Below are 56,949 nucleotides of genomic sequence, written 5' to 3' on the forward strand. Positions count from 1 at the left end.
GACCTGGGTAATAATGCCGAAGCGCGCCTGCCTCGCGATCAGCTGGTTGGTCGCGAAATTTTCCGACTCGGTGATCGCGTGCGTGCAATCCTGTTGGAAATCCAACCGGAAGCCCGCGGCCCCCAGCTAATGCTGAGCCGCTCCTGCCCGGAAATGATTGTCGAATTGTTCCGCATTGAAGTGCCGGAAATTTCCGAGCAGGTAATCGAAATTAAAGGCGCGGCCCGCGATCCCGGTCTGCGTGCAAAAATCGCTGTAAATACCAACGACGGTCGCATCGACCCGGTGGGTGCCTGTGTGGGCATGCGCGGCGCGCGTGTTCAGGCGGTATCCAACGAGCTGTCTGGTGAGCGCGTAGATATCGTTTTGTGGGACGAAAACCCCGCTCAGTTCGTTATCAATGCGATGGCGCCAGCAGAAATTGAATCCATCGTAGTCGACGAAGACACCGGTTCTATGGACGTAGCCGTGGCAGAGGAAAACCTCGCAATGGCTATCGGCCGCAGCGGCCAGAATGTGCGCTTGGCCTCCGAACTGACCCAGTGGCAGATCAATGTCATGAGCAGTGACGAGTGGCAGAGCAAGCAGGAAGCCGAGTCCAGCTCCATCATGCAGGTGTTTATGGATCGCCTGGATATCGATGAAGATGTTGCCGGTGTACTGGTTGAAGAGGGCTTCGCCTCTCTGGAAGAAGTAGCTTATGTACCCATCGAAGAGATGCTCGCAATTGAGGGCTTCGATGAGGATATCGCTGAGGAGCTGCGCGCCCGCGCCAAGGACACCCTGTTGACCCAAGCGCTGGCATCCGAAGAGAAGCTGGATGCATCTGAGCCCCAGGAAGACCTTTTGAATATGGACGGTATGGAGCGCCAGCTGGCATTCCAACTGGCCAGCCGTGGTATTTCCACGATGGAAGACCTGGCAGAGCAGGCTGTCGATGACCTGCTGGATATCGAAGGTCTCGACCAGGAACGCGCTGCAGCGCTGATTATGAAGGCGCGTGAGCCCTGGTTTGCCGATGACAGCGGCGAAGAAGCTTAAGTGCAGCGAAAAATAACTTACGTATAAGTAACCCCCTCCGACCAAGTGACTTTTAGGAGAGAGAATGGCCGAAGTAACAGTTAGTGAACTCGCCAAATCGGTTGGTGCCACCGAAGACCGTCTGCTCAAGCAGATGAAAGAAGCGGGTTTGCCTCACACCTCTGTGGATGCAGTGGTGTCAGACGAGGAAAAGCAGGTCTTGCTCAGTTTCCTGAAAAGCAGTCACGGGGAGCAGGGCGCCGCGCCGCGCAAGATCACCTTGAAGCGCAAAACCACAAGCACGCTGAAGACTGGCTCTGGCACCGGCCGCAAGACTGTGAATGTGGAAGTGCGCAAGAAGCGCACCTATGTGAAGCGCCCTCAAGCTGAGCTTGAAACCGTAGCGGCAGGCGAAGAATCGAGCAGCCCCGAGCAGGAAGCGGCAGTCGATGCCCTGCAAAATGAGCAGGAAAGACTGGAGGCCGAAGCCGAACGCGCTCGCGCAGAAGCCGAGGCAGAAGCTGCACGCCTAGCGGCGGAAGAAGAGGCGCTAGCCAAAGCCGAAGCCGAGGCGAAAGCCAAGGCTGAAGCCGAAGCGAAAGCCAAGGCCGAAGCAGAAGCAAAAGCCAAGGCTGAAGCCGAAGCGAAAGCAAGCAATGAAGTAAAAGCCGATCAAGATGCGGCTAAATCAGAGGATAAGACCGCGGAAAACGTAGTGAAAAAGGCAGAGCCCGCCGCACCAATCCGCTCAAGCTACTCAGACGATATCGAGGCAATGCGAATTGCCGCGATGGAGCGTCGCAAGCAGCAGGCTGAGCAGGAAAAGCGTGAACTTGAAGAGAAGAAAGCTAAAGTAGAAGCTGACCGACGCGCAGCCCAGGAAAAGAAAGAGAAAGCTGCGCAAGCTGCACAGACAGCCAAGGCTAAGCCAGCACCGGCAAAAAGCGCTGAGAAGACCTCTGAGGTCAAGCCCGCTCTGCGTCGCAAGCTGGAGGCAGCATCCACTGCTCCCGCTGAAGCTGATCGCTCTGAGGACGAGCCGCGTAAGCGTCGCGGTCGCCGCTCCAAGTCCGGCCCGAAAAAATCCAGCAAAACCGCTCTGTACGAACAGGCGCTGGAAGTATTTGAGGAAGACGAAGCATCCAAGCGCAGCACGCGCTCCCTGTCTCGTCCGACCTTGAAGGTTAAACCTACGCACGGCTTTAAAAGGCCCACGGAGAAACAGGTGTACGAAGTACAGTTGGGCGAAACCATCACTGTTGGCGAGCTGGCCAAACAGATGAATGTGAAAGCCGGTGACCTGATCAAGCGCCTGATGAAAATGGGCGAGATGGTTACTATCAACCAGAGCCTGGACCGTGAAACTGCACAGCTGATCATCGAAGAGATGGGCCACAAGGTGGTATTCCGCTCTGAGAGCGAGCTGGAGGAAGCGCTGGTTGCCGAGACCCAGGCCAGTGAAGGCACTGAGGTGTCCCGCGCACCGGTAGTTACCGTTATGGGTCACGTTGACCACGGTAAAACCTCCCTGCTGGACTACATCCGTAAGACCAAGGTGGCTTCCGGTGAGGCCGGTGGTATTACCCAGCACATCGGTGCTTACCGTGTGAAAACCAGCCAGGGCGAGATCGCTTTCCTGGATACCCCGGGACACGCCGCCTTTACCGCAATGCGCGCCCGTGGGGCCCAGGCAACTGACGTAGTTATCCTGGTAGTGGCTGCTGACGACGGTGTGATGCCGCAGACTGAAGAAGCTGTGAACCACGCCCGCGCTGCCGGTGTACCGCTGGTTGTTGCAATCAACAAGTGCGACAAAGAAGCTGCCGATCCCGATCGTGTTAAAAACGAGCTGGCTGCGAAAGATGTAATTCCTGAAGACTGGGGCGGTGATACCCAGTTTATCAATGTGTCTGCACACACTGGTGAAGGCATCGACGACCTGCTGGAAGCGATTTCCCTGCAAGCAGAGATGCTGGAGCTGAAGGCCAAGGTCAAGGTACCGGCAACAGGTGTTGTGATCGAATCCCGCCTGGAAAAAGGTCGCGGTGTTGTGGCGACCCTGCTGGTACAGAACGGCGAGCTGAAGCGCGGCGATATCGTACTGGCAGGCCAGAGCTACGGCCGTGTTCGCGCCATGACCAACGAGCTGGGCAAGCAGGTTAAAGAAGCTGGCCCTTCAACTCCGGTTGAGCTGCTGGGTCTGGACACCACACCCAACGCCGGTGACGAGTTCATGGTGGTTGCGGATGAGCGCAGAGCTCGTGAAGTAGCTGAACAGCGCGGTGATAAAGAGCGTCGTGAGCGTATGCAGCGCCAGCAGGCGGCCAAGCTGGAAAACATGTTTGCGAACATGGAAGCCGGCGAGCGCAAAGTACTGCCGGTTGTTATCAAAGCGGACGTTCGCGGCTCCCTGGAAGCTATCCTGGGCGCATTGGCGGATATCGGCAACGAAGAAGTTTCTGTCAACGTCGTGTCCAGCGGTGTAGGTGGTATCGCCGAGAACGATATCAACCTGGCCCTGACCTCCGGCGCTATCGTACTGGGCTTCAACACCCGTGCTGATGTGGCTGCCCGAAAGGTTGCTGAGACAGAAGGCGTAGAGATTCGTTACTACAGCGTGATCTACAACCTGCTCGACGAAGTGAAGCAGGCGCTGTCCGGTATGCTTGATCCGGAAATACGTGAAGAAATCGTGGGTATTGCCCAGGTTCGCGATGTATTCCGCTCACCGAAGTTTGGCGCCATTGCCGGTTGTATGGTTACTGAAGGTACCGTCTACCGCAACAAGCCGATCCGTGTACTGCGCGACAACGTTGTGATCTATCAGGGTGAACTGGAATCCCTGCGTCGCTTCAAAGACGATGTGCAAGATGTGCGCAACGGCATGGAGTGTGGTATCGGGGTTAAGGACTACAACGACGTTAAGTCCGGTGACCAGATCGAAGTTTACGATATCGTTAAGGTTGCTCGCGAACTCTAAGGAGTTCCGCAGCGGATCGAGGATAAACCCGCGCGGCCTAGCCGTGCGGGTTTTCCTGTCTTTAAACCGCCATTCTCAATAGGTAAACAATGGCAAGAGAATTTCATCGCGCAGACCGCGTCGCCGACGCCATGCGCCGCGAGCTGGCCCAGCTGATCCAACACGAGATCCGCGATCCTCGCCTGGGTATGATCAACGTCAATGATGTTGAAGTCAGCCGCGACCTAACCGTTGCTAAAGTTTTTGTCACCCTGGTGGGTGAGGATGATCGCAGCAAAATTAATATCTCTATCGAAGTGCTGAATAAAGCCGCCGGCTTTTTGCGCACGCAGCTCGCGCGCGCGATCCAGATTCGCACTATTCCCCGTTTGCACTTCCGCTACGACGAGACCTCGGTGCGCGGCCAGGCGCTGTCTGCCCTGATCGACAAGGCGGTTAAAGAAGATCGCAAACACCAAGACGACGATAGCGACTCCAACGAAGATTAATCCATGGGCCGCAGACCAAAATGGGGCCGGCCGGTTCACGGCGTGCTGTTATTGAACAAGCCCGCCGGGATTACCGCCAATGACGCCCTGCAAAAAGCCAAACGACTCTTTTTCGCCAATCGCGCCGGTCACACCGGAGCGCTGGACCCCCTGGCAACCGGCGTGTTGCCGATCTGTTTCGGCGAAGCGACCAAGTTTTCCCAGTACCTACTCGATGCGGACAAGCGCTATCGCAGTACTTTTGTTTTCGGTATGACTACAGCCAGTGGCGATGCTGATGGCGATGTACTGGAAACCAAAGATGCTTCCGGTTTGACCGAAGAAGCTGTGCTGAAAGCGATGGAAGCCTTTCGCGGTCCCATCAAGCAAGTGCCGTCCATGTACTCAGCCCTCAAGCACAAGGGGCAGCCGCTGTATAAGTTGGCACGACAGGGCTTGGAAGTGGAACGCGAGGCGCGGGAAGTAGAGATTTTTGAATTTGAACTGCTGAGCTTTACACCGGGCGCTCAGCCCCGTGCAGAAGTTGAGGTTCACTGCTCCAAGGGCACTTATATTCGCAGTATTGCCGAAGACCTGGGCCAGGCCCTGGGTGTCGGTGCCTATGTGGAAGAGTTGCACCGCAGCGCCGCCGGTCCCTACGTCGAGGCCGATTCAGTGACCCTGGATGAGCTCACCGAGGAGCGCGGTGAGGGAATGGCGGAGGAGTTGGATCACCACCTGTTATCGGTGGATTCTCCCGCCTCCTCGCTGCCCAAACTCACCCTTCCGGACGAGTCTGGTTACTATGTGCGTCAGGGGCAGCCGGTAATGGATTTGCAGGTCTACCGTATCGGTGAAGAAGGTGATATGGTGCGCCTCTTCCTGGAAAATGGCGATTTTCTGGGCGTAGGAGAAATTACTGACGACGGGTGCGTAGCGCCTCGGCGTCTGGTAAGTAGTACTTAAGCAGAAAACGCTATATTGGTGAGAGCCGATAGCGGTTGATGTGAGAGTATTGCAATAGTGAGTAGCTGGTCTGTAAATATGCACGGGCCAGCCGAATCTTTTAAAGCATATTACGACGAGGTTAATCGTTATGGCACTGTCTGCAGTAGAAAAAGCAGCAATCCTGAAAGAGCACGGCCAATCTGAAGGCGACACCGGTTCTCCGGAAGTCCAGGTAGCCCTGCTGACTGCCAACATCAACAAACTGCAGGGTCACTTCTCTGCGCATAAGCAGGATCACCACTCTCGCCGTGGTCTGATCCGCATGGTAAACCAGCGTCGCAAGCTGCTGGACTACCTGAAGCGCAAGGATCTGAACCGTTACGCACAGCTGATCGCTAAGCTCGGCCTGCGTCGCTAAGACCCTGGAATGCCCGCCTCTGGCGGGCTTTCTTCTTTAATGCTTGCTGAAAAGTGGCGCTGTTGTCACTTTTCGGCAGTTTCGCAACACAACCCCAGGGGCAAATATCCCGGCGGATGTGCTGCGTTTGCACCGGCCACCCGGGTCGGTAGCGGTACATCCCCGTATCGCTCTGGACTGAAGGTTTGGAACTTCTATCCAGGCAACCACTGTAGGGGTTACTGGAATGGGCCAGTAACCGTAAGGAAATAGGAAAAAAACTAGTGAATCCAGTAAGCAAAACTTTCCAATACGGACAACACCAAGTCACCATCGAGACCGGCCGTATCGCGCGCCAGGCTACCGGTGCTGCCCTGGTTAGCATGGGAGAGACTGTTGTCCTGTGTACTGTTGTCGGCGCTAAAGAAGCCAAGCCAGATCAGGGCTTCTTCCCGTTGTCCGTGCACTATCAAGAAAAAGCCTACGCGGCTGGCAAAATTCCCGGTGGTTTCTTCAAGCGTGAAGGCCGCCCGTCTGAAAAAGAAACCCTGACTTCCCGTCTGATCGATCGCCCGATCCGCCCGCTGTTCCCGAACGGCTTTATGAACGAAGTTCAGGTGATGTGTACTGTTCTCTCCGCTGAGAAGGACATGGACCCGGATATCGCTGCCATGATCGGCACTTCCGCAGCGCTGTCTGTTTCCGGTATTCCTTTCGCAGGCCCAATCGGTGCTGCGCGCGTGGGTTACACCCAGCAAGACGGCTACCTGCTGAACCCGGGCTACGAAGCTCTGAAGACTTCCGAGCTGGACATGGTCGTTGCCGGTACCAAAGACGCCGTACTGATGGTGGAGTCTGAAGCTCAAGAGCTGCCGGAAGACATTATGTTGGGTGCGGTACTCTACGCACACCAGGAAATGCAGGCCATTATCAAGGTTTGTGAAGAGCTGAAAGCGGAAGCGGGCAAGCCCCAGTGGGACTGGCAGGCTCCGGCGGAAAACACCGAACTGAAAGCTGCCCTGGACGCTCAGTTTGGCGAGAAGGTTGCCGAAGCCTACCGCATCACCAACAAGCAAGAGCGCAGCACCCGCCTGGCGGAACTGCGCAGCGAAGCCGCTGAAGCTCTGGCTACTGAAGAAATTAGCGCCGATCTGGTAAAAAGTTACTTCGGCAAGCTGGAGAAGAAGCTGGTGCGCGGCGCTGTAGTGCGCGGCGAGCCCCGTATCGACGGTCGCGACAGCAAAACTGTACGTTCGATCGCTGTGGAAGTTGGCGCTCTGCCCAAGTCCCACGGCTCTGCGCTGTTCACCCGTGGTGAGACCCAGGCTCTGGTAGTGGCTACCCTCGGTTCCACTGGCGATGCACAGATCATCGACGCCCTGGAAGGTGAGCGCAAAGACTACTTTATGCTGCACTACAACTTCCCTCCCTACTCTGTAGGTGAAGCGGGTCGTGTAGGTGCTACCGGTCGTCGCGAAATCGGTCACGGCCGTCTCGCTCGCCGCGGTATCGCTGCAGTTCTGCCGAGCCCGGACAGCTTCCCCTACACCGTGCGTGTAGTTTCCGAGATCACTGAATCCAACGGCTCCAGCTCCATGGCTTCCGTCTGTGGTTCCAGCCTGGCGCTGATGGATGCGGGTGTTCCGCTGAAGGCACCGGTAGCCGGTATCGCTATGGGTCTGGTGAAGGAAGACGAAGGCTACGCGGTTCTGACCGATATCCTCGGTGACGAGGACCACCTCGGCGATATGGACTTCAAAGTAGCGGGTACCGCCTCTGGTGTAACCGCGCTGCAGATGGACATCAAGATCGAAGGTATTACCGAAGAGATCATGGAGACCGCTCTGGAGCAGGCTCTGCACGCGCGTCTGCACATCCTCGCGGAAATGAACAAGGTGATCGACTCTTCCCGTACCACCGTGAATGAGAACGCACCGCGCTACGCGACCCTGAAGATCCACCCGGACAAGATCCGCGACGTGATCGGTAAGGGCGGTGCGACTATCCGCTCCATCACTGAAGAGACCGGCGCCTCCATTGATATCGAAGATGACGGCACTATCAAGGTCTTCGGTGAAGACGGTGAGAGCCTGGAAGCGGCGGTAACCCGCATCGAGGAGATCACTGCGGAAGCTGAGATTGGCGCTATCTACGAAGGTACCGTGGTACGTATCGTAGACTTCGGTGCGTTCGTTAACTTCCTGCCGGGCAAAGACGGTCTGGTGCATATCTCCCAGATCGCTGAAGAGCGCGTAAATGCCGTAACTGATTACCTGAGTGAAGGTGAGAAGATTAAGGTTAAAGTACTCGACGTTGACCAGCGTGGACGTATCAAGCTTTCTATCAAGGAAGCCAAGGCCGATGCAGCTGCCGCTGAAGAAGCCAAGCAAGCTTCCGACGAAGCTTAAGTCTACGGACTGAAAAAACCCGGCTTTTAAGCCGGGTTTTTTTGTATCTGCCGAAGCGGAATTGTCGCTTATTACCGGTTTTCTATTAGAATTCTGGAAAAAAAGGGCAAAACATTGGACAACTTCTGGCTGATCGACATTCTCCTCACCCTCGCCGCACTGCTGATTGCCAATCAGTACTGGCGTCTTACCAATGCTCGCTTCCAATCAGCTGCACTCTTGGTGATGGCGGGTCTTCTATTTATCGCTGTCTCCGCGATTGTCGGTGCCTATCGCTACGGTATTGATCCCGGGGCAACCCAATTACACCGGGCTTTACTGCAACTATCCGGGTTTAGTTCGCTGTTGCTAATTGGAATAGGGTTGGTTTGGGCACGTTTCGAGATAGGTATTGGACAGAGTACCCGGGGACCCGCTTATGTAGTGCTGGTGCTGGTATTGGCCTCGTCTATTGGCGTCTCGGAAAGTGGCAGGTTATCGCCGCAGGAAGTGACAGAGGTATTTTCCGCCCTGGGGCTTTTGTTGTGGTTGTGGGTTGCAATGATGGAATTGATGTCACCGCGACGACTATCGCCACCGGGTCCTTTGTTACTGGGGGCAGGGGCAGTAGTCATTGCAATGGATGGATTGTTTGTGGGTACCGGCGCTCCGCGAGTGCTGGGCTTGGCGCGTACAAACTGGTTCCACCTGCTGCTGGGCCTTTCGCTGTTTTCACTGTTGGCTGCCCGCCCGTTATTTGAAAAGGACAATAATTCAAATGAGTAAAGTTACTACTGAACTTCGCGGAGGTTGCCACTGTGGCGCTATTCGCTATCGGGCGCGGCACGAGCGCGACTCAGAGGAGAAACTGGTAGCCCATGCGTGCAATTGCTCGATGTGTGAGAAAGTGGGTTTTCTGCACGTCATTATTCCCGCTGAAAACTTTAAGCTGGAGTCTGGGGAAAAAGACCTGGATTGTTATACGTTTAATACGGGGGTGGCCAAGCACCTGTTTTGTCGCCATTGCGGCGTTAAGTCTTTTTATGTGCCGCGCTCCAACCCGGATGGCTATAGTCTTAATGCGCGCTGTTTTGATGAGAGACCCGGAGACTTGGAGGTCGAACCTTTCGATGGTCAAAACTGGGAGCAGAACGCCGCAGAGCTGGCCCATCTCAGTAAATAAGTCGCGTAAAGAAAGTGATGCTCCAATTAATATCAGGTGATATGAGAGCCTATGGAAACTGGTCTGGTCTACGCTGTCTTACTCGATCGCAAAGGCTCGGGCCGAGAGCTTTCCTGGGCAGAGGTGAAATCCTGGCAACCTGATCAGGGAATTCTCTGGCTGCATTTTGACTACGACAGCACCAACACCGTCGAGTGGCTGCAACAGGATAGTGGACTCACAGCTACGGCGATAGAGACCCTGTCTGCGAAGACAACGCGCCCCTGTGTAATGACTGTGGATCAGGGGCTGATGTTGGCTATGTACGGCATTGAGCGAAAATCCAAACCGCGCGCAAAGGATATGATCGCCATTCGCATTTGGGCCGAAGAAAACCGTATTATCAGTACCGGCCGACGGAAGTTACTTTCAGAGGATGACTTGCTTTCTCGCTTGCGCAGTGGCTTTGGTCCCCGTGGAACTGCGGCTCTTTTGATGTCCCTGGCAGATCTGTTGGTCTTGCGTATGTGTGATCGGGCCGAAGACTTTGAAGAAAAAATTGATGACCTGGAAAACCTGTTATTAGATAGGGGGGGGGCGGAGCTTTCTTCCCTACTGGTTCGGCTGCGCAAGAGAACTATCGTATTGCGACGCTACTTATGCCTGCAGCGGGAGGTGCTCGGGCGTTTGCAGCAGGAATCCCTATCCTGGTTTGATGAGCACAGCCACGCCCTCTTGGGAGAGGTAAATGATCGGTTACAGCGCCATATCGACGATATCGATGCGGTAAGGGAGCGCGCGGCAATCGCTCAGGAGGAATTGTTGAGTCGCACTTCGGATCAGTTGAATAGTCGTATGTATGTACTATCAGTGGTGGCAGCAGTTTTTCTGCCGCTGAGCTTTCTCACTGGATTGTTTGGGATTAATGTCGGCGGTATTCCCTGGGGACAGTCGTCCTTGGGCTTTATTGCTTTTTGCATCTTGCTGGTGGTGGCATTGGCCGGACAAGTCGCTTTATTCTATTGGAAAAAGTGGTTGTAGCGCTCTTTCGCTGTTTTTGAATTCAATAGTCGCTCAGGGATACGTGTAATTTTGGCGATATAGCAGTTAATTACGAAAATTTTATAGATCTTACAATTCGATCTGCATTTGCCATTATTGTATAAGCAATGGTTGAACCTGCAATATTGGGGAAGTTAGCGGAATCCACAATATGGACGTTCTTGAAGTTTGCAGGCCGTCCTAACAGGTCAGAGGAAAAGGTTTCGTGTTCCCCCTTCATTGGGAAGCTTCCACCGCTATGGTAACTTTTCCCCGGAGGAAGTACTTTCAAATAAAAGGGAGGTACTAACCCCAACTTAATTAAGCTGCGCCTTATCAATGATTGAGTTCTTGCTATAACCCAGCGGGCCCTGGGGTTTTCAACCCCTTTTATTTCTACTGTAGAGCTATCTGGGCGTTTGTTAGTTAAAGTCAATTCCAGAGTGTCCGAATCTTCCGAAGATAAGAAACCCTGAATGATATATAAGCGGTCCAAGGCAAGATCTTTTGAGATAAATGATGGCAATAAAGCCGCAACCTGGTCTTCAATGATTTGACTGCGGCCATATAGTTGAAGGTGAATCTGTTCTGGGCTTATGTTAGCATTTTCGATTTCCAGGAAGATTTCTGCTAACGTGAATTCAATTTCATAGTGATGTCTTTTATAGGTAAAAAAAGGAAAAAAGAAATATTGACTGCTTTTGATCTCAATGGGAGTATTTAGCAGGTTAAGGGATCTTGCTACGATAGTGGTTGTGGCGAAGTGTCCCGCAGCCAAGAAGACTTTCTCTGCAAAAAAACTGTATACCTTTCCATCGTCTATGCTAACCGCAATAACTTCAACTCCCTCTTTGTTCTCTTTTAGCTCCAATACAACAAATCCCTGGTGTATGGTCAAACCATCCTTTTGCAAATCTTCAAATAGTGTTTTGGGGTTGAAGATAGATTGATATACACAGCCGTAAAGGCAGTGCCCGCAATATCGACATCCACGTTTACCAGAGCTTGCATCCACAGCTAGCCGAGCCCGGCCAAACTCAATGCCATTACTCCGGAGGTTGTCTTCGACATTGGTGAGTTTTTGCAATATAAAATCTGTTGCTGGGTTTCTTTTCAGGGTTTCAAAATTTTCCGAAAACAGTGGGAATTCTGTCTGGAGGTTGTCTGGCTCCGCACTTATTGGCATAAATCGGAGAACATTTTTGTAAGATGGGGCCAGTTTACTTAGGGAGAGTGGCCAGTTTCTTAATTGGCGCTCGCTGTAGGGAAGGATGGCTGCACCCCACACATTTCCAAGGCCACCAAAGCCGTGGGAAAACTCTGTGTTGCAGTTGGTTGTGTTTACTTGAAAATGTTCTGGGGTTCTGTAAGGAAAGTCAGACCCAAAGATATACCTTCTTTCGACGCCGCTGCTGGAGACTTTGGGGGGAGGGAAAATCCGTTTTTTTTCTTCATCTTTCCAGCTGTCCACATGTTTTTGCGATAAGGTGTGAACCTGGTGCTTAGTGTGATGTTCAAGATCATATGAGACGTCAATGACTTCGACTTCTTGCCCAATATCTTGCAATGCCTTGACTGTAGCGATACTCGCAGGACCACTTCCGACAACTAGGTTCTTAATCCTGTCCACTGAAAGCCCTTCCCGCCAAGCATGCGGTTTATGCGTGGGTTAAAGTTCTCCTCAATAAGCAAAATTGTAGCTGGATTGGGTTTTCAGTCCGGTGTCGTTCACTTTGTCGGTAAATTGGTTAAGCCCCTTCCGATCCCCTGCGGAAGAGGCTGTGTGCCGCTCGTTTAGTGTTTAACCCATGAGAAGTCTACAAATACTGGGTCGTGGTCGCTCAGCCCTGTGTACTCCGCGGAGCCAATGTAGTAATTGGTTACGTCCAGCGTGTAATTGGGGTTGTTATTAATAACGACGACATGATCGGTATCGTCCTGAAGTTCATCAGCACAGGCTTCCAAGCTGGTGTCGCTGCCAGATAGCATATATTGGCAGGCATGCTTGCCGCCGGTTTTGGCAAAAAATGCTTTCCAGGTTTGGTAGTTTGTACCGCGCCAGCCGTCGTCATTTTCATCAAACGCCATATTGAAATCACCGGCCAAAATGACTGTGGCATTACTTGAGTGGGCGACGATCATATCGGCAATCTGGTCGAGTTGCTTGGCTTTGGCATTTAGGTCATCGTCTTGGTGTCCTGCATCCATATGGGTGTTGTACACATGAACATGGAAGTTTTTGGTCACTTCAACTTTTGCTACGGTAAAGCCTTTTTCGGTATCACAGTCATTACCTGCACACTTATCAAAAGTTTCCTCCTCATAAGTGGCGAAGGTGTAATCGTCGTCATCGCGATTATCTCGGTCAAACGGAAACTTGGAAAAGGTCAGCAGGCCATTGCCAAAGCTGGTACCAGTGCCTTTCCAGTGTTTGGAGCGATAGGGGACTGTATCGTTATCGAGCTTGTCGTCGTCGTCCAGATAATTGGCTTTGGTTTTGCTCCAAGCTTCCTGCATCAACCAGAGGTCTTTGGGGTTATTATCAAAAGTGTTAATAATCTGTTTGAAGTCAGACTTGCTGTTGCCGCCTATACACTCCAAAAATCCATCCATGTTGTAGACGATCATGTCAAAGCTGCCTGAATTGGCATCGGCAAATTCAGTGTCACCGTATTCATAGCCGTCCAGGTCTTTTGATCCGGTATCGTCGACATCATCAATAAATTCAAACCAGTTACAAGAAGTAATTGCATCCCAAACGTCTTCAAAATCTACTGCTGCGGCGGAATGGCTGAATAGAAGTGTGAGTGAAAAAAATATTCTTTTTATCATTATTGCTCTCCAACTTTGTTATTACCGACGGTTTTGTAGTGGGGTCGAAAATTGGGGCGTTTCTCTGGCGGCCCCTTTGTTTTCGATGGAGGGGATGATGGATAGCGTAGATTACAAATTGGAGTAAAGGAGGTTTTTTTTATTTTATTTTTCTGTAAGGGCGGCGCGAATTATTTTTTTCATAAAAAAATAATAAAAATCACGAAAGTTGTATATTTTTATGCAGGTAATAATTGATTCGTTAGGCGGGTTAAGCAGGATCGGGAAGTATTATTTAGAGTGATCTGAAGGCTGCAGAAAAGTTACAAAATTCTTTAGGACCGCTTAAATGGTCCCATCCGTGGAGCCAAGGCACTCAATGAGTGGCGGTAAAGGGATAGTTGATCGACGAGTGCTGGTTAACCAAAGATAGTGACTATTTGGCGGGAGAGGGCGGTTAAACGTCCATCGGCATCCCACAAGCGGGCCTGTATTACTGCGTAGCCATCCTCGGCCTGTTCCACTTCGGCCTCGTATTGCCACCAGTCAGAAGCGGTGCGCTCTGGGAGTGGCTCCATAAACTCCACTGTCCATGTTAATGAGCTGGCGGGAGCCGGCTCTTTCATCATCGGGAGTGTCGCCGGTGGCCAGGCATCGATCAGTGCAAGTAAGTGGCTGATACCGGTACGGCCTTTACTGCCATCCTTAAATCGTACCCAGCCACCTAAAACTCTCTCTTTCGCGCCGCTGAAAGGGAGGCCCCCACATGCGATACGGTAATCGAACTTTTGTGTAAATTCCGGCACTACACCTTCGATATAGGGCAGGGGCAGGCATTTATCCGGGGTGGGGTACTCCGGTGCTGAGGGACCTTTGGCGAGAACGGATGACTCCCTGCCGCGGCCAAAACTGGCGAGGCCCGCCAGCATAACGGCACCATCCTGATCGAGGTGCCCCTGCACCTGGGTGACAGAGCGACCTGCGCGAAGGACATCTGCACGGGTGTTAATCGCCCCTGGGGCAACCGGGCCTACGAATGAGGTGGTAAAAGAGCGCAAGCTGCTGTCAGAAGGCAGCTCTGAAGTCATCTGCTCATACAGCATTGCGGCTACAAGGCCGCCAAATGTAGCCCGCCCCTGGGTCCAGCCTTCGGGTACAGAAGTGGCGCCATTGGTCGAGAGCCAATCCTGGATTAGTTGGTCGAAAGTCATAGTGTTACCGCTTGAGAGCGGCAGGTGGGACCTGCCGCAGAAAAATACCGGGTGAGAAGCACCCGGATGAGGGGAGTATTATTTAAATATGTGTTCCTCGCCGGGGAAAACGCCTTGTTTGACGTCCTCGGCGTATTTGCGCAGGGCCCCGGGAATATCCTCGGCCTCTACCAGGAAGTTTTTGGAAAACTTGGGGGGCTGTTGGGTGAGGCCCAGGATGTCATTGATTACCAGTACCTGGGCATCGCAGTCGCGGCCCGCGCCTATGCCGATGGTGGGCATGGATACGGCTTCGGTAATACGCTTTGCCAGGTCGGCGGGTACACATTCCAACACCAGCAGATCAGCTCCGGCTTCGTCGAGTTGTAGGGCGTCTTCGAGGATTTGCTTGGCGTGTTCTTCGTCGCGCCCCTGAACGCGATAGCCTCCCAGTTTGTGTACTGATTGAGGGGTGAGGCCCAGGTGGGCGCAAACGGGAATACCGCGATCAGTAAGGATCTTCACGGTGTCGGCGAGCCAGGCGCCTCCCTCGATCTTCACCATATGTGCACCGGCCTGCATGATCCGGGTTGCATTCCGGAGTGCCTGCTCCGGGGTGGCGTAAGTCATAAACGGCATATCCCCCATAATCAGGGACTTCTTATTGCCGCGCGCGACCGCCTCGACGTGGTAAATCATTTGCTCCATCGTCACTGGCACGGTGCTGTCGTAACCCAGCACGGTCATGCCCAGGGAATCTCCGACGAGCAGTGTCTCAACCCCGGACTTTTGTGCCATCGCAGCCATAGGGGCATCGTAGAGAGCAACGGTAATAAACTTCTCACCATTCGCTTTCATTTTTCGCAGGGTTTGAACGGTTACGAGCTTTTCTAATTCAGAGGGTGCATACATAACGATTAACTTCCTGGGTTGTAATAGTGCCGGCCACTGGTGATCGTGAACAGATATTCGACCAGCTGTTGGTAGTCCTCTGGGCTATCGACAATGTCGATCTCCTCGGTATTGACGATAAGTAGAGGCGCCTCATCGTAAAAATGGAAAAAGCGGGTGTAGGCGTTGTTGAGGGTGGCAAGGTACTCATTGCTTATCGCCTGCTCAGCCGGGATTCCCCGATTGCGGATTCGGGCTTGCAGCACATCGAGGGGGGCTTGCAAATAGATCACCAGGTCCGGCTTGGGTGCTTCCAGGGTGAGATGTTTGTACACCTGTTGGTACAGGTGCAGCTCATCCTTATCCAGGGTGACTTCAGCAAACAGCTGGTCCTTTTCGATCAAAAAGTCCGACACCCGCACCGGCTCAAAGATATCGTCCTGCCGCAGTGCCTGGATTTGCTGTGATCGCTGTAGGAGAAAGTGCAGCTGGGTGGGCAGTGCGGCGTTTTGGGGGTCCCGGTAGAAACGCTCCAAAAAGGGGTTCTCCTCGGGTAATTCCAACAGCGTGTCGTAATTGAATGTGGAGGCCAGCTTCTTTGCCAGTGTGGTTTTTCCCACACCAATATTGCCTTCCACCGCGATAAACTTAGGCGGTGTTTTATTAGACCGGTTGAGTTCAGCTGTGCTGGTCTCGGGTTTTTCGATAACCACTTGAGCGACTCCTCTTTGTCTGGGGTCTTCCCTGATGAGTTGCAAACGCAAAAGTACTATTGAGAGGGCCGCCCGTCGAGTAGTTGGGGAGCCTCAGTCGATCAAACCTTTTCCAGGCGGTTTTCCGGGCAGCCCTGTAAGAGTGCTGGAAGGGCTCCCAATCCGGGCAGTTCCATCGCGGGAGCCAGTTCAGAAAGGGGTAGCAGTACGAAGTTGCGCTCGGCCATGCGCGGGTGTGGGACCTGTAGGCGGGGCTCATCGATTTGAGATTCCCCAAACAACAGGATATCCAGGTCCAGGGTGCGGGCGCCCCAGCGGATGGAGCGCTCGCGCCCGTGGGACAGCTCGATAGATTGGAGCTGGTCCAGTAGTGCTAGCGGGGACAGTGCTGTTTTCAATGCTGCGACGGCATTGATGTAATCGGGTTGATCGCCGGGGCCGACCGGGGCGCTTCGGTAAAAACTCGAACACCCCAATAATTCTGTACTGGGGATTCGTTCCATGGCCGATAGGGCGCTGCGCAGTTGTTTGCCGGGCTCTGCCAGGTTACTGCCCAGGCCGATGTATACCGTTTCCATTACTGTTCTGCTCTCGGCTTGCGACGGCGGCCGCGAGAGTTGCGGTTGCGGCGCCCACCGCTGCCTGTGCGCTGTAGCTTGCGCACCATTTGCTGGCGCTGTTCATCGTCAGCCTGTTGGAAGTCGGTCCACCATTTGCCCAGGCCCGCTTCAATCTCGCCACTTTCTTCCCGCAGCAACAGGAAGTCGTAGGCGGCGCGGAAACGGGGGTGTTCCTGTAAGCGCTGGGCCCGACTGCCACCGCGCTGGGGCAGGCGCTGTTGCAGGTCCCAGATTTCCCGCATGGGGATTGAGAAGCGCTTGGGAATAGCGGTGTGGGCTAGCTGTGAACTGGTAACTTTTTGTGCCGCTTGGGCCAGCGCTGGCGCTGGTGGGGTGCCCTTGGCAATCAGCTTTTGTTGCTCGGTGCTCACCGCAGGCCAGAGTAGGGCGGCGTAGAGGAACGCTGGTGTAACACGCATATCGGCGCGGATACGTTGGTCCGTGTTGCGCAGGGCTTGCTGGGATAGTTTCAGGGCCGCGTTGTTGGCCTCAATTTGTGCGGCGTTGTCCGGGAACAGGTGTTGCCAGAGCTGGTACTGGCGCAGCAGCTCAAAGGTGCGCTCTCCGTGGCCACTCATCAGCAGCTTGAGAATCTCATCGAACAGGCGAGCCGGGGCAATATTGCGTAACAGTGGCGCCAGCTCGTGCAGGGGAGCCTCGGTCTTGCCTTCAATATTGAAATCCAACTTGGCGGCGAAGCGCACTGCGCGCAGCATGCGCACTGGGTCTTCTTTGTAGCGGACCTCTGGGGAGCCGATCATTCGAATCAGGCGCTTTTCAATATCCTCGACACCGCCGGTGTAGTCGTGGATTTCAAACCCTTTGGTGGTGTAGTAGAGCGCGTTGACCGTGAAATCCCGACGCATGGCATCACTTTCCAGGTCGCCATAGACATTGTCACGCAGCAGCATACCGTGTTCGGACTGCTTGGCTTCGTGGGTCTCGCCATCGCTGTGGTGACCGCGGAAGGTAGTCACTTCGATAACTTCACGGCCTATACGGGCGTGCAGGATGCGAAAGCGGCGACCGACAATGCGGGCGCCGCGAAACAGCACCTTGGCCTGCTCTGGAGTGGCGTCGGTGGCCACATCGAAATCCTTGGGGTGGCCGCCGAGCATCAGGTCGCGTACACCTCCACCTACGATATACGCCTGGTATCCGGCATCCTGAAGGCGCTTCATAACTGTTAAGGCCGCGCGGCTGATTTCTCGGCGCGAGATGCTGTGGTCGTTGCGGGCGATAACCCTGGGGCCTTTACTGGCCGGCTTGCGCCAGCGTTTGATACTACTAATCAGGTTGTTGAGCATACGGCTGTCTATGTTGACTGCTGCCATTTAGGGATGGCCGGGAAAGCTCCGCTGTGCTTGGCCACGCATCGGTTGGCGGCCTGTATAAGTGGTGGTCCCTCAGGGGAGATTCACGATGGCACTGCTGGAGCCTCTATACCTGGGCTACCCCAGGAGCGAGTCCGGAAAGGAGCCTCGGTGGCTGTTTACCCTCAGAGATCGGAACTCGCGGGCGCGATTCTAACACACGCAAAGGAATGCGCCCGCAATATGCGGGTGCCTGTAAGTTCGGGGGAAAAGAAATATGGGAATTATTATTACCAGTATGAAGGCAGCGGCTTCCTTGCGCTCTCAATTTGCTTTCAAGCAAACACCCTCTCCCAGGTACAGTTCAGTCAGTTTGCAACGCGCTTGTTGTTATTCTTATTCTTCTTGAGTTTTATTGTTATTGTTTATTGTTGTTCTTGCGGTTTTGGCCACTCATTGCTTTTATTGTCGGCCGCCCCATTATTTTTATTATGTTTCGCCCCACTTATTGTTAGTTGTTATAGGGCTTTTAACAGTCATTTATTTTTATTGTTGGCTGTTTTCAATTTTTGTACTAAGAGTAAAGCACTTAGTATGCCAACTTTTAAAAATCCTTATAAATCAATAAGTTACGATCTTTACGAAATTTGACGGAACTTTTCTGAGAGCCATTGCGTTACGGAAGGTGCGAGAGTTGTTACTTCTGGGTGGGTGTGGGTAACACTCTGGTTGGTAACCCCTGTGGGGGTGGGGTAACAAAGTGGCCGAAGGAGTTTGACAGGTGAGGACGGATTGGGAGCAGGGGGCGAAGCCCCCTGGGGATAGCGTTAGTTTTACGCTTCTGCGGCGGCGCTGCGGCGGCTCTTCTTGCGGGGAATACCCAGCTTTTGGCGTCGTTCCCACAGGCATTTGCGGCTGACACCCAGCTTCTTGGCCAGGTCTGTCTCACTCATGGTGTCCTGGTGCTCAATAACGAAGCGGGCGAAATAGTCTTCCAGGGACAGGTCCTCACGGGGGTCAGTGTGCAGACTGCGGGGGCGCGGGATGCCGTCGGCCTCTTCGATCGGTACCAGGTCCAGGTCGATATCCAGGGTTTTGTGGTCGATTTCGCGGCTGTTCTTATCCGTTAGGATTACAGCGCGCTGGATGGCGTTCTCCAATTCACGCACGTTACCGGGCCAGGTGTAGGTGGTAACAGCCTGGATGGCTTCCGGTGACAAGCGCAATAAAGGGCGCTCGATCTTGGTGCAGAACTTTTCCAACAGGTGCTCTGCCAGTGCTAGGACGTCTCTGCCTCGCTCGCGCAAGGGGGCAAGCGTCATTTGCACCACATTGATGCGGTAGTAGAGGTCTTCCCGGAATTTACGCTCCGCTGATAGCTGGCGCAGGTTGCGGTGGGTGGCTGTTACCAGGCGCACATCCACTTTGCGGGATTCGATCGAGCCAATTGGCCGCACTTCGCCCTCTTGCAATACACGCAGCAGGCGGGCCTGTGCCTCCAGGGGCAGCTCACCGATCTCGTCGAGGAACAGGGTTCCTCCATCGGCTGCCGCTACCAGTCCCTCGCGGGAACTCTGGGCACCTGTAAATGCGCCTTTCTCGTAGCCGAACAGCTCAGATTCAATCAGAGTGTCGGGAATTGCGGCACAGTTGACGGAGATCAGCGGTTTGTTGGCCCGGCGGCTCTCCTCGTGAATCGCCCGGGCGACCAGTTCCTTACCGGTACCGGTTTCACCGTGCACCAGGACGGTGGCGTCTGTGGGGGCAACTTTATGGATGCGACCGTAGAGCTCCCTCATCACTGGGCTGCTGCCAATCATGCCGGCGATAGTGCCGGTATTCTCTTTCTCGTTGACGGGCTGGGCGCGATTCTGCTCCGCTTTGCCTATGACCCGGCGGACGGTTGCGAGCATTTCGTCGTGATCAAAGGGCTTGGCGATATAGTCGGCGGCCCCCATACGCATGGAGTCCACCGCAGAGCGGAGGCTGGCGTAACTGGTCATGATCAGTACCGGAATATCACCGGCGTGCTTGAGCAGGTCGGTGCCCGGTGCGCCGGGCAGGCGCAGATCGGAGATAACCAGGTCAACTTCATTGAGGCGGTACTTGGTGAGCGCCTCCTTTACCGAACCCGCTTCACTGATTTTGTAGCGGTGCCGCTCTAAAAGCTTGCGCAGCGCCGTTCGGATAATGGCTTCATCTTCGACGATGAGGATGTGGCTCATATGTTACGCCTGGTTACAAAATGCTCAGTAAGCGCTTAGTTTTACCCGGGCGCCGTTTCGATGCAACTCAAAAACGGTTAATCGGGTTATTTTTGCACAAATAATGATCGATTTGGGTGTCCAACCATCTCAGTCTCCCAGGGGGAGTTGCACAATAAATCGGGCGCCAGTCCCGGTTTCCGGATTTGCGGGACTGACCAATTCCAGCTGGCCGCCGTGCTCCTCGACAATGCTGTAAACCATTGCCAGCCCCAGCCCCGTACCTTCGCCGGGCTCTTTCGTTGTGAAGAAGGGCTCCAGAATCCGTTCACGATGCTGAGCTGAAATTCCCGGTCCGCTGTCGGTGACAGAGACACAGGCGCTGCCGCTCTTGCGATAGCCCTCGATTACAATCTGGCCGCCATCGGGGCTGGCATCGCGGGCATTGCTGAGCAGGTTGATAAACACCTGGATTAGGCGCTGGTTGTCTCCCGGGGCGATCAGGTCTTCGGGTACCCGATTCTCAAACTGGACCTCGGTCTTATCCCGTTGCAGGGACAGCAGGTTGACCGCCTCCTGCACACAGGCATAGAGATCTACCGGGGCCCGCTCGCTGTCTTCTTGGTTGCCGCTGTGAGAGAAGTTGACCAGGGAGTGGACGATACGGCTGATGCGCTGGGTCTGGCTCAAGATCTGGTCGGCGGTTTCCAGGACCTCCGGGTTGTCACAGTCGTACTGGAGGTTTTGTGCCAGGCAGGCGATTCCCGTTACCGGGTTACCCACTTCATGGGCTACGCCGGCGGCCAGGCGACCCACAGAGGCCAGGCGCTCGCTGTGGATAAGTTCCTGTTCCAAGACCTGTGTTTCGGTAATGTCCTCCAGCAACAACATTTGTGCATCGCCGCGCTCGTCGCGGGAGCGGTCGCTGCGGCTGCGTTTTTGCCGTGCCTTGTGCAGGTTGAGCCAGTGGCTATTGCCGTCGAGGCTCACCTGTTGCTTAAAGCGGCTGGCATCAGTGGATAGGGCGAATTCCCCCAGCAGGCTGCGCCAGGGTTCCGCCAAGTATTCCAGTTTCGAGCCGATTACCTCGCTGGCACTGATACCGGTGAGGTCCTGCATGGCGTAGTTCCACAGCAGGACTTCTCCGTCGCGCCCCAGGGAGCAAGCGGCCATCGGCAGCTCTTCCAGCATTTGGCGGTGATACAGACGCAGGTTATTGAGTTCTGCGGCCAGGCCAGTGAGCTGGTGCTTATAACGGCCCAACCGGGTCTCGATCAGGTGAATGTCCTTGTTTGCCGGCTGATCGCTGTTCTGGAATGGGAAGTGTCGATCAATAATTTGCACCGCCAGAACACGCCCCAGCAGGCCGGAGAGATTGGACTCCAGCTTGTTGCGCAGTTGACGCAGGGCGTAGGGGCGGCGCTCGTTGTCCGGCAGATTGAGAGCGGCGAGAGCGCGTTTAACTTCTTTATTCGCAGTAGCGGCTCCGAGGCTTTCAGCCAAGCGCAGGCGAAAATCTGCGGCGGATTCCACATCCAGTCCCAAGCGCAGAGCCTGGGCGATGGTGTCGTCGCTACACAGGTCAGCGGCGTACTGCTCCAGGCTGCTGGTGCGGGTGAACAGAGACAGGCCGACAAATAACAGGACATTGACCCCCAGTGACAGGGTGGTGATCTGTGTCCAGATAGACATTCCCAGGGGAATTTGGAGGGAAGTGCCGGGCAGGGTGATGCCGGTAATCCCAAAAATTGACGGAATTAACAGGCCGCCCCCCCAAAGCAGCATGCCCGCCAGCAGGCCACCGACAAATCCGCGTCGATTACCTCGCGGCCAGTGGATTACAGCAAAAATCCCAGGCAGAAATTGGAGTGATCCGATAAATGCCAGCAGGGCCAGGTCCGACAGGGAGAGTCGGTTGTTGAGTAACAGGTAAAAGGCAAAGCCGGCAATAAATAGAGCGGCGATCAGCGCGCGGCGCAGCCACACCAGCTGCCGGTACATATTGTCCTCAGAGTGCCAGCGGGTGCCGGGTAGCAGCCAGTGGTTCATCACCATGGTGGCGAGGGCCAGGGTGATCATAATCAGTGCGCCAGTGGCTGCCGACAGGCCGCCGATAAAGGCCAGGGTGGTGAGCAGTGCTGAGCCACTGGCGCGGGGAACCGCCAGGGAGAAGTACTGCACCGGGCCGGCCACATCCAGGGCAAAGCCCGCCCACATGATAGGGAAGATGGGCAGGGCCATCAGCAGCAGGAACAGGGGGAAGCCCCAGCTGGCGGTGCGCATTGCCTGCCCGGTGGGGCGCTCGGCGATACTCAGGTAAAAAATATGTGGCATAGCCACGGCAGTGGCGATAAACACCAGCAGCAGGGTGTGGGATGAGCCCTGCTTGATGGGGGTGTAGAGCAGCTGGTGCATATCGGGGTTCTCCAGCAACCACACATCCAGGCCGGAAAACCCACCGAAGACGCCGTAAATGGCATAGCCGCCCACTGCGGTGAGTGCCACCAGTTTTACCAGGGACTCCAGGGCCATGGCGCTGGCCAGGCCCTCGCCACGCTCGCGGGTGGCGCCGTACATGCTGGTGAATACCGCCAGCAATACGCAGTAGAAAAATGCGATTAAATTTTTGCTCGATACACCGCTGTCCGGCAGTGCCAGGGCAGCCACACTATCCCGCGACAAAAGGGCCAGGGTCTCAGATACCGCCTGGATTTGCAGGGCGATCAGGGGGAGCAGCGCCAACAGCATAAACAGAGTGGCGAGAGTCCCCGCCTGGCGGCTGTGATAGCGGAACACCAGAAGATCTGCCGGGGAGTAAAGCTGGTAGCGCTGTGCCAGGCGCGCCAGTGGCTCAAGGGCTACTGGCGCAAACAGGAACATGGCGCCGGTGCCCAGATAGTAGGCGAGTACCCCGTAACCATATTGCCAGGCCAGGTCGACGATACCGTAGAAGGTCCAGGCCGATAGCGATACGCCCAGGGAGAGCACATAAACCAGTGGATGCCGCACCCAGCGGGAAGGCAGCCAGCCCTTGGAGGTGGCGAAGGCGACAAAAAACAGGGTGGCGATATAGGCCACTCCCACCAGGGCAATGTGGGCAATATCAAAGCTCATTCGATTTGCGCCTCCACTGGATAAAAATCGCCAGTAGGATCAGCACGAACCAGAGGATAAAAGGCCGGTACCAGGCGCCGACGGGATTGATCATCCAGGTAAAGATGGTGGGGGAGAATACATAACCCACCAGCACCAGCAGAATTAATAGTGTGCGGTTACTCATAGATCGCCTTGAAAACCCGCTAGAGAAATTTGTTGCCCGCGCACTGTACCGGTGAGAAGTCATCCCTGTGTAATCGTCAACGCGGGTTATCAGCCGGACCCCTAAGGGCGGCTGGCGCGGAAATGGTAAGTGCAGCTTGGAATCAGTGCAATTGGCGGTTGCGCATATCTATCTGATGGCGGCGCCAGCGCGCGGTAGCCCACTTGAGAATATGCTCGGGGGATTCTGTTAGGGCAGTGTTTGGCAGTTTGAAGCCGAGGAACTGTAAGGCCTTACACAGGTTATCGGAAGCCATGTTGTCGTCGATAGCCGGCGCGTGATTTTGTTTGCTGAGTTTTTGCCTGTCATCAGGGCCCATCACCAACGGCAGATGGCCGAATTGGGGTGGAGTGGCGCCGAGGATTTTATACAAGCGCTGTTGTGCACCGGTGGTATCCAATAGATCTGAGCCGCGCACCACCTGGTTGATCTGTTGATCGATATCGTCGACAACGACTGCCAGTTGGTAGGCATAGAGGCCGTCGCGGCGCTTGAGAATCGTGTCTTCGCGGATTAGCTGCCGTTGCTCTCCGTGCCAAATATCCACAAAGCCTTCCTCGCCGCCTGCGCATTGTAATCGCAGCGCTGAGGGTTCGCTCACATCGTATTTAAGGCGACAGAAGTTGTTCGCATGCCCACCATTTTTCTTAATCTGGCTGCGTGAGCAGTCGCAGGGGTAAAGCAGTTGCCGTTGGCGCAGTGTGGACAGGGTTTCCTCGTAGAGTGCGTAGCGCTTGCTCTGCCATTCGACGGGGCCGTGCCAGTGCAGTCCGTGGGCTTCCAGGGATTTCAGAATGCGGGTTGCCGCGCCGGGCTCTTCCCGGGGGGGGTCGAGGTCTTCCATGCGCAGGAGCCAGTGTCCGCCATGGGCGAGGGCGTCAAGGTAGCTGCCAACGGCGCACACCAGTGAGCCGAAGTGGAGCGGTCCACTCGGGGAGGGTGCGAAGCGACCAATATAGGGAGTTGTGCTGTTCAAAATGAATAGGGGCGATACATTGATCGCCCCCTCCGAGCAGGGCGATCGCAAGCGAACGCCGTGCCGCTATCGGTTGTGGATCAGCCGGAGATCTGCCGTTCCTTGATTTCCGCGAGGGTTTTGCAGTCCACGCACAGAGTGGCGGTTGGACGGGCCTCCAGGCGGCGAATGCCGATATCAACACCACAGGCTTCGCAGAAACCGTAGTCATCCTGGTCGATAAGCTCCAGGGTGGCATCGATCTTCTTGATCAGCTTGCGCTCGCGATCGCGGGTGCGCAATTCCAGGCTAAATTCTTCTTCCTGGCTGGCGCGGTCTGCGGGATCGGGGAAGTTTGCGGCCTCGTCTTTCATGTGGGAAACGGTGCGGTCCACTTCCGCCATCAGCTCGGCCTTCCAGGCCAACAGCAAGTTGCGGAAATGCTCCTGCTGCTTCTCATTCATGTACTCTTCGCCCTGCGTCTCCTTGTAGGGCTCAAAGCCGTGCAGAGATTCGGTGCTCGCAGCAGTTTTGGGCATAGTCGTTGCCTCTCTTTCTATACGGGCCCCCCTTTATGGGGGCGATACCACCAAATTCAATCTAGCCTAGACCGGAATCTTTCTAAGTGATGCTTTTTTCACCTATCAAATTCGCTGCGGTGTCAGGCTAATCCTGTTCTCGGTACCGATACCCCTGGCGACCGAGAGCGAGGAAGCTATCAAATCTGCGCGATTCGCGCCACAAATAGTTGTCTGCTATTTTGTGGCGCCTGAAATTACAGCCAAGTGGTCCAGCCCGTGAAATTTACCCCTCAGTTGCAAAAGGCAACACTTTTGCGCCGATACAAGCGCTTTCTCGCCGATGTGGAATCTGCCAGTGGTGACGTGTTTACCATCCACTGCCCAAATACGGGGTCTATGAAGAATTGTTGGGTGGAGGGGGGAGACTGCTGGTACTCCGATTCTGGCAATCCCAAGCGCAAGTACCGTCACACTCTGGAAATCTGTACGACCCCGGATGGAGCCCTGGCGGGGGTGAATACAGGCCGCGCCAATGCTCTGGTTGAAGAGGCCATTCTGTCTGGCGTAGTCAGCGAGTTACAGGGCTATGAATCCCTGCGCAGGGAAGTGCGCTACGGCGAGGAAAACAGCCGTATCGATCTGTTGTTGTCCGGCGCTGATGGGGACTGCTACGTGGAAGTGAAAAATGTGACCCTGGCAGATGGGGCACGGGGTTACTTCCCCGATGCGGTAAGTACCCGGGGCGCCAAGCACCTGCGCGAACTGCAAAAGCTGGCTGAGAGCGGAGTGCGGGCCGTACTTTTTTACTGCGTTCAACACAGCGGTATCGAGACGGTGCAGGCGGCGCGGGAAATTGATCCCGCTTATGCTGAGGCCCTGGATTCCGCTGTCGATGCTGGTGTGCAAGTGCTTGCATACCGCGCGAAGCTAGGTGCTGAAGGTGTCGAGCTGGTGGAGGCCTTGGCTTTTCTCCCGTAAGGGAAAGGCAGGGGGCTGTCAGTCGGCCAGTAATGCGTAGAGACCGTCCTGTGCATATTCCACCGGTACTGGGGTCAGGGCATCACCAGTACAGGGCCCGGCGATACACTCCCCAGATTCAATCAGGAATAGCGCGCCGTGGGAGGCGCACTGAATAAGTGCGCCATCGGGATCGAGGAATTGGTCTTCCTGCCAGTCCAGGTTGATGCCCCGGTGGGGGCAGGTGTTCTTGTAGGCGTAGACCTCGCCATCTTTCATCACAGCAAACACATTGTCAGTGCCGGCGGCAGTGTCTCCGAGGGAGAACCCTTTGGATTGACCTTCGCTTAATTCGTCATAGCGACACAGGAAGTACTTCTGCATAGGTTATCGGCTCCCGGCCTAATTCTTGTTCAGGGCGCAATCGCCTGCTTATTCGGGTGCCGCGAGTCTAATGGACGTGTAGCGAATTGTCCCGTCACGCAGTATGCCGATAGTGATTTCGTCACCGGCACTGTGCTTTTCAAGGGCATTGAGCAAATCGTCGTAGCTGCGAATCGGCTGTTGTTCTATTTCTACAATCACATCGCCCAATTCCCAGCCTCCACCCCGGGTGCGGTGGATACCGCGCAAGCCGGCTTTCTCTGCGGGAAGCCCGGGAGCGGTACGCAATACGGCGACCCCTTCAAAGCCGTAGCGGCTACTCCACTGGTCTGGGGCGGATTCGATACCAATAATCGGGCGCACCAGGCGGCCGTGATTGATCAGTTCCGGCACAATTTTTTTGACCGTATCCACTGGAATCGCAAAGCCAATACCGACACTGGCGCCACTAGGGCTGTAAATTGCGGTATTGACCCCGATTAAACGCGCCTGGGAATCCAGCAACGGGCCGCCGGAGTTACCTGGATTAATAGCCGCATCTGTTTGGATAACATTGCGAATGGTGCGGTTGTTGGCGGCTTCAATTTCCCGCCCCAGAGCGCTGACCACCCCGGTGGTGAGAGTGGTATCCAGGCCGAACGGGTTGCCGATAGCCAGTACTTTACGGCCTACCGCGAGATTGCTGGAGGTGCCCACAACCAACGGTTTTAGCAACTCCCTGGGAGCGTTAATTTTCAGAACTGCCAGATCTTTTTCCGGCGCAGATCCCACCAGCTCGGCCGGCCACTCACTGCGATCCTGCAAAGTAATAGTGATTTGCCGCGCACCCTCAATGACGTGAAAATTGGTGACAATATGGCCCTGAGTGTCCCAGATAAATCCGCTGCCGGCGCCTTTGGGCACTGAGTGGAGGCGCAGGGTCCTGCGATCCCGCACCAGGGTTTCATTGGTGACATAGACCACTGACGGACTGGCAAAATTGAACACCTGCATGGTGTTGCGTTCGTCGTCGGTGGCAAAGGTTTCTGCCTGTGCAGATATTGCTGGCGTAAGCAGTAAAAAGACTGAGATTAAGCTGGCGCGTAGAGTTTTAAGTAGAGTCATTAATACAATCCTCCCTTTGAACTGCCGGATTGCAAGAGCAGTGGATACTGTTGCCTTCCGCTTTTTGTCACTGTTTTAAAAAGTGTATCTTGTTCGAAATATCCGAGCGTTATTTGCTGTTTATGGGGGAGCGGAGGTGAGATTTAAAGTTGGAGCTGTTGTTGCTGCGTGATCAATGTACTTATTAGAACAAGTTATGCCCTGCGGCGCGATCTCAACCTGGCATTTTTAGCATGCTTTACCATGTCACCTGCTTGAGCCTGTTCTACATCTCCTGGATTTCAAATTTTGCAGCGTCGGGCCCATCTTCCCGAAAGGTTATGATAAACCGCTTAGCAGAATCTCCAGGATTAGCGATCCACATTTCTCGCCAAGCTCTTGAGTCAGCCCTACCAACAGGTTGTTGAATTACAAATTTAAGGATTTTTGCATCAGAGCTAATTCCGGCAACTCTACTTAATTCAGCGACTGTGTCATCAATAAGCTTTTCGTTTGCTAGAGATCCCTCTTCGGCAACTGATGGCTTAATTTGTGAAATTGGCGGTAATTCATCAGAGGATGCGTAGCTTGAAATGATCAGCCATGAGAAAATTAATATGGTCAAAGCTTTCATCTTTTTTCCTTAGGTAACGATCGCCATGATTGATGGCGGCGATGCGAAAAATATCTAATTACGAAAATTTTGCAGGGCGAGAATACGATCATCCAGTGGCGGGTGCGTAGCCATAAGTGCTCCCATACTGCCGAATATACCGAAAGCTTTCATATTGCCGGGTAGGGGTTCCTCGTGACCGCGATCGGACTCCACCTTGAGTCGTTGCAGTGCGGCAATCATGGATTGAGGACTGGCCAGTGTGGCGCCGGCATGGTCGGCCCGATATTCACGGCGGCGACTGAACCAGGCGACAATCATCATGGCGAAGAAGCCGAATATGATGTCCATAACAATGGATGTGACAAAATAGCCGATGCCCAATCCCTCTTCGTTGCGCAAGATAACCCGGTCTACGAAGAACCCAACCAAGCGGGCGAGGAACATCACAAAGGTATTTACCACGCCCTGGATCAGTGCCAGCGTCACCATATCGCCATTGGCCACGTGACCAATTTCATGGCCAATTACGGCGCGGGCTTCCTCTCGGCTAAAGCGCTGCAACAGACCGGCACTGACAGAGACCAGGGCGCTGTTGCGATTCCAGCCGGTGGCGAAGGCATTCGCCTGGGGCATTGGAAATATCCCCACATCTGGCATACCGATGCCCGCCTTGCGGGAGAGTTCCCGTACGGTTTCTACCAGCCACTGTTCATCAGCACTGCGGGGTTGCTCGATAATTTGTGTGCGGGTACTGACCCGTGCGATGGTTTTCGATAAGAGCAGGGAAATAAAAGATCCGCCAAAACCAAAAATCGCGCACATCAGCAACAAGGCGCCGAGGTTGAGATCGACACCGTTTGCCTGAAGAATTCCCCCAATTCCAAAAATATTGAAAATAATGCCAACCAATACAAGGACAGCAAGGTTGGTCAGCAGGAATAGCCCAATGCGCAACATCGGATCTCTCCTTTGAGTGAGTGTCTTTACGGAATTATTCCGCGGCTCCACCGGTAAGTTTAGATAGGGTTGGCGCAACTTGCCTTACTGTAGATCGGCACAGCTTGGCCTGCTGTGCCGAGTCCGTCGAGTGCGCGTGTCTGCGACTCTTTCCGTGGTGCTTGAGGGGAATTACTAGTCAGAGTTTTGGGTGGCAAGGAGGCGGTCGACCTCGCTGGTGAGGTGTTGTTTCAGCTCCGGCTCCAGGTCGTTCCAGTGCACATCCATCAGGGCGCCCTGGAGAGCGTAGAGCATTACTTTGGAGGCGTTAATCCCCCGGTTGCGAATACTGATAAAAGCCTCGACAGGCCCAACCCTGCGCAGATCATCGTGGGAGCGAATGCCAATAGAGTGGAGAATATTGACCGAGGCCAGGCCCAGGTTTTTTAGTTTTAATAGTTCTGATTGACTCGGGTGCATTCGGTTTTCCCTACCAGTTTGAGCGTCCGTTGTCGCAGCCAACCCCTCGACTGCGGCTTTGAACTTAACATAAATTAACAGGTGGCTAACAAACATTACCGCCAGATTATTGTGCGGCGCGCCTGCTTTTGGTGCCCCTGCTTTGGTGCCATAGTTAAGGGCGATTGTCTGCGCTCTGTTAAAGTAGGCATAGCCTGTTGAATAATTTAGCCTGCCCTTTGGAGTTCGCCTAATAATGAGATGCAAATGTTATCGACACCGCTGAAGCGTATGTTATTTGGACTCGGCGATGAGCATGTCATTGTCGACCCAGCTTCTGACCAGCTTTTACATCCCGAAGCACTGATCGCCTTCCAGCGCTTGAGTCGGGATGCCCGTGAAGAGGGGTTTGCCCCTAAAATCGTTTCCGGTTTTCGCGCCTTTGATCGACAACTGTTGATTTGGAATGCCAAAGCGCAGGGTCACCGCCCGGTTCTCGATAGTCACGGTACTCCCCTGGATATTGAACAGTTAAGCGAGCGGGAGCTGATCTTCGCTATCCTGCGCTGGTCCGCATTGCCGGGAGCATCCCGTCACCACTGGGGTACCGATTTCGATATTATCGATGCGGCGGCAGTCCCCGCTGACTATGCAGTCCAGCTCACCCCCCAGGAGGTGGCGGACGACGGAGTTTTTGGCGCCTTCCACCGCTGGCTGGATAACCAAATCAGCACGGGTAATAGTTATGGGCTGTTCCGGCCCTATGCAGAGGATCGCGGCGGAGTCGCACCGGAACGCTGGCACCTGAGCTATGCCCCCAGGGCCCGAGAGCTTCAGGAACTTCTCAGCGTGGAGCGCCTGTCCGAGTTGCTGCAGGAGTCAGAACTATCCCTGGGCACTGCGGTTTGCGAGCACCTTCAGGAAATCTATACGCGCTATATCTGGGTTCCGGATCACTGCTACCCCCCATTTAATGGGCAACTATAGCGGCCTGTTGAGATAGGTTGGTTACAGTTCATTACCACCTCAATGGGGGGTGGCAAGAAAGCTACTTTGCGATGGAGGCTTCCTCTTGAAAGGGGCTAGTGATCCTGCCAAGCTGCGCCGCAGTGAATGCCCTGGGGAATATAAGGGAGATGAATTATGGGTGAGGAAGCGGCCGTTCAAGGGCAGCGGGATATCTGGCAGGCGATGCGGGCTGAAGCCTCAGAGGCGGCTGCTGGCGAACCTATCCTGGCAAGTTATTTCCACAATACCATTTTGCGCCACAAGTCTCTGGGTGATGCTATGGCGGATCACCTGGCTTCGGTGTTGGAGCACAATGCCCTCACGGCAACCGCACTTCAGGAAGTGATTGCCACGGCTCTGGCTAATGATCCGAGTATTTCCCACTGTATGAGCGAGGATATTTGCGCTTGGTATGACCGGGACCCGGCTTGCGACCAGTACCTGACGCCTTTCCTGTATTTTAAGGGTTTTCACGCCCTGCAATCCCACCGGATAGCGCACTGGTTGTGGAATCAAGGCCGCCATACCTTGGCGCTCTATTTCCAAAGCCAGGTATCGGAACAGTTCTCGGTGGATATCCACCCAGCAGCGCGATTTGGCTGCGGCATTATGATCGATCACGCCACTGGATTAGTGGTGGGGGAGACCTGTGTGGTTGAGGACAATGTCTCGATTCTCCACTCGGTGACATTGGGCGGCAGTGGCAGCGGCAGCGGCGATCGCCATCCGAAAATTGGCCCCGGAGTGATGATTGGCGCCGGTGCTAAAGTACTGGGTCCGGTTAAGGTGGGAGAGGACGTCAAAATTGCCGCCGGTAGCTTGGTCTTGCACGATGTGCCCGCTCATACAACCGTCGCCGGTGTTCCCGCCCGCCAGGTAGGAGGGCGTGTTGAAGGGGCTCCGGCTTATACCATGGACCAGACTCTGGATTCGGAAGAGTAACTCAGGGAAATATTATTGATGTCGCAATCTACCTACAGTTTGGTTTTTCGCGGTGATTTGGTGGCGGGTTTTACCGCTGGTGATGTAAAGGCCAGTATGGTGCGCCTGTTTAAAAGCAATCCCCAGGCGATAGAGAAATTGTTCAGTGGCCGACCGCTGATACTGAAGAAAGGGTTATCTCTGCCCCAGGCACAACAGTTTCGTGCAAACCTGGCCAAAATAGGCGCACAGGTCAGCATTAAGGATGAGAGCAGCGGAGCAGCTGTTGCTGAGCAAACCAAGCCCAAGATGGAAGCTGCGGCTAGCCCGCAGTGGACCTTGGCGCCCATGGAGGGAAACTTGGTTAAGGAGCACGAACGCAAGTCGGTGGAACCGGTCAGCGTTGAGGTAGAGCACCTCAGTTTACGTGCAGCGGAGGGCCAGCTTCTGGATGAGAGTGAGCGCAAAGGGGAGGAGCTATCTCCTGTCTCTGTTCCCAATTGGGAAGTTAACTGACAGGGTCTCTCCTAACAGGCAATAAAAAACCGGCACTAGGCCGGTTTTTTATTGCTCAAAGAAAAGGGGATTAGCCTTCTTCTTTCAGGTAGCGCTCGCGGGAAGCCATAACTTCTTTGCGTGCAGCTTCGGCGTCAGCCCAGCCTTCTACTTTAACCCACTTGCCCGCTTCCAGGGCTTTGTAGTTTTCGAAGTAGTGCTCGATCTGCTTGATCAGCAGCTCGGGCAGGTCGCTGATTTCTTCAACGTGATCGTACAGCTTGGTCAGCTTGGTGTGCGGAACGGCCAGCAGTTTGGCATCAACACCGGATTCGTCGGTCATGTTCAGAACGCCAACAACACGAGAGCGGATTACAGAACCAACCATTACCGGGTAAGGCGCTACAACCAGCACGTCCAGGGGGTCACCGTCTTCAGACAGAGTCTGGGGCACGTAGCCGTAGTTTGCTGGGTAGAACATGGGAGTGGCAACGAAACGATCCACAAATACTGCGTCAGAGTCCTTGTCCACTTCGTATTTGATCGGGTCGTGGTTGGCAGGGATCTCGATGATTACGTTGATATCGTTGGGCAGTTCTTTACCTGCCGGGATCTTTTCGAAGCTCATTGCTGGTCCTGAATGAATAGGTAACTGAAAATCTGGAGCGCGGATTATATATGCTGACGGGCTCGGCTGAAAGTCACGCCTGCGCCGGGTTTTTGGCGTCGAAGCTCGTCTGGCGGGTCTATCCTGTAACTCGGAGATAACAACAACGGGGCAGGACCAGTCATGGTAAAGGCACGGGAGGTAAAAACCGCTCAGGAGGCCCGCGCAATTGTCGAAGAACGAGGCCTCAGTCATGTCAAAGTGGGCTTATTCGATACCGATGGTGTAATGCGTGGCAAATATATGAGCCGCGCCAAATTCCTCTCATCCCTGGAAAAGGGCTTCTCGTTTTGCGATGTGGTCCTGGGCTGGGATGTTAAGGATCAGCTCTACGACAACACTCGTTATACCGGTTGGCATACCGGATATCCAGACGCCCCGGTACGCATACTCCCCGATAGCTGCCGTGATGTGCCTTTTGAAGGCGATATGTTGTTGTTTCTCGCGGAGTTTGATGGTCGAGCCCAGGCGCTGTGTGCCCGCGCAGTTCTGCGCAGGGTGATTGAACGCTGTCGCTCATTGGGGTTTGATCCCTGTGCCGCCCTGGAGTACGAATTTTTCCTGTTTGACGAAACGCCCGATTCAGTGCGGAACAAGGGTTTCCGTAATTTAAAGCCTTTTACCCCCGATGTGTTTGGCTATTCCATACTGCGAAATTCCGTACACGGAGAGCTGTATCGGGAAATCCTGGAGCTGAGCGAGCGCATGGATTTCCCTTTGGAGGGCTTACACACGGAAACAGGCCCGGGAGTTTTAGAGGCGGCTATTGCAGTGGATGGTGCTGAGGCCGCTGGAGACAAAGCTGCCCTGTTTAAAACCTTTATAAAAGTGCTGGCACAGCGGATGGGTTTGATGGCTACTTTTATGTCCCGCTGGTCCAGTGAGTACCCGGGGCAAAGCGGGCATATTCATTTGTCACTGCGCAATAGTGGCAGCGGTGATTCCGCCTTTCTCGATTCGAGCCAGCCAGATGGTATCAGCCAGATAATGCGTCAGTTCATAGCTGGGCAGCAAAGGCTGATGCCGCAATTCCTTGCCCTGATGGCACCGACCGTTAACAGTTATCGCCGCCTGGTACCCGGTTTTTGGGCGCCGACGGGAGCCAATTGGGGGGTGGAAAACCGCACAACGGCACTGCGTGCTATCCCCGGCGGCGACACTTCCCAGCGCGTCGAATACCGCTTGGGGGCCGCCGATGCCAACCCCTATTTAGCACTGGCAGCAGCTTTGGGCTCGGGTCTTTACGGTGTTATGCAGCAGTGGCAGCCCAGTGAGCCTGTTGCCGGTAATGCTTACTCGCTGGAGTTGGAAAACGAACAAGTGCTGCCGGGCACACTGTGGGAATCCACGCAGCAATTTAAGGCGTCAGAAGCGGCACAGGAATTATTTGGCAGCGACTTTGTTGAACACTTTTCTGCCAGTCGCGAATGGGAGGAGCGGGAATATCGCCGCCATGTGAGTGACTGGGAGTTGGAGCGGTACTTCGAAATTATTTAATTGGGAGTATCGACGCCGATGAAAACTACAAAAATCATGCACCATCTTCAGTGTATTTCCCCTATTGATAACAGTGTTTATGTAGAGCGCGCTCTGGCGGGAGAGGTGGAAATCCGTGTAGTGCTGGATCGGGCCAGTAAAGCACAAAAAGCATGGAGGCGAACTCCCCTCAATGAGCGCATCGCCATTGTCGAGCGGGCTGTGGAAATATTTGCCGTTAAAAAAGAGCGTTTGGGGCGGGAGCTGTGTTGGATGATGGGGCGTCCAATCCGTTATGCAGGAGGAGAAATTAACGGGTTTATGGATCGTGCGCAGACCATGGCACAGCTTGCTACTGAAGCCCTCGCTGACATTCAGTTACCTGAGAAGCCGGGTTTTACCCGGTTTATCCGCCGCGAGCCCTTAGGGGTCTCCCTGGTAATTGCCCCGTGGAATTACCCTTACCTGACGGCGGTTAATGCAGTGGTACCGGCACTGCTATCGGGCAATGCAGTTATTTTAAAACACTCGGCACAGACACCGCTTTGTGCTGAGCGAATGGTGGAGATTTTTCGCGAGGCGGGACTGCCCTACGGTGTTTTTCAGTTTCTTCATTTAAATCATGCTTATACCCAGCGATTAGCCTGTGCGGGGGAAATCCAGCATGTTGCTTTCACCGGCTCGGTTGGCGCTGGAGCGAATGTAGAACGCACAGTTGCCGGTCGATTTATTCAAGTGGGACTTGAATTGGGGGGAAAAGACCCAGCCTATGTCCGCGCCGACGCCGATATTAACCAGGCTGTGGCTGCGGTAGTCGACGGCGCCTATTTTAATTCCGGGCAGTCTTGTTGCGGTATTGAGCGGGCCTATGTGCATGAAGATATTTTTTCTGAGTTTATTTCCCAAGCGGTCGACTTACTGCGCGACTATCGACTGGGGCGCCCGGATCAAGTGGAAACCACTTTGGGGCCTTTGGTGCGTGCGGAAGCTGCAGACCGGGCTCGCGCACAGGTGGATGAAGCGATAGCGGAGGGCGCGAAGGTCCACTTGGATGTGAATGAATTCCCAATGGACAAGCGGGGCACCCAATATATGGCACCGCAACTGTTAACCCGGGTGCGACACCATATGCGAGTGATGCGCGAGGAGACTTTTGGGCCGGTGCTGGGGGTGCAGAAAGTGCATGATGATGGCGAAGCTCTAGAATTTATGAATAACAGCCCATTTGGTCTCACTGCGGCTATTTTTACCCGCGATGAAGATGTTGCAATGGAGATGGGGGGGTATTTAGAGGCCGGCACTGTTTTTTTAAATCGTTGTGATTACCTGGATCCAGAATTGGCCTGGACAGGTTTTAAGCAATCTGGTCGTGGATGTACGCTTTCTAAAATTGGATTTGAGAATTTAACCCGCCCCAAGTCATTTCATTTTAAACATGATGGTTAGCGGGAACGATTGCCGGATACAGAAAGTGAAATTGTCTGCCTGTTTTCCGTAAGGTCACAGCCTATTTTGAATATGCAAAAGTGACAGAACGTCAGAGAGGAAATTGTGGATAAATACCATGTCAATTGGAATTATCCCACGACCATTTGGGTTGGTCCCGGTCGCATTACTGAATTGGCTGAAGCTTGCCTGGAGCTGAATATTCACAAGCCTCTGTTAGTTACTGATCCTACAGTCGCCGCATTGCCACTGGTCGATAGTGCGATTAACCCATGCCAACAGGTGGGTCTGGAAGTTAGCGTTTTTTCCAAAATCAAAGGTAATCCCAATGAAATAAATATCGCCGATGGGGTGGCCAAGCTGCGTGAGCAGAAGTGCGATGGGGTCATTGCCTTGGGCGGGGGCTCGGCCCTGGATGCGGGCAAAGCCATTGCCCTTATGGCGGGACAGCAGCACAGTATTTGGGATTTTGAGGATATTGGCGACAACTACAGGCGTGTGGATCCAGAGGGTATTTTACCGCTGATTGCCATTCCCACGACGGCTGGCACAGGTTCTGAAGTTGGCCGGGTTGCGGTAATTACCGATGAGAAAGCCCAGGTTAAGAGGCTGATTTTCCATCCGCGCATGATGCCGGACATTGTTATTCTCGATGCTCAATTGACAATGGGGTTGCCCCCAGACCTCACCGCAGCGACGGGAATGGATGCGCTATCACACAATCTCGAGTCTTTTTACTCCCCTCAATACCATCCTATGGCCGAGGGAATCGCCCTGGAGGGGATGCGCCTGATCAAGGAGTATTTGCCCCGAGCTTATGCTATAGGCGCAGAACTCGAGGCGCGTCAGCAAATGTTGGTAGCTTCCTGTATGGGGGCTACAGCTTTCCAGCGGGGCTTGGGCGCTATCCACGCCCTGGCACATCCATTGGGGGCCCTGTATGACAAGCACCATGGTTTGTTAAATGCGATATTGATGCCCTACGTTCTGATCGCCAACCGTCCAGCCATCCAGGTGCCTATGGGGCATCTGGCACTTTATCTACAACTGGCCGGTAATGAGATGTTTGATAGCGGATTTGATGCGGTACTCAACTGGTTGCTCGGATTGCGCAAACAGCTGGGGATTCCCCACAGCCTGTCGGAGATTGGAATTGATGACACTGATGCCGACAGAGTTGGGAAAATGGCATCGGTGGAGCCTTCCGCTAGTACTAACCCGATGCGTTTTAACGGGATAGAGTATCGGGATATTTTCTTGCGCGCCTGTGAAGGTACCGTCACCCTGTAATAAATTCCTGCGAATAGACGACAGAAGAGAATGTGTTCCATCGACAATCGGTAAAGGACTGAATGATGCGCAGTATTATTGCTCTCTTGTTCCTCTCATTGGCCAGTATTTCCCTGGCTCAGGATTCATCGAATATTCGCACGGCTATTTTTGCAGGAGGGTGTTTCTGGTGCATGGAGCCGCCATTTGACAAGGTCGATGGCGTCCTGGAAACCACCTCAGGATACAGCGGTGGCCATGTCAAAAACCCAACCTATGAACAGGTGTCTTCCGGTGGTACGGGGCATGCGGAAGTTGTTCAGGTAAAGTACGATGCGAATAAAGTCAGCTATTCCGACTTACTGAATATTTTTTGGCACAACGTTGACCCTTTTGATTCCGGTGGTCAATTTTGCGATCGCGGTGACCAGTACCGAGCCGAAATTTTTTACGGCAGTCAAGAAGAAAAGGTGTTAGCAGAGGAGAGCAAGAAAAAGGTAGAAGCGGAGTTGGGTAAAAAGGTGGTGACACAAATAAAACCCGCTGCAACCTTTTATCCCGCAGAGGCCTACCATCAGGACTATTACCAACGTAATCCTCTGCGTTACAAGTATTATCGCTACCGCTGTGGGCGTGATAAGCGCTTAGAGGAGGTCTGGGGGAAAGCGCCAAGTTAACGGATTGCCTCTCCGCAGGGTGAATATGGCACCGAGTCCCACTTTGTATGACGGGGAAGTCCTGGAAACAATCAATGATTTTCCAGTGCTTTACCGTTATATACCGGCGGTTAGTACCAGTCCGCTAATGGTATTTATTCCAGGCACAGCACATCTAGCGCGTATTTTCTACGGCTATCCCGGTGGCCGCCCAGATGATTTTATAAGTCACTGGGTCAATCTAGCGGGTTTTCCCTTCCTTGCTATTTCTTACCCTATGGAAAATGCGGTTTTTTGCAGTACTCACCCGGAGTTTACAATTCAAGATTGGGGAGATCAGGCTGCAGAAATTATTGCCAAGATTTTGTCTGAATATAACCTTCCAAATTCGGTAGTGGTGTGCGGCTGGAGTATGGGAGGGAAAATCGCTGGGGCTCTAGCGAGGGCGGCGAAAGCCTTGAATTTTTCGATTGAATGCTTTGTGGCTATGGCCGCAGAACCCGCGTTGCCGGGCTTTCTTCCTGAAGCTAATGCCAAGGCCATCGAAATGACAGTTGATGGGATGGCCAGTCGAAAGGGCATATATCCTGCCTTTTTGGCCGCGCTTGATGAGCAGAACACCTTAAACCAACACACAATTATCCCCAAAGATATCTATCTGGAGGCGTTCCTTGGAGCAATTCCCATCGCGCTTATTGGCACTGGATTAATGTATGATGGGCAAGGGTTTAAGGAAGATCTTTCCAGGGCATTGAAAACGGCAAACACCTTTGACTTCTTGGACTATCCAATTCCCGTTGTTATTCAGAGTGATTCAATGGGGGATTTGGAAAATGTGCTGTGCAATATTGATGATTGGGCATTTATTCGCAATCGAGTACTTGCCAGTAAACTTTTAGGAGGTGCATCTCCAGAGCAGATTCCAAGGGAAAGGTGGGAGCTAGTACAGCTTATAATCCGCTCGTCTTCCGCTTATTTTTCACAGACCGTTACAGGTAACCATTTCTTCTTTGTTGGCGCTATTGGGGCGCGCACTACTGTTGATAGTATCGAAAAGCTTTTGGCCAGGGTGAGAAGTATCCAGTCCTAATAAAGCACTTCTTAATAGCCTCATGGTGCTCTGGTTAAGCTGTCAGAGATTTTTAAATTAACATTTTGGTTATTTTACGATCCGCTCTACTTTTTTAAGGCTTACTACTGGGGTGAAAGGAAAGAATACACCGCACTCGAGACTCACTGCGAATACATCCCTGTAAGCTTCTAATCGGCATCCATGCCTCATAGGGTCCAAGCGCGGTGTATTCTTCCCTTTTCCCTTTTTAGTAGGCTATGCGGGTTGTAAGGCTTGTTCATGCTGATATTGGGTGAAATAGAGTTTCTCAGAAAGCTCAGTAATAAAATCGATGTTTTCGACCTTGTCGGCCATGCTTTCCATTCGGTCTTCTCCATTTAATGCTCCCCAGATGCTAGCAGCCATGGCACCCAAGGTATCTGTGTCACCACTTAAGGAAAAAATATTAGCTAATACAGACGTTAAAGGAGAGTTTCGATACTTAAGTCCAAAATAAATGGCAGTGATACAGGACTCTGGCGCGGTAATACCATTACCTAGCCATTGCTTGATTTGCTGCGGATGTGGAATCTTCTGGTTAAACAGTAGAGTCGCACACTTTTCCAGTTTGTAGCGATATATTTCGGACTTACAACTTACTTCAAGTTTGTTCAATATCTCTCTGTTTGAATGGTCTTGCAGGGATTCACAGATGGTTATAGCGATCAAGTATGCTCCCTCGACAGCAACTGGATGGGCGTGGGTGATTTCAGACACCGATTGTACATATTGCTTGAGGCGGTAGTCATTTTGGGGATGGCAGAGGGCAATAATAGGTGCCCTCATGGCGGCCCCATTGCCGATAGAACCGTGCTTAAATTTTTTTCGGTTTAAATCTTGCCAGCGTTTACCGTCCCTGACGCCTTTTAGTAGTTTCGCTGCACTGGGACCATATCCTCTGCTCCAGCGATAACTTTGGGCAAATTTTTTGGCTATGTGGTCTTGATCAAGGTAATTATGTTCAAGAAAGGAGGTCGCAATATCAATAGACATTTGCGTGTCATCGGTGTAGCGCTTTTTGCCCTGTTCGGTTTTCCCAATAATTTTCCAGAGTTGTCTTTCTAGAACGCCACCCTCGTATGGGGCGCCAAATGAATCGCCGATGGCTATTCCTTTAAAGCAACCTCTGTATTTACTGAGCTTTATCATTCTTTGATTTCTATACCTTATTCTCAGGGGAAGTCGCTACTAGCTATAAGGATCACTATTAATTGCTGTTATAAGTGACAATTTTATTCTAGAAAACACTTATTGGTAGTTAATGGCCCGCGAGGGGAAGGGTTTTGTTTTAGGTGAGAGCGAGCCGATATTTAAAACTAATCGGCTCGCCGCTAAAGTCGCTATATCATTTAATTAATACAGGCATCGTTAGCACTTCCAAAAGTATTTCTAATCCATACATTGCCAGTGCAAGCAGGGTGGTTGTGGTCAGCAAGATCTGCACCGGCATTATTTTCTGCGGTATTGCCAATGATCAAGTATCCGACTTGACCCAATCCCAACATCATAATGCCGTTAACGCCGTTATTATCTGATAGATTATTGGCAACAATGCCGCCATCCCCACTATCAATTACAATCCCACTCGATGTATTGAGAATCGTCTCATTGAATCTGATGAGAGTATTGTCACCAACGATCTTTATTCCTTGGAGACCGTTACTTGATGCATAAGAGTATCTCACACGATTACCGTCACCCATAACGCGTATACCCATTCCCCCATTGCCGCTAGCATCGGTGGCTTCAACTGTATTACCTGAACTCCAAAGTGCGATTCCTGCAATAGAGTTTGATGAAGCAGTGATATCAAAGATTTGATGGCTGCCATCACCTTCGGCTGATACGCCATTGTTACAGTTTGTGATAGTGCTTCCACCAACAGTATCCTCAAGGACTCTATCACTGTCTTTCAATTGAATGCCAATTCCGCTGCCATCGCAACTGAGATGGTAACCCGCCATATCGAGTGATCCGCCAGCATCTATCACGAGTGCAGGATGGCTTGCGCAGCTAAGAATATCGCCGGTGAGTACTTCTGCTGTTGTAATGGTATCTCCACAGCTGACAGCTGAAGCGACGGCGGAGAGCGATAGTGCGGCAATACCGGATACAGCGAGTAATGATGCTTTTATAGAATTCATATTTCTATTTTTCATATCAAATTTCCCTAATTATCTGAGTAATTAAAAAAGAGAGTGAACACCCAAAGCCATGGAGATTGTGACCTAGGTTTGAGAAAGAGCCATAGGAAATTTTTCCTAATTTATTGGGTTTTATTTGATATTTTGGTGATAATAGATTGTTTTTATTCTATTAAAATATTTACTTTTTTATTTTAGGTGGAGGCGCTTAATGCTAGTGCGAAGAATGAAGAAACCTGCATTATAAAAATAAGTTTCGTTTGGGTTTGTTATGGCTACTTTTTCAGGGTTTTTGCGAGAATCTTTGCGCAATCTGCCCTCTGTTCGAAAGTTGTGTTGGCAAACCCGAGCACCAATCCTGGATCTTCAGTTTTATTGGAATAGAAGAGCGATAGTGGTGTGCTGCCAAATCCGTATTCGCGTATTTTTTTTGAAAGGGTGATGTCGTCGTGTCCCGGTGTAGATATTACCAAGTGCATACCGGCACTACTGGCAATTAGTCCGGCTGGAGGTGGTATTTCTTCTCGAATAAGCTGACAGAAATGTTCCCATTTCTTCATATAACTAGCACGCATTTTGCGAAGATGTCGCACAAAATGCCCCTCATCGAGAAAGTCTGCCACGACAGCTTGTGTGACTAAGGGGGAGTGGCCAGATAACATTTCTTTTGCTTGGGTAAATGCCGCTACTGTAGATTTAGGCACCACTAAATAGCCCAATCTTAGGCTGGGTAGCAAGGTCTTACTAAAGCTCCCCATGTAGAGTACAGGTGTATTTTCTCCCATCCCCTGGAGTGCTGCGATGGGTTTGTGTTGGAATGAAAATTCACTGTCGTAATCATCTTCAATTATCCAGCAGCTTGCCTGTGTCGCCCAATCCAATAATTTGATTCGTTCACCAGCAGGCATAACACCACCCATTGGGTACTGATGTGTTGGCGTGGTAAAAAGTAACTTGGCTTCGGTTGCACTACTGACCAGCTTATCCACATCCAAGTGCTTATCTTTCAGGTTCGCTGGTACGAGCTTTGCTCCAACAGATTGGAAAGCTGCTCGAGCACGGCGATATCCCGGATCTTCTATATAAACCTTGTCTCCCTGGTTGATCGCGACTAGTGCACATAAATTCAGGGCCTCCTGAGCTCCATTGGTAATAATAATTTGTTCAGCGTTACAGCAAACTCCCCGGGAGTTGCGCAAGTATTCCGTAAGTGCCATACGCAAAGGTAAATAACCTTGGCTTTGCCCGTAACCTGTGAGAGCTAACCTGGATTGGTGGCGGCGGTATAATTTATTCCAAATAGTGAATGGAAATGAGCTTAGATCCGGTAGGCCGGGGGTGAAGGGAAGAGATTGATCTTCACTTTTCTTACCCCAAGATAAAGTCTGTGCAAAATCACCATAGTGAGAAAGTGATGGTAAGTACCTATTCCTCTGTGCTAGCCAACCTTGTCTGTGTGTTCTCTTTGTGTAGGCCGGCAATTCGGGAGATACAAATACGCCTTTCCCTGGATGGCTGGTAAGGAAGCCCTCTGCTTTCAGCTGGTCCAGAACTAATGTCACTGTATTGCGGCTGATAGAGAGGGATTCTGCCAATCGGCGCGAGGAGGGGAGCTTGGTACCAGCAGCCAGCCGGCCGTTGCAGATCCAATCTACCAATTGTCGATACAACTGTTCCTGTAGCGGCTGGCCTGATTCGAGAGTTAGGTCTGTAAGTTCGGCAGCACTCAAAACTGGCACCATAAAATAATTAAAACTGGCGCTTATCAGCGTACCAGTAAGATCCTACATTGGCGATATCTATTTCATACCAGAGTGAATTAAAGGAGGTTTTATGAATTTACATTCGCCAATCTCTGATGAATTGCCAACCTCAGCGAAGAGTCGTGTACGTCGTGCCCCGAAACGTGCCAGTTATCGGCGAGAGGATGTTTATAAGCTTGTCGATGAGCTAAAACTGGGCCATGTCGGTTTTATTGAAGACGGTGAAGTCATCATTATTCCTTTAACCATTTGGCGTCTGGGGGAGTTTTTGTATTTTCACCTGGCTAACAAGAGCCGGCTACAAAAACTATTGGAGGCAGGAGAACAGGTCTGTATTTCATTTGCCCGCTGCGATGAGTGGGTACTGGCCAAGTCAGCTTATCATCACAGTGCTAATTATCGCTCTGCGGTATTGTTTTGCCGAGGTGAGAGGGTCAAAGAGCAGCGGGAATTTGATGCGGTTTTTAAAGCGATTATTGATGATATAGAGCCGGGGCGCTGGGATCAGGTGCGCCTCCCCAGCCTACAGGAGCGCAAGGGAACAGCTTTGATGCGCCTGACCATAGAGGAGGGGGCTTTCAAAAGCCGAACTGGCGCGCCATCCGATAATAAAGAGGACTTGGCTCTGCCTGTGTGGAGCGGGGTCAAGCCTGTGTGCCCGTTTCGCTAGTGCTCAATTTAGCAAAGTAAAGGGAGCCTTATAGGGCCTCTGCCACTACTTTTAATGCGATTTGAATGATCTCCTGCTGGCCGGCTTCAATATCGGGGATAACACCCTGTCCTTCCCAGTTGGGGCGGCTGCCGGCAATCGTAGAAACCGGGCGTTTATCTGGGATACCGATTTCAAAGCCATAGGGGAGGGATTGAGGAGACTCCATCATATGTGCCCCACCGGCGCTGGCATTACCGACAATCGTGGCTCGGCCCAGCTGTTGTAGTGCGAAGGCGGTACTCTCAGATGCAGAGAAGGATCTCCCGTCAATCAGAATGACCATTGGTCTGTCACTCCCATAGCTGGGCCAGGGTTGAGGTGAAATACGTTTCGGTATTTCTCTCCCCTCGCGGCTTTCAATAACAAAGGGAAAGGGAGAATGGGGGTCAATAAATGACTGCAGAACAGCATTGGCGGTTTCTTCGTCTCCGCCGCCATTACTGCGTAAGTCGAGTATTAGGCCCTCGCTGTGGCGAAGCAGGGTGAAAGCCGCAGCGAGGGTTTGGTGGGCATTTTTATAGGTGTGGAAAGAAGAGAGGGAAAGGTAGCCAATGTTACCGGGAAGAATCTCAATTTTCTTAACGCCGTAGTTATTGCTGGGCGCTTCAGCCTGCCACTGTTCAATCCAATTATGGGCTTCTTTTTGGTTATCTATATGCTCTATATAGAAATGCTTATCACCGGAAAGGGTGCGAATTTCTTTGGTAAGTGCGCTGGCTAATTGTTGGTAGTCACTACAAAGATGATTAAAGTGTTTGGATTCTGCCAGGCTATTGAGTTGAGCGGATAGCGTCTGTCCTTTTTCCTCCAATATATAGTGCTTCTGAATAGCTACTGCAGCAGCTTTAATAACCAGGCCTGTCTCAAACTGGCAGGAACTCATTGCGCCGGAACTTGCCGCGAGAGACATGGAAAAAAAACTGATTAATACCGCTAAACTCATCTTGAGTTGGCGTTTCATATTTATGTAGCCTCTATTGATAGATTTTCTTGTATCCGCTCTAAATAAGGACGTTTCTCTAAAGCTTGAATTGCTTGATTGAGCAGCTCTGAGAGTTCTGTCGGTAATTCGCTATTGAGGGACTGCTCAGCTTCCAGAGTTGCTATCCACTGCTGTTTTAACTTGGGTATCAACGCACTGCCTTTGCGGGTCAAGCGTATTTTGCGCTGGCGAGCATCTTCTCCAGAAGAGGTCTGTACCAGCCCTTGTTTAATCATGTCTTTTACAGTTTGACTCACTGCGGGCTGGGAAATGTGGGTGCTCGCTACCACCTCACTAATGGTGATATCTCTCTTGTGGATAAGTGCACGCATTATCGGGGTGTAGCGGGGTTTGTAATTCTCCAGGCCACAGGCCCTATAGCTCTCTGCTACATCGCCATCCAGTAATTCCAGAATGTGACGAAGCTGAGTCCCCAGTTGGCTGTATTTCATAAAAGCTGCTCCATAAGCACTTATATAAGTGACTATATAATTTTTGGCGAACTTTTCAAGCTTCTTTGCCGCTATTCATCACCCCGTACAAATTCTTTGGCGCTTTTTTTGCATTGTGTGGCGAGTTTGGCGGGTTCTGCGTGAAATGGATTTTTGAACAAAGAGCTGAAATTTAAATTTCATATTTCATTCATCGAACTTTAGGAATTAACCGCCAATCTTTGCGCCGCGTGATCTGTGTCAGGTACGAGTGAAGAGAACATTATGAAAGAGATTGGCTTGGCTGCCCTTGCAGCCCTGGGGTTACCATTTTTGGCTGAAGAGGTCCAAGCCAGCGACCTCATTATTTCTGAATATATCGAGGGCAGTAGCAATAATAAGGCCCTTGAAATTTACAATGGCACGGGTGCAGCGGTTGACCTCAGTAGCTACAGCATTGAACTTTACTTCAATGGCTCCTCTGCGGCGGCTTCAACCATCGCCCTAAGTGGCAGCTTGGCAGACGGCGATGTTTACGTATTCGCCCACGCCAGTGCTGATTCCTCAATCCTGTCAGTAGCCGATCAGATTTATACCAGCGGCCTGTTTAACGGGGATGATGCGGTTGCCCTGAGTGGCCCCAATGGATATGTGGATGTTATCGGCCAGATCGGTGTTGATCCCGGTAGCCAATGGGGCGACAGCAGTCTGGGGACCCAAAATCAAACCTTAATTCGCAACTGGAGTGTGAGCGAAGGCCGTGCCGACGGCAGTACGGATTTTGACCCAGCTTCAGAGTGGTCTAGCGCAGGTCAGGATGACTTTTCCAACCTCGGCTGGCACAGCGAAGACGGCACTGGTGGCGGAGATGACGGCGGGGGCGGCGATGTTGTTCTCGGCGATTGCGGAGATATTTCTACGTTAATCAGCCAGGTTCAGGGTGATGAGTTTGAAAGCACTCTGGAGAATGAGCGCCACGAAATTGAAGCGGTTGTTGTTGGTGATTTCCAAGATACCAGCACCGGCCTTTCCGGCTTCTTCCTGCAAGAGGAAGACAGTGATCAGGATGGCCAGATCAATACCTCTGAGGGACTGTTTATACACGACAAAGGCTTCGGTGTAGATGTGCAAGTCGGAGACTTGGTTCGCGTCGGTGGTGTGGTTACTGAATACTATGACTTTACCGAATTAGATGAGGTTGATGGTGTTACGGTTTGCGGTAGCGGCTACAGTGTCACTGCCGAGGAAGTCTCCCTGCCGTTTAGTTCTGCTGAAGAGCAGGAGCAATACGAGGGGATGTTGGTTGAGTTCCCGCAAGCCCTGATGGTGAATGACCACTATAACCTGGGGCGCTATGGTGAAGTCACCCTGGCCAATGGCCGTCTCTATATTCCCACCCACAACAATGAGCCTGGGGTTGCAGCCGTAGCACAGGAAAGTGCTAACGATCTGAACAGGATTGTGTTGGACGATGGTTCCAGTGTGCAGAACCCGGAAGCGGTGCCATACCCGGTCTCTGGCCTCAGTGCCAGTAATACCTTACGCAATGGCGATACGGTAGAGGGATTGCGCGGTGTAATGGGGTATAGCTACAGCGCCTACCGAGTACATCCCGTGGAGGCGCCAGAATTTGTTGCTGCCAACCTGCGTGAAAGCGCTCCACAATTACCGGGTAAGGGCAGTTTAAAGATCGCCAGCTTTAATGTTCTGAATTATTTTAATGGCGATGGTTATGGCGGCGGTTTCCCTACTTCCCGTGGGGCTGATACTGAAGAAGAATTCCTGCGCCAGAGAAATAAAATTATCTCCGCTATTTTAGACCTGGATGCCGATGTAGTTGGCTTAATGGAAATTGAGAACGATGGCTACGGTTCAGAAAGTGCTATTCAGGATTTAATTAATGGCCTTAACACGGCTACTGGCAGTGAAAACTATCAATTTGTTAATCCAGACCTGACTCAACTGGGCACCGATGAAATTTCTGTGGGGCTGATTTATCGCAGCGATCGGGTAATGCCTGTAGGCGCTGCTGCGACAACTGATAGCTATCCCTTTGATGACGGTAACCGCCAACCACTGCTACAAGCTTTTGCCGAACTATCAAGTGGTGAAGAGCTGGCCGTGGTGGTCAATCACTTCAAATCAAAGGGAAGTTGTCCTGACGATGGCAGTTTGAACGATGATCTGGGTGATGGACAGGGCTGCTGGAACTCGCTGCGCACCGAAGCCGCAGATGCCCTGGTTTCATGGATTGATTCTGACCCGACAGGTAGCGGCACCGATCGTGTTCTGGTGCTCGGTGACCTCAATAGCTATGCCCGCGAAAACCCAATTAGCACTCTAAAGGACGCTGGCTACGCTGATTTGTTGGAGGTTTTCGGTGAAGGAGAAGCCTACTCCTATGTTTACAGCGGTGAGTCCGGCTACTTGGATCACGCTCTCGCCAGTGAATCACTGGCTCCTCTGGTAACAGGTGCGGCCGATTGGCATATCAATGCCGATGAGCCTCGGGTGCTGGATTACAACATCGAGAATAAAACCGATGAGCAGGTGGAGAGTTTCTACTCGACTGATGCATTCCGCGCTTCAGATCACGATCCGCTTGTGGTTGAGTTGGACCTGGGGGCAGATAACCAGGAGCCGGTTGCCGGGTTTGAGTGGGGTGTTGAAGGCTTCGAAGTGAACTACTTCGACAGCAGCGTCGATACCGATGGCACTATCGTTAGCTGGGCCTGGGATTTTGGTGATGGCACTACCAGTACTGAGCAAAACCCCAGTCATAGCTACGATGCAGCAGGCACTTATTCTGTAATTCTCCAGGTTGAGGACGACCGGGGAGCGATCTCCACCGTTGAGCAGCTTGTACAGGTTGATGAAGTTGTTGAGCTTCAGGCTGACTTTAAAGTGCACAGTTTCCTGCGCTGGGTGTGGGTTGAAGAGCGCAGTAGTTACGATGGCGACGGTAACCTGAGCTATGAGTGGGACTTTGACGATGGCACCAGCCGCTCCGGCCCCATGGCACTGCATCGCTATGCCACCGGTGGTAGTTATGAAATTACCCTGACTGTGAAAGACGATTTCGGTAATGAAGATAAAGCCTACCGTGAAATTGAGATTCGCAAGCCGTTTTGGCACTGAGATGGATATCAACAACAATAAATAATTAACTCCACATATTGAACGGTCGGATATTAAGGCAAGAGATATTCGGCCGTTTTCTTTCCTCCCCGCGTTAATTGCGTATTTTTCTTCTTTACCTTCGTGGGTATATGCCCGAGTGTTTCACTTCCTCGTTTTCATATTGGTAGCCCGGCAAGGCTCCATTGCGAGTCATTAAAATCTTTTTTATATGGACCATTGGAGGGGAAAGTGTTTGTGCGTGCCCGATCCCTGAATTGGAAAAAGACTTGAGCAAAGTGCCTAAGATGTCTTTCTGGAGTATTGAGGTATCATTGGGGACTATCGGAGGCGTATCAAAATAGATAAATATTTAATGCAAGGAGTGTCGTTTTCAGTCAGCGTGTGTTTTATTGCTTCAGGTAAATCAGTTACTAGTGATCGGCGAAGCTATTAAACCACTGGGGGAGACATAGTTTGCAGGCATTTAAGACATTGGAAGGTTTAAGCCTGGAATGGACCGGCACACACTATTCAAAACAAGGTGATTTCCCCGACCTTTCTACCCACACGGTAACCTATGAAACCGCGACACATTGTTATGTTACGGCGTCGGGAGAGTTAGTTGGGGAGGCTTCATATACCTATGAAGCCATGGACGATAGGATGGCGGCGTTGATTTATCGGCCTGATATATATCAGGGGCGAAAAGGTGTGGTGCTTTATGCGATGCTCGATTTTGTACAGATGATGGATCGCGCCATTATTCTCTATCAGGATCGGCCACTAGCGCTGGCAAATGGCAGTTTTCGGGTGGTGAATACCCCTGTGCGACCTACAGCCTGAAAATTGAAAAATAAGGAAAATGGTGAGCTTATGAGAGAGTGCGAGAAAATTAATTATATTGAGTTGCCCTCCAGGGATTTGGGTAAGACAAAAGCATTCTTTACCGAGGCTTTTAATTGGACTTTTACCGATTACGGTCCGGAGTACACCGCTTTTTCAAATGCTGGATTGGATGGTGGCTTTTTCAAGGCAGAGTTGCAGAGCACTACTGAAAATGGATCTGCATTAGTGGTGTTATACAGCCGCGACCTGGAGGGTACCCTGGAGAAGGTCACGCGATGCGGAGCCGAAATAGCCAAGCCAATTTTCCCGTTTCCCGGTGGCAGGCGCTTCCATTTTAGGGAACCTTGCGGCAATGAATTTGCGGTTTGGTCTGATGTGGAGTCTGCGTAGAGGCGTTTACAGAAAAAAGCCCCCGATTTTACTCGGAGGCTTTTGGGAGACTGGCAACCGTTTCTATTAAGCTTCGAAATCAGTACCCAGCTTCTTTTCCACCAGCTGCTTTTTCAGGGTGGCGTACTGGGGAATGCCATTTTTGTAGGGAGGGTAATCCTCGCCTTGAATTAATGGCAGCAGGTACTTGCGTCCCTCTTCAGTAATTCCAAAGCCATCTTCGCTGATATATTCGCGCGGCATAAATTTTTCTACGTTGGCGACTTCAGACAGCGGCGCCTCTGCGATGGACCAGCTGTACTCTTCACTTTCTGCGCGAATAATGGCTGGCATAATGGCATTTTTGCCTGCTACAGCCATTTCCACTGCGGCGCGACCTACGGCGTAGGCTTGCTCAACGTCAGTAGCAGAAGCGATATGGCGGGCGGCGCGCTGGAGGTAATCTGCCAGGGCCCAGTGATACTTCAGGCCGAGTTCGCTTTTGACCATGTTGGCCAGGGTCGGTGCAACACCGCCCAGCTGCTTGTGACCAAAGGCGTCGGTGGTGCCGGCATCGGCAAGGAAGGTGCCGTCGCCGTACTGGGCGCCTTCGGAGGCGACGATAACGCAGTAGCCTTTCTCGTCTACGGTCTTTTGTACCTTGGCGAGGAACTTCTCTTTATCGAAAGCGATTTCCGGGAACAGGATAATGTGGGGTGCATCGCCTTCCTGTTCCTGGGCCAGAGCGCCGGCAGCGGCAATCCAGCCCGCGTGACGGCCCATCACCTCGAGAATAAATACCTTGGTGGAAGTAGCGCACATGGAGGCCACGTCCATGGCCGCTTCCTTGGTGGAAACGGCAACATATTTGGCAACGGAGCCAAAGCCCGGGCAGTTGTCGGTCAGGGGCAGGTCGTTATCTACAGTTTTGGGAATATGGATGGCCTGGATTGGATAACCCATGGTCTCGGACAGCTGGGATACTTTCAGGCAGGTGTCTGCTGAGTCGCCACCACCGTTGTAAAAAAAGTAGCCAATATTGTGCGCTTTGAAGACTTCGATCAGGCGCTCGTATTCTGCGCGGTTCTCTTCCAGACTCTTCAGCTTATAGCGGCAGGAACCAAAGGCACCGGAGGGGGTGTGGCGCAGTGCAGCAATATCCTCTGCGCTCTCTTGGCTCACGTCGATCAGCTCCTCGCGCAGCGCGCCGAGAATACCGTTTAGCCCTGCGTAGACATTGCCAATCTGGTCCGGGTTTTCACGCGCAGCTTCAATTACGCCGCAGGCGGATGCGTTGATCACGGCGGTAACGCCACCGGACTGCGCATAAAAGGCGTTCTTTTTCGACATGGTTATCCTGTGCTTATAGAGATATAGAGAAGTATCCCGATCCGGTAGTCCGCCTCGCATCTAGTTTTAAACATTTGTGCCAGTGGGGATAACCGGGAGCTCGTATCGGGTGTCGACCCTTTCGGGAAAATTCCTACCACCGTACCGGGGATGAGGCCGACCAATGCGGGGGCGGAGTCTAATGGAATAGCGAGTAAATTGCATGGTAACTGGGGTATTTGGCAATTACTGGCCCGAATTGCCGTGTTAAGCTTGCGCCGCAACCCGTAGGAGTACATTTTTCCGCTATGCATATTCATATTCTAGGTATTTGCGGCACATTTATGGGCAGTTTGGCCCAACTGGCGGTGGCGGAAGGGCACCGCGTAACCGGCAGTGACGCCAATGTTTATCCACCTATGAGCACCCAGTTGCAACAGGCGGGTATCCAAATTACCGAGGGCTATGATCCCGCACAGCTGGAGCCCGTCCCGGACCTGGTGATTATTGGTAATGCCATGTCCCGGGGAAATCCGGCGGTAGAGGCGGTGTTGGAAAAAGGGTTGGCTTACACCTCTGGCGCCCAGTGGTTGTGCGATCATTTCCTGGGTGGCCGCTGGGTATTGGCGGTTTCCGGAACCCACGGTAAAACCACCACCGCCAGTATGCTGGCCTGGATTTTGGAAGCGGCAGATATGCAGCCCGGCTTCCTGATTGGTGGAGTTCCGGCTAATTTTGGTGTCTCTGCTCGTTTGGGAGAGTCTCCCTTCTTTATTGTCGAGGCGGATGAGTATGACACTGCCTTTTTCGACAAGCGTTCCAAGTTTGTGCACTACCGCCCGCGCACGGTGATTATCAACAATCTCGAATTTGACCACGCAGATATCTTTGAGGACCTGGCGGCAATCCAGAAACAATTCCATCACCTGGTACGAACTGTGCCTGCTAGCGGCCTGATAGTGGCCTCTGCCGAAGAGAATGTAGAGCAGGTGCTTGATAAAGGCTGCTGGAGTGAAGTGCAGCGGGTTGGCAGCGAGTCTGCCGAAGGTGTGCGAGTGGGTGATTGGTGCGCAGTGGATATTGCCGCCGATGGCAGCAGTTTTACGGTTCAGTTCAAAGGCGAAGCTGTGGCGCGGGTCGAGTGGGACCTGACCGGGCAGCACAATGTGCAAAATGGCCTCGCGGCTATGGCTGCGGCGCGGCATGTGGGTGTCACCCCAGATTTGAGTGCGGCAGCTCTGGCACGCTTCCAGGGGGTTAAACGCCGTATGGAGTGCCTGGGAGAAGTGGCCGGCATCCGTGTTTACGATGATTTTGCCCATCACCCTACCGCGATTGAATCCACCCTCAATGGTCTGCGGGCGAAGGTAGGGGAGGATAAAATCATTGCCCTGATTGAACCGCGTTCCAATACCATGCGTATGGGAGTGCACCAGGGCAAGCTGGCCGACTCCTGCTCCGGAGCCGATATGGTGCTCTGGTATCAGCCTGAGGGAGTTAACTGGTCCCTGGAAGACGTCGCCCACCACTCATCGGTGCCGGCCAAAACTTTTGATTCGATTGAAGATGGTGTGGAATCTGTGTTGCAGCTAGCCGATTCCGGTAGCCATATCGTAGTGATGAGCAACGGCGGCTTTGGCGGTATCCACCAGCGCCTTATCGGTGCCCTGGAACAGAAATACGATCTCTAAGTCAGAAGACTAATGTTTCCTGCGCAGTCCTATGCTCGCAGGGCTGAATAAGGTATCGACTTTGCATCAATCCTCTTTCGAAAAGACCGTGACCCTGGCTATGACCGGGGCCTCCGGCGCTCAGTATGGTTTGCGCCTGTTGCAATGCCTGCTGGCATCGAATGTGCGCGTGTGGTTGCTGTTGTCTGAGGCGGCTCAGGTGGTCATCAACACCGAAACTGATATGCAGTTGCCGGAGGGCGATGAGCGCGAGTTGCAGAATTTCCTCGCCGATCGTTTTGCCGCGCAGGAAGGCCAGCTGACCCTTTTCAGCAAGCGCGATTGGTTTTCCCCGGTGGCTTCTGGAACCGGGGCGCCAGCCAGTATGGTGATCTGCCCGGCAAGTGGTGGCACCTTGTCTGCGGTGGCCTGTGGAGCATCGAACAACCTGATTGAGCGGGCTGCGGATGTAGCCCTGAAAGAGCGCCGCCAGCTCATTCTGGTTCCCCGCGAGGCGCCTTACTCCGAGATTCACCTGGAAAATATGCTGAAACTCACCCGCATGGGGGCCATGATCCTGCCGGCCAGCCCTGGCTTTTACCAGAGGCCCAGTTCGGTGGAAGATATTGTGGACTTCGTGGTGGCGCGGTTGCTCGACCAGTTGGGCATCGAGCAGAAGCTGTTGCCCAGCTGGGGAGAGCAGGATGGGCAATGAGATAAAACCGAGTATTACGATTCACTACTGTGTGCAGTGCAACTGGATGTTGCGAGCCACCTGGATGGCCCAGGAATTGCTGCACACTTTCGCCGATGACCTCAATCAGGTTGCATTGCAACCGGGTACTGGGGGAGTATTCGAGATTCGGATTGGCGAAATTTTGATCTGGGAGCGCAAGCGTGACGGCGGCTTTCCCGGTGCTAAGGAGCTCAAACGTCGCGTCAGGGATACCCTGTTTCCCGAACGCGACCTGGGGCATATCGACAATCCCTGAAAAAAGTTCCAATAAAACGGTGCGGTGGCAAATTTTAGGTTTGCTAATTCATCGCATAGGCGAACAATATGCGCGCCGCAATGCGGCCAGTTTTTAGTTTGGAAAGAAGCGGAAATTTATGCTGTCAGCTTTACAGAAGTCTTATGAATACTTGGTGACCAAGCGGCCCGCTGTGGTGTTGGTGGTTATCGGCCTGTTAACCCTGCTGGCAGCCCTCGGATTGTCCCGCCTGAAGATCGACGCCTCTGCCGATTCCCTCACTCTGGAAGCTGATAAATCCCTGGATTATTTCCGCGAGATTTCCGAGCGCTATGCCAGTGGCGACTTCCTGGTTGTCACTTACCGCTCCAAGACTGGGGACCTGTTCAGTGATGAGTCCCTGGAAACCCTGGGCAAGTTGCGGGATGAATTGGCCAAGGTAGATGGTGTGTCCAGTGTGCAGAGCATTCTCGATGTCCCACTGCTGTACAGCCCCAAGCTGGTTCTCACCGATATCAGCGATGAGGTGCGCACGCTCGCCAGGCCCGATGTCGATCGGGATATGGCCCGGCAAGAGTTCCTCTCAAGCCCGATTTATCGGGAGTTGATCCTGAGCCCGGACGGGCAGACGACCGCCATTCTGGCGAACCTGAAACTGGATAGCCGCGGCATCGAGATGGTGCGCGAGCGGGATGCTTTGCGCAGCAAGCGCAATACAGAGGGACTGACTCCAGAAGAGGCCGTTCGCCTGGAGGAGATCAGCGCGGTCTATCTGGCCCATCGTACTGAGCAAGAGAAAATTGCCCACCAGCGAGTCGATACCGTGCGTGCAATTCTGGCTGGCTACAACGGCGAAGCGGAGCTGTTCCTCGGTGGTGTCACCATGATTACCGCCGATATGATTTCGTTTATTAAAAGCGACCTGCTGGTATTCGGTGTGGGGATACTCGCTTTTATCGTGATTACCCTGTTGCTGATTTTCCGTCAGCCGCGCTGGGTGCTGTTGCCGCTGATGACTTGTGTTACCACTGCGGTGGTGATGCTGGGGCTACTCGGCTGGCTGGATTGGCGACTGACAGTGATCTCGGCCAATTTTGTCGCACTGCTGTTAATTATTACCTTGGCAATTACCATCCATCTGGCGGTGCGCTACCGGGAATATATTGCCCAGAACCCGGATTGGGATCTTGAAAAGCTGGTATTGCAGACAGTGCGTTTTATGGCCAAGCCCTGTCTGTATACCGCACTGACCACCATCGTGGCTTTTGTGTCCTTGGTGGTGAGCGGCATTCGCCCGGTTATTGATTTTGGCTGGATGATGACGATGGGTGTGACTGTGGCTCTGCTGCTGTCGTTCCTGATTATTCCCAGCTTCCTGATGGTGCTGCCGAAGCGTGTGGGCAGTGTGAGTGCAGATAACTCCCACGCATTTACCCTGCAGTTTTCCCGCTTTGCCGAGCGCCACAAGTTTGTGGTGTTAGGTATTTCACTGCTGGCAGCGGTCGTGAGTGTGGTGGGCATATCCCAGCTGAAGGTGGAAAACCGCTTTATCGATTACTTCGATGATTCCACGGAAATTTATCAGGGCATGCTGGTGATTGACCGCCGCCTGGGCGGCACTGTGACCTTGGATATTATCCTGGATCAGCCCGAGGAGCAGGAGGTAGCTTTCGAGGGGGAAGAAGATCCCTTTGCGATGGGAGCAGAGGAAGATCCCTTCGCTGTAGATGAGGACCCCTTTGCCTCCGATGATCCATTTGGTGGTGAAGAGGAGTCAGTGGAGCAGAGCTACTGGTTTACGGTTGCCGGTTTGGCAAAGCTGGAGCAGCTGCATGATTACCTGGAGGAGCAGCCGGAGATAGGCAAGGTTCAATCTCTGGCGACCCTGTATAAAGTTGCCGTGGATCTGAATGGCGGCCCCCTCAATGACTTTGAGCTGGCGGTGGCCAATACCAGCCTGCCGGCCGAAATTCGCTCCGTTCTGGTAGACCCCTATTTATCCGTGGAGAATAACCAGGCTCGTATCACCCTGCGAGTGATGGAGACAGACCCCACCCTGCGTCGCGATGAGCTGATCCAGCGCATCTACAACTACGCTCACAATGAGATGGGTATTGCTCCAGAGAATGTCCATCAGACCGGCCTGTTGGTGCTGTACAACAATATGTTACAGAGCCTGTTTAAGTCCCAGATCCTGACCCTGGGTGCCGTTTTTGTCGGAATCCTGCTGATGTTCCTGGTGCTATTCCGCTCTCTGTGGATTGCTCTGATTGCACTGGTGCCAAATATGCTGGCGGCCTGTGTGGTACTTGGTGGTATGGGGCTCGCGGGTATCCCGCTGGATATGATGACCATCACTATCGCTGCGATTACCGTGGGTATCGGGGTGGACCACGCAATTCATTACCTGTATCGCTTCCGCGCTGAGTTTGCCAAAGATGGCAATTACCTGGCGACCATGCACCGCAGCCATGCGACGATTGGCCGTGCCATGTTCTACACAGCGATCACGATTATTGTCGGTTTCTCAATTTTGGCGCTGTCGAAGTTTGTTCCGTCGATCTATTTCGGCCTCCTCACCGCGCTGGCGATGTCCGCCGCACTGTTGGGTTCCCTGACACTTCTGCCCCTGTTGCTGGTGATGTTCAAGCCGCTCGGTCGTCAGAGGCAAGCTGATAAAGTTGAGCCCGAGGCACCGATGCAGGAGGCGCCCAGCGCCTGAATCGAAGGAATTTGAAATATAAAAAAAGCCGGGATATCCCCGGCTTTTTTTATGGCTGCTTAACAGCGAGGGCTCAGTCCTGGCGGCTGGTAATTTCCAGCAAGTGGTAGCCAAACTGGGTTTTGACTGGGCCATGCACCTTGTGCAGCTCCTCGGAAAATACGACCTTGTCAAATTCGGGAACCATCATTCCCTTGCTGAAAGAGCCCAGGTCACCGCCGGAACGGCTAGAGGGGCACTGGGAGTACTGCTCGGCAATTTTACCGAAGTCAGCGCCGTTCTCGATTTGCTGTTTCAGGTCCTGGCACTGCTGTTCATTTTCAACCAGGATATGGCGAGCGGTTGCTGTAGGCATGAAAAATCTCCGTTTGGTCAATTTACCGCAGCAGCTTAAAGGCTAGGTGTTGGGCTTGCCAGCGACAATTACCGCAAAGTGGAAAAACTTGCTCCCAATCCAACCGGTTGGCGGTAAAAAGTCTCTTAACATGCCGCAGAGTTCCCTAGGGCGATGTTATCTTTAGGGTACATAAAAAATAATGAGTGATGACTTTGCAACAGATACCTCTTTTTCCCCTGAGTGTCCCTCTATACCCCGGCGTGACTTTGCCCCTGCGGATTTTTGAGCAGCGCTATATTCACCTTGTCAGTGAGTCCATGAAAACCAATAGCGGCTTCGGCATTGTTTTGATTCGCTCCGGGGGCGAAGTGGGGCGCGCTTCAGTATGGCCTCTCGGTGTTTATGTCGACATCGTGGATTGGGGGCAGGGTGAGGGAGGGCTGCTAAATGTGGAGGTGAAAGGTCGGCGTCGCTTTCGCATTGTCCACACCCGTCGCGCAGAAGATGACCTGCTTCTGGGGGACGTGGAATGGATACCAGATGAAGATGAAAAGCCGATTCCGGCGGATTGCGATGGTCTTCTGTCGGTGTTGGAGGAGTTGAAGGAGCGGGCACAGACGCTATCACTTAAATTTGAGCCGGTAGAGTCTGCGGACTCACTTTCCTGGCAGCTGGCTCAGCTTCTGCCACTGGAGGATAAGGTTCGTACAGATCTGTTGGCGGTAGAAGATCCTCTTATGCGGCTTGCCACCATCGCCGAGAACCTGGACCGTTGGACGCGGGAATAGCTAGATATAAAGCTGTGGGGCCCGGTAATCGGCACTTTCAACCGGGTCTCGCTGGGTTATACTGCGCGGCCGACCGGATTTTGCACGGAGAGCCAAGTGACCGCCACAGACACCGCTGATCAGCAATCCACTCGCGCCAAGCTCGAACAAATGGGGCGCGCAGCCCGTACCGCCGCTAAACAGATAGCTGCTGCGGATACCTCCACCAAAAATAATGCTCTTAAAGCCATCGCTGCCCAACTGGAGGCACAGCGAGTATCTTTACTGAAGGCCAATGCATTGGATATGCAGGCCGGTCGCGAGCGCGGCCTGGATGCGGCTCTTCTGGATCGTCTGGAGCTT

54 protein-coding genes (2 of these 54 cut by a window edge) are annotated in these 56,949 nt (G+C 52.9%); 29 read left to right on the forward strand and 25 right to left on the reverse strand.

The genetic code is table 11. The annotated features are described in order from the left end of the window. The 9 genes from nusA to ACJJI3_RS21170 form a co-directional block, all read left to right on the forward strand. Window positions 1–1,041 carry the 3' portion of a transcription termination factor NusA gene (gene nusA, locus ACJJI3_RS21130; protein WP_413663186.1) on the forward strand. It extends 462 nt beyond the left edge of the window, so 1,041 of the gene's 1,503 nt are visible here — the last part of the coding sequence; its start codon lies beyond the left edge, outside the window; it ends in the stop codon at window positions 1,039–1,041. Window positions 1,042–1,105: 64 nt separating this feature from the next. Then, window positions 1,106–4,000: a translation initiation factor IF-2 gene (gene infB / locus ACJJI3_RS21135; RefSeq protein ID WP_444940850.1), complete on the forward strand. Its 2,895-nt coding sequence runs from the start codon at window positions 1,106–1,108 to the stop codon at window positions 3,998–4,000. 89 nt (window positions 4,001–4,089) lie between these two features. Then, entirely contained in the window at window positions 4,090–4,488 is a 399-nt protein-coding gene (gene rbfA, locus ACJJI3_RS21140) for a 30S ribosome-binding factor RbfA (protein WP_444940851.1), read from the forward strand. 3 nt (window positions 4,489–4,491) lie between these two features. Next, window positions 4,492–5,433: a tRNA pseudouridine(55) synthase TruB gene (gene truB / locus ACJJI3_RS21145; RefSeq protein WP_282931410.1), complete on the forward strand. Its 942-nt coding sequence runs from the start codon at window positions 4,492–4,494 to the stop codon at window positions 5,431–5,433. A gap of 130 nt (window positions 5,434–5,563) precedes the next feature. After that, a complete protein-coding gene (gene rpsO / locus ACJJI3_RS21150; RefSeq protein ID WP_252083174.1) occupies window positions 5,564–5,833 on the forward strand; it encodes a 30S ribosomal protein S15 in 270 nt (89 codons plus the stop codon). Window positions 5,834–6,096: 263 nt separating this feature from the next. Further along, window positions 6,097–8,220 (forward strand): polyribonucleotide nucleotidyltransferase, encoded by a 2,124-nt coding sequence (gene pnp, locus ACJJI3_RS21155; RefSeq protein WP_444918105.1) that lies wholly within the window; start codon window positions 6,097–6,099, stop codon window positions 8,218–8,220. Window positions 8,221–8,334: 114 nt separating this feature from the next. Further along, window positions 8,335–8,985, forward strand: a complete 651-nt coding sequence (locus ACJJI3_RS21160) for a hypothetical protein (RefSeq protein WP_413663183.1) — start codon at window positions 8,335–8,337, stop codon at window positions 8,983–8,985. Then, the gene (locus ACJJI3_RS21165) at window positions 8,978–9,382 is read left to right on the forward strand and encodes a GFA family protein (RefSeq protein ID WP_413663182.1); all 405 of its coding nucleotides are present in this window, start codon (window positions 8,978–8,980) and stop codon (window positions 9,380–9,382) included. Before ACJJI3_RS21160 ends, ACJJI3_RS21165 begins: the two co-directional genes overlap by 8 nt. A 51-nt stretch (window positions 9,383–9,433) precedes the next feature. Further along, a complete protein-coding gene (locus ACJJI3_RS21170) occupies window positions 9,434–10,402 on the forward strand; it encodes a zinc transporter ZntB (protein ID WP_444940852.1) in 969 nt (322 codons plus the stop codon). 70 nt (window positions 10,403–10,472) lie between these two features. Here the strand turns inward: ACJJI3_RS21170 and ACJJI3_RS21175 are convergent, their stop codons facing one another. From ACJJI3_RS21175 to pcnB, 7 genes are all read right to left on the reverse strand, one after another. Beyond that, a complete protein-coding gene (locus ACJJI3_RS21175; protein WP_444940853.1) occupies window positions 10,473–11,969 on the reverse strand; it encodes a hypothetical protein in 1,497 nt (498 codons plus the stop codon). A 227-nt stretch (window positions 11,970–12,196) separates the two neighbouring features. Further along, on the reverse strand, window positions 12,197–13,234 hold the full coding sequence (locus tag ACJJI3_RS21180; RefSeq protein WP_444907381.1) for an endonuclease/exonuclease/phosphatase family protein: 1,038 nt from the start codon (window positions 13,232–13,234) through the stop codon (window positions 12,197–12,199). A gap of 398 nt (window positions 13,235–13,632) precedes the next feature. After that, the gene (locus ACJJI3_RS21185; protein WP_444940854.1) at window positions 13,633–14,424 is read right to left on the reverse strand and encodes an acyl-CoA thioesterase; all 792 of its coding nucleotides are present in this window, start codon (window positions 14,422–14,424) and stop codon (window positions 13,633–13,635) included. A 78-nt stretch (window positions 14,425–14,502) separates the two neighbouring features. Then, window positions 14,503–15,315, reverse strand: coding sequence for a 3-methyl-2-oxobutanoate hydroxymethyltransferase (gene panB / locus ACJJI3_RS21190; RefSeq protein WP_444940855.1), 813 nt, complete (start codon window positions 15,313–15,315; stop codon window positions 14,503–14,505). Window positions 15,316–15,320: 5 nt separating this feature from the next. Beyond that, the gene (locus ACJJI3_RS21195) at window positions 15,321–16,007 is read right to left on the reverse strand and encodes a deoxynucleoside kinase (protein WP_413663176.1); all 687 of its coding nucleotides are present in this window, start codon (window positions 16,005–16,007) and stop codon (window positions 15,321–15,323) included. Between the two features lie 101 nt (window positions 16,008–16,108). Further along, complete coding sequence (gene folK / locus ACJJI3_RS21200) at window positions 16,109–16,585, reverse strand: 2-amino-4-hydroxy-6-hydroxymethyldihydropteridine diphosphokinase (protein ID WP_282931421.1); 477 nt, start codon at window positions 16,583–16,585, stop codon at window positions 16,109–16,111. Next, a complete protein-coding gene (gene pcnB / locus ACJJI3_RS21205) occupies window positions 16,585–17,961 on the reverse strand; it encodes a polynucleotide adenylyltransferase PcnB (protein ID WP_444940856.1) in 1,377 nt (458 codons plus the stop codon). The genes folK and pcnB overlap by 1 nt, the downstream gene beginning before the upstream one ends. A gap of 150 nt (window positions 17,962–18,111) precedes the next feature. Between pcnB and ACJJI3_RS21210 the strand changes: the two genes are divergently transcribed. Next, window positions 18,112–18,591 (forward strand): hypothetical protein, encoded by a 480-nt coding sequence (locus ACJJI3_RS21210; protein ID WP_413663174.1) that lies wholly within the window; start codon window positions 18,112–18,114, stop codon window positions 18,589–18,591. A gap of 182 nt (window positions 18,592–18,773) precedes the next feature. Here ACJJI3_RS21210 and ACJJI3_RS21215 read toward each other — a convergent pair whose 3' ends face one another. The 5 genes from ACJJI3_RS21215 to dksA form a co-directional block, all read right to left on the reverse strand. Beyond that, on the reverse strand, window positions 18,774–20,165 hold the full coding sequence (locus ACJJI3_RS21215; protein ID WP_444907386.1) for a sigma-54-dependent transcriptional regulator: 1,392 nt from the start codon (window positions 20,163–20,165) through the stop codon (window positions 18,774–18,776). 129 nt (window positions 20,166–20,294) lie between these two features. After that, entirely contained in the window at window positions 20,295–23,258 is a 2,964-nt protein-coding gene (locus ACJJI3_RS21220) for an ATP-binding protein (RefSeq protein WP_444940857.1), read from the reverse strand. Beyond that, window positions 23,248–23,424 (reverse strand): hypothetical protein, encoded by a 177-nt coding sequence (locus ACJJI3_RS21225; protein ID WP_169337099.1) that lies wholly within the window; start codon window positions 23,422–23,424, stop codon window positions 23,248–23,250. Before ACJJI3_RS21225 ends, ACJJI3_RS21220 begins: the two co-directional genes overlap by 11 nt. A 142-nt stretch (window positions 23,425–23,566) precedes the next feature. Then, window positions 23,567–24,490, reverse strand: coding sequence for a tRNA glutamyl-Q(34) synthetase GluQRS (gene gluQRS, locus ACJJI3_RS21230; RefSeq protein ID WP_444940858.1), 924 nt, complete (start codon window positions 24,488–24,490; stop codon window positions 23,567–23,569). 29 nt (window positions 24,491–24,519) lie between these two features. Further along, the gene (gene dksA / locus ACJJI3_RS21235) at window positions 24,520–24,957 is read right to left on the reverse strand and encodes an RNA polymerase-binding protein DksA (protein ID WP_108734345.1); all 438 of its coding nucleotides are present in this window, start codon (window positions 24,955–24,957) and stop codon (window positions 24,520–24,522) included. A gap of 258 nt (window positions 24,958–25,215) precedes the next feature. On the opposite strand from dksA, the gene sfsA reads away from it, so the two are divergent. Continuing rightward, window positions 25,216–25,917: a DNA/RNA nuclease SfsA gene (sfsA, locus tag ACJJI3_RS21240; RefSeq protein WP_444940859.1), complete on the forward strand. Its 702-nt coding sequence runs from the start codon at window positions 25,216–25,218 to the stop codon at window positions 25,915–25,917. An 18-nt stretch (window positions 25,918–25,935) separates the two neighbouring features. Here sfsA and ACJJI3_RS21245 read toward each other — a convergent pair whose 3' ends face one another. The 5 genes from ACJJI3_RS21245 to ACJJI3_RS21265 all read right to left on the reverse strand — a co-directional run bounded on the left by ACJJI3_RS21245 (window position 25,936) and on the right by ACJJI3_RS21265 (window position 29,395). Continuing rightward, complete coding sequence (locus tag ACJJI3_RS21245) at window positions 25,936–26,280, reverse strand: Rieske (2Fe-2S) protein (protein WP_108734344.1); 345 nt, start codon at window positions 26,278–26,280, stop codon at window positions 25,936–25,938. A gap of 48 nt (window positions 26,281–26,328) precedes the next feature. Next, window positions 26,329–27,384 (reverse strand): S1C family serine protease, encoded by a 1,056-nt coding sequence (locus tag ACJJI3_RS21250; RefSeq protein WP_282931426.1) that lies wholly within the window; start codon window positions 27,382–27,384, stop codon window positions 26,329–26,331. Window positions 27,385–27,649: 265 nt separating this feature from the next. Further along, the gene (locus ACJJI3_RS21255; protein ID WP_444918096.1) at window positions 27,650–27,997 is read right to left on the reverse strand and encodes a hypothetical protein; all 348 of its coding nucleotides are present in this window, start codon (window positions 27,995–27,997) and stop codon (window positions 27,650–27,652) included. A 54-nt stretch (window positions 27,998–28,051) separates the two neighbouring features. Continuing rightward, complete coding sequence (htpX, locus tag ACJJI3_RS21260; protein ID WP_282931439.1) at window positions 28,052–28,936, reverse strand: protease HtpX; 885 nt, start codon at window positions 28,934–28,936, stop codon at window positions 28,052–28,054. A 174-nt stretch (window positions 28,937–29,110) separates the two neighbouring features. Next, complete coding sequence (locus tag ACJJI3_RS21265) at window positions 29,111–29,395, reverse strand: TfoX/Sxy family protein (protein ID WP_108735343.1); 285 nt, start codon at window positions 29,393–29,395, stop codon at window positions 29,111–29,113. A gap of 246 nt (window positions 29,396–29,641) precedes the next feature. Between ACJJI3_RS21265 and ACJJI3_RS21270 the strand changes: the two genes are divergently transcribed. The 3 genes from ACJJI3_RS21270 (at window position 29,642) to ACJJI3_RS21280 (ending at window position 31,819) form a co-directional block, all read left to right on the forward strand. Next, window positions 29,642–30,361, forward strand: coding sequence for a M15 family metallopeptidase (locus tag ACJJI3_RS21270; protein WP_413663167.1), 720 nt, complete (start codon window positions 29,642–29,644; stop codon window positions 30,359–30,361). Window positions 30,362–30,517: 156 nt separating this feature from the next. Further along, complete coding sequence (gene cysE, locus ACJJI3_RS21275) at window positions 30,518–31,324, forward strand: serine O-acetyltransferase (protein WP_282931441.1); 807 nt, start codon at window positions 30,518–30,520, stop codon at window positions 31,322–31,324. A gap of 18 nt (window positions 31,325–31,342) precedes the next feature. Beyond that, window positions 31,343–31,819 carry a hypothetical protein gene (locus ACJJI3_RS21280; protein ID WP_444940860.1) on the forward strand — a complete coding sequence of 159 codons (477 nt, stop codon included), beginning with the start codon at window positions 31,343–31,345 and terminating at the stop codon, window positions 31,817–31,819. Between the two features lie 70 nt (window positions 31,820–31,889). Here the strand turns inward: ACJJI3_RS21280 and ppa are convergent, their stop codons facing one another. Further along, complete coding sequence (gene ppa / locus ACJJI3_RS21285) at window positions 31,890–32,426, reverse strand: inorganic diphosphatase (RefSeq protein ID WP_282931443.1); 537 nt, start codon at window positions 32,424–32,426, stop codon at window positions 31,890–31,892. 162 nt (window positions 32,427–32,588) lie between these two features. Here ppa and ACJJI3_RS21290 point away from each other — a divergent pair, with 162 nt between their 5' ends. The 5 genes from ACJJI3_RS21290 (at window position 32,589) to ACJJI3_RS21310 (ending at window position 38,402) form a co-directional block, all read left to right on the forward strand. Then, window positions 32,589–33,962: a glutamine synthetase family protein gene (locus ACJJI3_RS21290; RefSeq protein ID WP_444896222.1), complete on the forward strand. Its 1,374-nt coding sequence runs from the start codon at window positions 32,589–32,591 to the stop codon at window positions 33,960–33,962. A gap of 18 nt (window positions 33,963–33,980) precedes the next feature. After that, the gene (locus tag ACJJI3_RS21295; RefSeq protein ID WP_444940861.1) at window positions 33,981–35,387 is read left to right on the forward strand and encodes an aldehyde dehydrogenase family protein; all 1,407 of its coding nucleotides are present in this window, start codon (window positions 33,981–33,983) and stop codon (window positions 35,385–35,387) included. A 105-nt stretch (window positions 35,388–35,492) separates the two neighbouring features. Next, window positions 35,493–36,677, forward strand: coding sequence for an iron-containing alcohol dehydrogenase (locus ACJJI3_RS21300; protein WP_444940862.1), 1,185 nt, complete (start codon window positions 35,493–35,495; stop codon window positions 36,675–36,677). A 65-nt stretch (window positions 36,678–36,742) separates the two neighbouring features. Then, a complete protein-coding gene (gene msrA, locus ACJJI3_RS21305) occupies window positions 36,743–37,333 on the forward strand; it encodes a peptide-methionine (S)-S-oxide reductase MsrA (protein ID WP_444940863.1) in 591 nt (196 codons plus the stop codon). A gap of 25 nt (window positions 37,334–37,358) precedes the next feature. After that, a complete protein-coding gene (locus ACJJI3_RS21310; protein ID WP_444940864.1) occupies window positions 37,359–38,402 on the forward strand; it encodes an alpha/beta fold hydrolase in 1,044 nt (347 codons plus the stop codon). 237 nt (window positions 38,403–38,639) lie between these two features. Here the strand turns inward: ACJJI3_RS21310 and ACJJI3_RS21315 are convergent, their stop codons facing one another. From ACJJI3_RS21315 to pdxR, 3 genes are all read right to left on the reverse strand, one after another. After that, window positions 38,640–39,572 carry an ADP-ribosylglycohydrolase family protein gene (locus ACJJI3_RS21315; protein ID WP_444940865.1) on the reverse strand — a complete coding sequence of 311 codons (933 nt, stop codon included), beginning with the start codon at window positions 39,570–39,572 and terminating at the stop codon, window positions 38,640–38,642. 200 nt (window positions 39,573–39,772) lie between these two features. After that, the gene (locus ACJJI3_RS21320) at window positions 39,773–40,582 is read right to left on the reverse strand and encodes a right-handed parallel beta-helix repeat-containing protein (protein WP_444940866.1); all 810 of its coding nucleotides are present in this window, start codon (window positions 40,580–40,582) and stop codon (window positions 39,773–39,775) included. A 260-nt stretch (window positions 40,583–40,842) separates the two neighbouring features. Further along, window positions 40,843–42,297, reverse strand: coding sequence for a MocR-like pyridoxine biosynthesis transcription factor PdxR (gene pdxR, locus ACJJI3_RS21325; RefSeq protein ID WP_444940867.1), 1,455 nt, complete (start codon window positions 42,295–42,297; stop codon window positions 40,843–40,845). A 103-nt stretch (window positions 42,298–42,400) separates the two neighbouring features. Between pdxR and ACJJI3_RS21330 the strand changes: the two genes are divergently transcribed. Then, a complete protein-coding gene (locus tag ACJJI3_RS21330) occupies window positions 42,401–43,000 on the forward strand; it encodes a pyridoxamine 5'-phosphate oxidase family protein (protein ID WP_444940868.1) in 600 nt (199 codons plus the stop codon). Between the two features lie 28 nt (window positions 43,001–43,028). Here the strand turns inward: ACJJI3_RS21330 and ACJJI3_RS21335 are convergent, their stop codons facing one another. Together ACJJI3_RS21335 and ACJJI3_RS21340 are read right to left on the reverse strand one after the other, a co-directional pair. Next, window positions 43,029–44,003: a S41 family peptidase gene (locus tag ACJJI3_RS21335; RefSeq protein WP_444940869.1), complete on the reverse strand. Its 975-nt coding sequence runs from the start codon at window positions 44,001–44,003 to the stop codon at window positions 43,029–43,031. A 2-nt stretch (window positions 44,004–44,005) separates the two neighbouring features. Then, window positions 44,006–44,476 (reverse strand): MarR family winged helix-turn-helix transcriptional regulator, encoded by a 471-nt coding sequence (locus tag ACJJI3_RS21340; protein WP_444911424.1) that lies wholly within the window; start codon window positions 44,474–44,476, stop codon window positions 44,006–44,008. Window positions 44,477–44,740: 264 nt separating this feature from the next. Here ACJJI3_RS21340 and ACJJI3_RS21345 point away from each other — a divergent pair, with 264 nt between their 5' ends. The 3 genes from ACJJI3_RS21345 (at window position 44,741) to ACJJI3_RS21355 (ending at window position 48,811) form a co-directional block, all read left to right on the forward strand. Beyond that, window positions 44,741–47,593: an ExeM/NucH family extracellular endonuclease gene (locus ACJJI3_RS21345; RefSeq protein ID WP_444940870.1), complete on the forward strand. Its 2,853-nt coding sequence runs from the start codon at window positions 44,741–44,743 to the stop codon at window positions 47,591–47,593. Between the two features lie 456 nt (window positions 47,594–48,049). After that, window positions 48,050–48,418: a hypothetical protein gene (locus ACJJI3_RS21350; RefSeq protein WP_444940871.1), complete on the forward strand. Its 369-nt coding sequence runs from the start codon at window positions 48,050–48,052 to the stop codon at window positions 48,416–48,418. Window positions 48,419–48,448: 30 nt separating this feature from the next. After that, complete coding sequence (locus ACJJI3_RS21355) at window positions 48,449–48,811, forward strand: VOC family protein (RefSeq protein WP_413663152.1); 363 nt, start codon at window positions 48,449–48,451, stop codon at window positions 48,809–48,811. A 66-nt stretch (window positions 48,812–48,877) separates the two neighbouring features. On the opposite strand, the gene ACJJI3_RS21360 is transcribed toward ACJJI3_RS21355, so the two are convergent. After that, window positions 48,878–50,140 (reverse strand): 6-phosphofructokinase, encoded by a 1,263-nt coding sequence (locus ACJJI3_RS21360; protein WP_444891901.1) that lies wholly within the window; start codon window positions 50,138–50,140, stop codon window positions 48,878–48,880. Window positions 50,141–50,427: 287 nt separating this feature from the next. Here ACJJI3_RS21360 and mpl point away from each other — a divergent pair, with 287 nt between their 5' ends. The 4 genes from mpl (at window position 50,428) to ACJJI3_RS21380 (ending at window position 55,482) form a co-directional block, all read left to right on the forward strand. Next, complete coding sequence (gene mpl, locus ACJJI3_RS21365; protein WP_444907407.1) at window positions 50,428–51,810, forward strand: UDP-N-acetylmuramate:L-alanyl-gamma-D-glutamyl-meso-diaminopimelate ligase; 1,383 nt, start codon at window positions 50,428–50,430, stop codon at window positions 51,808–51,810. Window positions 51,811–51,841: 31 nt separating this feature from the next. Next, a complete protein-coding gene (locus tag ACJJI3_RS21370) occupies window positions 51,842–52,504 on the forward strand; it encodes a flavin prenyltransferase UbiX (protein WP_444891899.1) in 663 nt (220 codons plus the stop codon). Beyond that, entirely contained in the window at window positions 52,494–52,781 is a 288-nt protein-coding gene (locus ACJJI3_RS21375) for an Rdx family protein (protein ID WP_282931461.1), read from the forward strand. The genes ACJJI3_RS21370 and ACJJI3_RS21375 overlap by 11 nt, the downstream gene beginning before the upstream one ends. 118 nt (window positions 52,782–52,899) lie before the next feature. Beyond that, window positions 52,900–55,482 carry an efflux RND transporter permease subunit gene (locus tag ACJJI3_RS21380; RefSeq protein ID WP_444940872.1) on the forward strand — a complete coding sequence of 861 codons (2,583 nt, stop codon included), beginning with the start codon at window positions 52,900–52,902 and terminating at the stop codon, window positions 55,480–55,482. 73 nt (window positions 55,483–55,555) lie between these two features. Here ACJJI3_RS21380 and ACJJI3_RS21385 read toward each other — a convergent pair whose 3' ends face one another. Then, window positions 55,556–55,858, reverse strand: coding sequence for a peptidylprolyl isomerase (locus tag ACJJI3_RS21385; protein WP_507021866.1), 303 nt, complete (start codon window positions 55,856–55,858; stop codon window positions 55,556–55,558). 167 nt (window positions 55,859–56,025) lie between these two features. Between ACJJI3_RS21385 and ACJJI3_RS21390 the strand changes: the two genes are divergently transcribed. Both ACJJI3_RS21390 and ACJJI3_RS21395 read left to right on the forward strand, forming a co-directional pair. Beyond that, entirely contained in the window at window positions 56,026–56,607 is a 582-nt protein-coding gene (locus ACJJI3_RS21390) for an LON peptidase substrate-binding domain-containing protein (protein ID WP_282931464.1), read from the forward strand. Between the two features lie 96 nt (window positions 56,608–56,703). After that, window positions 56,704–56,949, forward strand: the beginning of a protein-coding gene (locus tag ACJJI3_RS21395) for a glutamate-5-semialdehyde dehydrogenase (protein WP_444940873.1). It continues 1,038 nt past the right edge of the window; 246 of the gene's 1,284 nt are visible here — the first part of the coding sequence; the start codon lies at window positions 56,704–56,706; the stop codon falls past the right edge of the window.

Source organism: Microbulbifer maximicatervae (SeqCode) (assembly GCF_052466985.1).

Bases quoted from the DNA above. Each gene is read 5' to 3' on its own strand.
- infB (WP_444940850.1), top strand. From the start codon at position 1,106: ATGGCCGAAGTAACAGTTAGTGAACTCGCCAAATCGGTTGGTGCCACC.
- rbfA (WP_444940851.1), top strand. From the start codon at position 4,090: ATGGCAAGAGAATTTCATCGCGCAGACCGCGTCGCCGACGCCATGCGC.
- truB (WP_282931410.1), top strand. From the start codon at position 4,492: ATGGGCCGCAGACCAAAATGGGGCCGGCCGGTTCACGGCGTGCTGTTA.
- rpsO (WP_252083174.1), top strand. From the start codon at position 5,564: ATGGCACTGTCTGCAGTAGAAAAAGCAGCAATCCTGAAAGAGCACGGC.
- ACJJI3_RS21165 (WP_413663182.1), top strand. From the start codon at position 8,978: ATGAGTAAAGTTACTACTGAACTTCGCGGAGGTTGCCACTGTGGCGCT.
- ACJJI3_RS21170 (WP_444940852.1), top strand. From the start codon at position 9,434: ATGGAAACTGGTCTGGTCTACGCTGTCTTACTCGATCGCAAAGGCTCG.
- ACJJI3_RS21180 (WP_444907381.1), bottom strand. From the start codon at position 13,234: ATGATAAAAAGAATATTTTTTTCACTCACACTTCTATTCAGCCATTCC.
- ACJJI3_RS21185 (WP_444940854.1), bottom strand. From the start codon at position 14,424: ATGACTTTCGACCAACTAATCCAGGATTGGCTCTCGACCAATGGCGCC.
- panB (WP_444940855.1), bottom strand. From the start codon at position 15,315: ATGTATGCACCCTCTGAATTAGAAAAGCTCGTAACCGTTCAAACCCTG.
- folK (WP_282931421.1), bottom strand. From the start codon at position 16,585: ATGGAAACGGTATACATCGGCCTGGGCAGTAACCTGGCAGAGCCCGGC.
- pcnB (WP_444940856.1), bottom strand. From the start codon at position 17,961: ATGGCAGCAGTCAACATAGACAGCCGTATGCTCAACAACCTGATTAGT.
- ACJJI3_RS21215 (WP_444907386.1), bottom strand. From the start codon at position 20,165: ATGAGCCACATCCTCATCGTCGAAGATGAAGCCATTATCCGAACGGCG.
- ACJJI3_RS21220 (WP_444940857.1), bottom strand. From the start codon at position 23,258: ATGAGCTTTGATATTGCCCACATTGCCCTGGTGGGAGTGGCCTATATC.
- ACJJI3_RS21225 (WP_169337099.1), bottom strand. From the start codon at position 23,424: ATGAGTAACCGCACACTATTAATTCTGCTGGTGCTGGTGGGTTATGTA.
- dksA (WP_108734345.1), bottom strand. From the start codon at position 24,957: ATGCCCAAAACTGCTGCGAGCACCGAATCTCTGCACGGCTTTGAGCCC.
- ACJJI3_RS21245 (WP_108734344.1), bottom strand. From the start codon at position 26,280: ATGCAGAAGTACTTCCTGTGTCGCTATGACGAATTAAGCGAAGGTCAA.
- ACJJI3_RS21250 (WP_282931426.1), bottom strand. From the start codon at position 27,384: ATGACTCTACTTAAAACTCTACGCGCCAGCTTAATCTCAGTCTTTTTA.
- ACJJI3_RS21255 (WP_444918096.1), bottom strand. From the start codon at position 27,997: ATGAAAGCTTTGACCATATTAATTTTCTCATGGCTGATCATTTCAAGC.
- htpX (WP_282931439.1), bottom strand. From the start codon at position 28,936: ATGTTGCGCATTGGGCTATTCCTGCTGACCAACCTTGCTGTCCTTGTA.
- ACJJI3_RS21265 (WP_108735343.1), bottom strand. From the start codon at position 29,395: ATGCACCCGAGTCAATCAGAACTATTAAAACTAAAAAACCTGGGCCTG.
- ACJJI3_RS21270 (WP_413663167.1), top strand. From the start codon at position 29,642: ATGTTATCGACACCGCTGAAGCGTATGTTATTTGGACTCGGCGATGAG.
- cysE (WP_282931441.1), top strand. From the start codon at position 30,518: ATGGGTGAGGAAGCGGCCGTTCAAGGGCAGCGGGATATCTGGCAGGCG.
- ACJJI3_RS21280 (WP_444940860.1), top strand. From the start codon at position 31,343: ATGTCGCAATCTACCTACAGTTTGGTTTTTCGCGGTGATTTGGTGGCG.
- ppa (WP_282931443.1), bottom strand. From the start codon at position 32,426: ATGAGCTTCGAAAAGATCCCGGCAGGTAAAGAACTGCCCAACGATATC.
- ACJJI3_RS21290 (WP_444896222.1), top strand. From the start codon at position 32,589: ATGGTAAAGGCACGGGAGGTAAAAACCGCTCAGGAGGCCCGCGCAATT.
- ACJJI3_RS21295 (WP_444940861.1), top strand. From the start codon at position 33,981: ATGAAAACTACAAAAATCATGCACCATCTTCAGTGTATTTCCCCTATT.
- msrA (WP_444940863.1), top strand. From the start codon at position 36,743: ATGCGCAGTATTATTGCTCTCTTGTTCCTCTCATTGGCCAGTATTTCC.
- ACJJI3_RS21310 (WP_444940864.1), top strand. From the start codon at position 37,359: ATGGCACCGAGTCCCACTTTGTATGACGGGGAAGTCCTGGAAACAATC.
- ACJJI3_RS21315 (WP_444940865.1), bottom strand. From the start codon at position 39,572: ATGATAAAGCTCAGTAAATACAGAGGTTGCTTTAAAGGAATAGCCATC.
- ACJJI3_RS21320 (WP_444940866.1), bottom strand. From the start codon at position 40,582: ATGAAAAATAGAAATATGAATTCTATAAAAGCATCATTACTCGCTGTA.
- ACJJI3_RS21330 (WP_444940868.1), top strand. From the start codon at position 42,401: ATGAATTTACATTCGCCAATCTCTGATGAATTGCCAACCTCAGCGAAG.
- ACJJI3_RS21335 (WP_444940869.1), bottom strand. From the start codon at position 44,003: ATGAAACGCCAACTCAAGATGAGTTTAGCGGTATTAATCAGTTTTTTT.
- ACJJI3_RS21340 (WP_444911424.1), bottom strand. From the start codon at position 44,476: ATGAAATACAGCCAACTGGGGACTCAGCTTCGTCACATTCTGGAATTA.
- ACJJI3_RS21345 (WP_444940870.1), top strand. From the start codon at position 44,741: ATGAAAGAGATTGGCTTGGCTGCCCTTGCAGCCCTGGGGTTACCATTT.
- ACJJI3_RS21355 (WP_413663152.1), top strand. From the start codon at position 48,449: ATGAGAGAGTGCGAGAAAATTAATTATATTGAGTTGCCCTCCAGGGAT.
- ACJJI3_RS21360 (WP_444891901.1), bottom strand. From the start codon at position 50,140: ATGTCGAAAAAGAACGCCTTTTATGCGCAGTCCGGTGGCGTTACCGCC.
- mpl (WP_444907407.1), top strand. From the start codon at position 50,428: ATGCATATTCATATTCTAGGTATTTGCGGCACATTTATGGGCAGTTTG.
- ACJJI3_RS21370 (WP_444891899.1), top strand. From the start codon at position 51,842: ATGCTCGCAGGGCTGAATAAGGTATCGACTTTGCATCAATCCTCTTTC.
- ACJJI3_RS21375 (WP_282931461.1), top strand. From the start codon at position 52,494: ATGGGCAATGAGATAAAACCGAGTATTACGATTCACTACTGTGTGCAG.
- ACJJI3_RS21380 (WP_444940872.1), top strand. From the start codon at position 52,900: ATGCTGTCAGCTTTACAGAAGTCTTATGAATACTTGGTGACCAAGCGG.
- ACJJI3_RS21390 (WP_282931464.1), top strand. From the start codon at position 56,026: ATGACTTTGCAACAGATACCTCTTTTTCCCCTGAGTGTCCCTCTATAC.